A 56,558-nucleotide genomic window follows, 5' to 3' on the forward strand; every position below is an offset into this window, starting at 1 on the left:
TGCGAGAACGAGTGAAACGTTATATTCTTCCAGAAAAAAGAAAACGGCCCAAAAGTAGGACCGTTCGAATTTCAAAAACTCGGTACACCATTAAGTCAAAGCATGCTTAACTGAATGGTGTTAGCTTTATAGCGGCTTTTTTGATCCTAAAAATTAGTCAAAATCATAATTTATTGGCCAATTACACTCTATGCTGTTCAGCTTAAAGTCACTAAAATTTAGAGTGGTTTTTATTTAATATAATGATTTTAAATGCTTTATTCTTGTTTTTATGAACTTGGCACAACTCTTGGAATCTCCTTGTTGAAATTAATTAAAAATCAACAGGAGAATACCATGGGAATATTTAACCGCGTAAATGATGTAATTCAATCAAATATTGTCGCCATGCTTGATAAAGCAGAAGATCCAGAAAAGCTTTTAAACCTAATGCTTACCGAGATGCAAGATGCATTGAATGAGTCCCGTAGTACAGCAGCCGCTTTATTGTGTGAAGAGAAAGTAATTAATCGCCAAATTGATACTAAAAAAACAGAATTAGCAGCTTGGCAAATTAAAGCAGAACGTGCGGTTGAGAAGGGCAGTGATGACCTTGCTAAGTCTGCCTTACTTGAAAAGCAGCGCGTTAACGAAAGCATTGAAAATAAGCAAACTCAACTAGAAACACTGCAAGAGTCTATTGCAAAAATTAAGGTTGATTGTGAGCGTCTGCAGCAAAAAATGGCTATGGCTAAAACTAAGCAAGCTCAGTTAATGCAACGCCATAATGTTGCTATTGCTAGAGGGCGAATCAGTACGCAACTACAAAGCGATAAAGTAGCTCATGCGTTGTCTCGTTTTGAACAAATAGAGCAGCGTGTTGAAGGTATTGAAGCTCAAGTAGAGGCTTATGAGCTGACTGATACAGCAAGCTCTACCAGTGCCCAAATTGAGTCGTTAGTTAAAAATGAAAAAATTGATGCTGAACTGGCTCGCTTAAAAGCGAACTTAAATACTAATTTAAAACACACTGCTTAGGAGATTGCTATGAACAGCTTTAATCGTCAACAAGGTTGGTATAAAGATACTTTGAATAAAAAAATATCGGGTGTGTGTAGTGGTTTAGCCCATAGATTGGACTTTCCGGTTTGGGCAACCTGCCTAGTTACTATTTTATTATTTTTGAGTTTTCCGTTTGCAATTGCACTTGGTTATTTTATAGCGCATTGCTGCCTTGAAAATAAAGAGTATTAATAGCAACAGGCATAAATATTTGAACAATTTAACGAATTAAATCACCCTATAACGTTCTTAAAAATTTTAATTTAGAACAGCTAAGTATAAAAATTTTTGCCTAGTTATAGCGCAATTTTCTTATCGTTAAATAGCCCTCATATATAAGCCGGTTGGTATAAGGAGAATTACTATGAAAGCTTTGGCAGTATGTGTATTTATCTATTTATTACTGTTTACTGATTTAATAACGTTTGTGCAGATTGATTCTTGGCAGTTGCCGTTATGGATTGCTGATATTAGTTGGGCTGGGCTCGAGCTTGTAGGTGTTTTGGCCGCAATTATTGCTGTAGTTGCGGTAGTGGCTTTAATTACTATGGGATTAGTTGGTGCGGGTGTAGTGGCATTAGCAGGGACTGTTTTAGCGCTTTTATTCGGATCTATAATGATTGCATGGCCGTTACTATTTGTTGCAGTGTTGTGTTGGCTTGTTGCCGATAACAAAAAAGTAGCCTCTTAATCCTTAATTTGACTGACGATTATAGGTTAACTATGTTAAATTTAGCCTGTAATTTAAAGTTTTCATAAGGATAAGAATGATGACGAAACTATGTTTTTCGATGGCTTCTGCATTAATATTTAGTTTTTTTTCGTCATCGTTGGCGGCGCACTCAGGGCATGATCATGGTTCTGATGTGGCTGTGCTCGAAGTAACTAACGCGCAAGTAAGAGAGTTTTTACCTGGCAGTACTTCAACAGTAGGTTATTTAACCCTTATTAATCACAGTGGAGCCGCAGCAACTTTAACTAAGGCAACTATTGATGGCTTAGGGCGTGTTGAAATACACGAGCATTCACATGTAGACGGCATGATGAAAATGCAACAAGTTGAATCAGTTGAAATTAAAGCGCACGAAAGTGTCAGTTTTCAACCTGGCGGTTATCATTTAATGGTATTTGAACCACAAGAGCCATTAAAAGTAGGGCAAGAACGCAAACTCACGCTATATTTTAGTGACGGTAATCGCTTGTTCACTAATGCTCAAGTCGTGTCGCTTGAAGCGCAAGCTACGCAGTCAAAACCATCTACTCAACACGCTCATCACTAGGAGTACACATGTCGCAACACAAAGGAAAAATAGCAGGAATAGTTGTTTTACTGCTTATCATATTTTACGCAATTGCTGTTTATTGGAGCACTGAGCCTTCACGTTTTGATGTTGTTGCAAACGCCAAAGAGCAAGCGCAGCTTCGTAATGAAAAAATAGTTACGGGTTACGTAACTACTTCTACATTAATTACAGTAGCAAATACCTTACTAGATAAACCCGGTGGCTACTTATCAAATGATGTAATACCACCAAGTATTATTATGGATGATATGCCGGCGTGGGAATATGGCGCACTAGAAATGGTACGTGATTTATCGCTTTCTATGCGAAAAGATTTTAGCCGTTCGCAATCACAGTCTACGGAACATGAAGCACTTAAAAAGGCGCAGCCACAGTTTAATATAAGCTCTGAAGCATGGGCATGGCCAAGTGCTGAAGGTGAGTATCAAAAAGGTATTGACTACTTAATGGTATACCGTGGACAAATTGCTAACGAGCATGAGCGTGATAGTCAATTTTATGCACGAGCAGATAACTTACGTAGTTGGCTTAAAGAAGCTGAAAAACGTTTAGGTAGTTTAAGCCAGCGTTTAAGTGCCAGTGTAGGCCAAGAAAAAGTGAACACCGATTTAGCGGGTAATTCATCTAATAAACAAGCAACTCTTGCTCCACTGCAGCAGCAAGTAAGAACACCGTGGTTAGAAATTGACGATGTATTTTACGAGTCGCGCGGTGCTACTTGGGCGTTACTACATTTTTTACAAGCGATAGAGTATGACTTTAATGATGTACTTGAAAAGAAAAATGCACGTGTAAGCGTTCAACAAATCATACGTGAACTTGAGGCAACTCAAGAAACAGTATGGAGCCCACTTATTTTAAACGGGAATGGTTTTGGCTATGTTGCTAACCACTCTTTAGTTATGGCAAATTATATTTCTAGAGCCAATGCGGCTTTAATCGAACTTAGCGAACTACTAGCTCAAGGATAAAAAATGAAAAAGTATTGTTTAGCAGCAGCCCTTTCAATGGCATGTTTAGCACCGGCAGCGCAAGCTGACACTCTACTAGGTTTATACGTAGGTGTTGATGGATGGAAGTCAGATAGCGATGGCCAATTTTCTTATAAAGATAAATCATCTCAAGATTTTGATTTTGAAGATGAGACTTTTGTAAGTTACTACGCGGCGCTTGAGCACCCAGTGCCGTTAGTACCAAATATCAAATTAAAGTACACAGAGCTTGAGCTTAATGGTTCTGCGGTTATCGATGATACGTTTAGCTTTAATGGCAGTAATTTTGCTAAAGGTAGAGAAGTAAATACTCTTAGTGATTTATCGCACATTGATTATATTTTTTATTACGAAATATTTGATAACGATTTAATCTCAATTGACTTAGGTTTGAATGTTAAGCAGTTCGACGGTGAAATTACAGTAAGATATGATAGTGAAGAAGATCTTTCTCAAACTGAAACTGTAGACTTCTCTGGTTTTGTTCCTCTTGCATACGGCCGTGCCGAAGCTGGCTTACCATTTACTGGTTTAAGTGTATTTTTTGAAGGTAGCTTTTTGGCTATTGACGATAGCAAAGTACAAGATTACCAAGTAGGCGTAGCGTGGGAACTTATTGATAACCTAGCAGTAGATGTTGCTGTTAAAGCCGGTTACCGCTCTATGGTATTAGAACTTGATGATGTAGATGATATTACTACTGATATTGATGCATCTGGCCCATTTGCGGGTATTCAGGTTCATTTTTAATTAGTATTTTCTAATTAAACAAAGCGTGGCATATTATTTTATTGCGTGCCACGCTAAATCAAACTCTCCCTCTAGCGCATTATTAATCAACTGCTTATAGACCTTATTGACAGGGAAATTAATGAGTTTAGATAGCTCATCACCTGTTTGAGTAAATTTGTAATAGCTTAATACCAAATCACTACTCTTTGCTTTTAACGTTACTTTTTGCGATAAAAATGAAAGGGTAAGTTCTTGCCCTGCTTTAAGCACTGCAGATTCAATTTCTTTTCTATACAGTAAATTAAGATCCATGAGCGTTAAAATATCAGGAAAGCTAATACCCGTTTTTCCTAAATTTAAAGATACTTTATTGCCTTTTCGTAGCAAATCAAACAACGATGGTTTTTTGTAAAAGCCGAGTAATATAAAGTGGCTGTCGTCTTTTTCGTTATAGCCTGAGAGCGACACACATTTTTGCAAAGAGTCTGCTTCTCGCTGTGTCATATGTTTTAAGGTTTGTAGGCTTTTAATTGAAAACGTACCAGGGTTAAGTGTTTCTCCTGTTAAAATTTTTGCCCATAAAATTTGCATTGATTCATTAGAAGTATCTTCACACAGCGCTATAAAATGCTCTACCCAATCAACATCGGGCTGTTTACTACTTGCTACATCAGGGCAAAACCCCATAGCCATTGCTAAAATTGACTCTATATTTTGTTGTTGTTTAATAAGTAATAAATCTTGGCGTTTTTGAGCGCGAGCTAAAACAGAGTTTTCACTGTTAATATGATAAAGCGGCTTAATTTGGCCCTTAATATCGTAACTTTGCTCATTAGTAGGTAGCACACCATTATTACCTACTTTTGTTATAGGGTAACCAAGTAAGGATTCGATGATGTTGGCAAGATTAATTCTCGCCTGTGCTGTCTTGACTGTCATGGCTGTGCATTGTCCTTTGTGAATGACTAAGCTGAGCAACAGTTTTAAGGTTATTTAATCCCAGAGACACTGTATTGCGCAGCACATACTCGCTCAAAATTGCGGTGTAGCCAGATATTAAAGGAGTGGTTGTTTGCCCTTCAATGTTACATATTAAAGTAACAATACCGTTTTGCTCACTAAAATTAAATGTTCCTCTGATAATATGTTCAGTATTTAAAAGTATGTTAAAGCTGATCTTATTTTGGCTTACCGAAGTTATGATCATTTCACCATAACCCCATTTCCCTTTCCAAGACTGATGAGCCCCTAAGCCAGAACTGGGTTCGCCCAAAGAAAAGCGTATGCTGGAGTCTACTTTTTCCCACGGAGACCATTTTTGCCATTGACTAAAGTCGGTGACAAGCGGCTTTACTACTTCTATATTTGCATTGATTTCAATTGTTTTATTCACACTATAGCTTTGAGGGAGTATCAGCCCTGCCAGTACGAGTACTAATAGTAATAACAGTACGCCTTTAATTAATATTTTTAATAGCTTAATAAGCACACCTTTATTCGTTTTTTGAGCTGAAATACAACAACTTTTATTAATGGACTATAGTATGAATTAGATTATAAACCAAAAATAATTTATTAATTGTTACTTAGTTGCATGAATACTGTTAGAGCTATATTTTTAATGAAGCTATGAAATAAATACACTTGTTGAAAGTTTTGATTCTACATTTCTTGGTTTTGTAAAATGAACCAATAAGATGTGAAGCATAGAATCAGTAAAATTGCTTAAAGATTTGGGGAGTGTTTTATGTATGCATACTTATTTTAAAAATCGAACTTATAAATAAACGCTTAAGAAAGGCTATTTTTATTATTCAAGATAATGAACGATTTAGAATTTAAGGCGCGATATGCTTTGACTACTTTGTATATATAAACAATTTAGTAGGGTATAATTCGCGCCTTTTGTTATTCTACGGCCACAATTATGAGCACACTCAAAGCTAAGCGCGCCTTATTTTCATACCCTAAATACTGGGCTGAATGTTATGGCACCGCGCCATTTTTACCAACTACACGTGAAGAAATGGATGCACTTGGCTGGGATAGCTGCGACATAATAATAATTAGTGGCGACGCGTACGTCGATCATCCTAGTTTTGGTATGGCGGTAATTGGCCGTGTACTTGAAGCGCAAGGTTTTAGAGTAGGTATTATCGCCCAGCCAGCATGGGACTCTAAAGATGCATTTATGGAACTAGGCAGACCGAATTTATTTTTTGGTGTAACAGCTGGCAACATGGATTCGATGATTAACCGCTATACAGCTGAAAAGCGTATGCGCCACGATGATGCTTACACGCCAGATAACGTAGGTGGTAAACGTCCAGATCGCGCCGTAATGATTTACTCGCAAAAATGCCGTGAAGCATACAAAGGAATACCAATTGTTATTGGTGGTATTGAAGCGAGTCTTCGTCGTATAGCTCATTACGACTATTGGCAAGAAAAAGTACGTCGTAGTATTTTGTTTGATGCAAAAGCTGATATTTTAATTTACGGTAACGCAGAGCGTCCGTTAGTTGAAGTTGCACACCGTATTGCCGCAGGCGAAACAATGGATACTATTCAAGATATTCGCGGCACGGCTGTTATCAGAAAAGAACCTTTACCAGGTTGGCGTGGAAGTGACTCCACCGCTATAGATAAAATTGGTAAAATTGATCCAATTCCAAATCCATACGGCGCTGATGATGTTGGCTGTAGTAAATCTGAATTTAAACAAGCCGGTATAGATTTAAAAGCAGAAGCTGCAAAACCGATTATGGTTCAGCCTGCGCGACCTAAGCCATGGGAAAAAACTTACGTTAAGTTACCTGCTTATGAGCAAGTAAGTGTTAACAAACCTTTATACGCCCACGCTTCGCGTATTCTACATCAAGAAACAAATCCTGGTTGTGCAAGAGCACTGTTTCAGCGACACGGCGATCGTTCTATTTGGGTAAACCCGCCAGCATACCCATTAGAAACACATGAGATGGATGCTGTGTTTGGTTTACCGTATCAGCGTATTCCTCACCCAAGTTACGGCGACTCTAAAATTCCTGCTTACGACATGATAAAAACGTCAGTTAATATTATGCGCGGCTGTTTTGGAGGTTGTTCGTTTTGCTCAATTACGGAGCATGAAGGGCGTATTATTCAAAGTCGTTCGCAAGAATCAATTATTGAAGAAATTGAACAGATTAGAGATAAGGTACCCGGTTTTACTGGTGTTATCTCTGATTTAGGTGGCCCAACGGCAAATATGTATAAACTGCGTTGTACTAGCAAAAAGGCAGAAAGTACCTGTAGACGTTTATCATGTGTGTATCCTGAAATTTGTAAGCATATGGATACAGATCATACGCCAACAATAGACTTATACAAAAAAGCACGTGAAGTTAAGGGTATCAAAAAGGTATTGATTGCTTCTGGTGTTCGTTACGACTTAGCTGTACGCGACCCGCGTTACGTTAAAGAATTAGTAACGCATCATGTAGGTGGCTACTTAAAAATAGCGCCAGAGCATACAGAAGATGGTCCATTATCAAAAATGATGAAACCAGGTATGGGGGCGTACGATCAATTTAAAGAATTATTTGATAAGTACTCTAAAGAAGCCGGTAAAAAGCAGTATTTAATTCCTTACTTTATATCTGCTCACCCAGGGACAAAAGATGAAGACATGGTAAACATGGCTTTATGGCTTAAATCAAACGACTTTAAGCTTGATCAGGTACAAAATTTTTACCCATCACCGATGGCTAATGCGACGACTATTTACCACACAGAAATGAACTCTTTACGTAATATAAAAAACAATACAGAAGTTGTTCCAGTACCTAAAGGTGCTCGCCAACGTAGATTACATAAAGCTATTTTACGCTACCATGATACAGCAGGTTGGCCGATGATACGTGAAGCACTGCGTAAAATGGGTAAAGCTAATTTAATTGGTAAAGGGCCTAACTGTTTAGTGCCTGAAGAAGGGCGTGATGAAAAAGCAGGTAAAGGTGGCAGTAAAGGCGGACGTCCTGCACTAACGCGACATACCGGTTTTAGCCAATTTAAAAAGGCAAACACTAAACCAAAAGTAGGCGGTAATCGTCAAAGTACACGTTAGTGATTCAATCTATTAATAACTAGTAGATTAGTTTAATTACGCTAAGGGTTTTTAAACTCTTTTAATGCGTAAATTAAGTAAACCTTGCTCTTTATTGGCTATATTATTGTAGGTAATAAAGAGCGAGCTTTTAGAAACGCCCCTTAAGATAGCGCGTATTTAGAGCCTATATATTTCTAGTTAGTTTTTTAAAACGTTGATGCTAACCACAAACGTAATTTAAGTGACCATAACGGCTGAATACCTGTTAGCCCTTGCGTCATTTTATTATCTTTTAAAATTATATAGGAAGGCGTGACTTGCCCCTGCCAATCGGCAAATATCTCACCGTGTTGATCGTTGACAGTGGTAAAACTGTAGCCTTGCTCATTTAGATACTCATGTAGTTTTTGATCAGAACCTGATTTTATTGCGATGCTCACCACAGGGTAATTATTTTCGTTTGCGAGTTCGTTTATAGCAGGGGAGGTAATACTGCAAACAGGGCACCAAGTTCCCCAAAAATAGACAAGTGTTGGTTTATCTTGGCTCATTGCTGCTAGATCAATGTTTTGCTCTTGATAGCTGGTTAATTGCAATTGAGGGTTGGCTGGCATGACTGGTTGTCGCCACCAATTGGCTGCAGTATAAATGATGAAAAATATGAAACCATATATCAACACACTTTTTAATATTGATAAGCCTTTTTGTTTTGGCGTTTTTTTAGGTGTGTCTTTTTTATTTTTGGTATCCGTTGTCATAGTTGCAGCTTTACTCTAAGTGTTTTTTACTTTAGTTATTTGCAAAAGTTTCTAATTTAAACCAGCAACCAGGTAGCAGTACCTAAAAAGGCGAATATACCCACAATGTCTGTAATTGTAGTTAAAACTACACTACCTGCAAGAGCGGGATCTATATTCATCTTTTTAAGAATAATAGGGATACTCGCACCAGCAACACCTGCCACCACTAAGTTCATAAACATAGCGAAGGCGAGTACGCCACCAAGCATAAAGTCCCACTGCCATAGGGCAATAACACCTGCTATTAACAACGACCATAAAACGCCGTTTAACGCGCCAATAGCAAGCTCTTTCATCATTAAGAAACGTTGGTTAGTTTGATTAATATGACCTACCGCAATACCACGAATAACAAGCGTTAATGATTGGCTACCTGCAACACCACCCATAGAAGGGACAATGCCGTTAAGTACTGCCAAAATAGGGAGCACATCTAAAGTACCTTCAAAAAAGCTAGCTACAAAAGCAGCTGCAAGTGCAGTTAGTAAGTTGACACCTAACCAAACTGAGCGTTTTTTAGAGCTTTTTAGTACTGGCGCAAAGGTATCTTCTTCATCATCAAGACCGGCTAAGCCCAATAAACTATGCTCAGCATCTTCTCGGATTACGTCAACGATGTCATCGATCGTGACACGACCAAGGAGCTGATCGTTATCATCGACTACGGGGGCCGATATCCAATTATGACGTTCAAATAATTGCGCGACTTCACTTTCATCCATTGAGATTGGAATGGATTCACAATCTTCATCCATTAAATCGCGAACAATCTTTTCTGGCGGGTTAGTTAATAATGTACTCAGCGATAAAGCGCCTATAAAGCAGTTATGCTTATCAACAACGTACAAGTCATCGGTACCTTCTGGTAACTCGCCACGTAGCCTAATATACCTAAGTACAACATCAAGCGTAACATCAGGGCGAATGGTCACCGTATCGGTGTTCATTAGCGCGCCAGCAGAACGCTCTTGATATGACAGTGCTTGTGTTGCACGTTCACGGTCTTGAATGTCCATCGCGCTAACAACGTCTTTATAAACGGTGTCCGGCAGACTACGTAATACTTCACCTAAGTCATCGTGGCCCATATCCTCTGTTGCGGCTGCAATGTGCTTAGGTTCCATTTGGGCAATAATGCCTAAACGAACATCTTCTGAGAGTTCTTCAAGAACATCGCCTTGCACATCAGGATCAACCAACTGCCAAAGCAGTCGGCGAATTTTATGTGGTGATGATTCTAATAATAATGCGGTATCACAAGGAGCTGTTTTTGCGAGCATGCGCCTAACTTGAACAAATTGACCACTATTGAGTGACTTAGTCACCTGTTTTAGTTGCTGTAGTGGGTAATCTTGTTCAAAAGCTTCAGGCATTGGCGTCCTTTATAAATTTTTATATTACTTTATGGGGAGAGGTGAGTTAACTGGCGTCACTAACCGTATTTATTTTATATATCTGTTTTAGTTGGGGCATTAGTAATGCGAGCATTATTTTTATAACTGTTTATTCTTGTTCATTAAAACGTTGTGCTATTAATTCTCCAACAGCATGTAAAGCTTGCTCAGAATCGGGGCCTTTACATACAACTTTTACTTCTTTGCCTTGGCTACTTTCAAGTAACATTAATGCAAGTACGCTATCGCCTGCAGCTTCTTTGTCATCTTGAAATAATGTAATTGTCGCATCAAACTGCACTGCTAATTGGGCAAGCACGGTGGCTGCTCTGGCGTGCAATCCTAATTTGTTTTTTATTAAAAAAGTGTCTTCACAATGCATAACTTACTCTACCTAAGCTGAACAGGTGATTATTCAGCTATATTATTTTTCTTGTTCGCGATGGCGAATTTTAACATTGGGATGTGTCATTGCAAAACTTTCACCGATAGTTTGCGCTAAATATACAGAGCGATGTTGTCCGCCTGTACACCCAATAGCAATGGTTAAATAACTGCGGTTATTTCGCTCTAAGTGCGGTAACCATGTTTGTACAAATGTCTGAATTTGCCATGTGAATTTTTGCACTATGCTGTGATTGGCCAAATAATCTTTAACGGGTTGATCTAACCCATTTAAAGGTTTTAATTCAGGTTCCCAATGTGGATTTGGTAAAAAGCGTGCATCAAATACGTAATCTGCTTCTTTTGGTATACCGTATTTAAAACCAAACGATTCAAACGTGACAATTAGTTGCTTATCTTTTTTACCTAAAATCTTTTCACGAATAGATTCTGCAAGTTGGTGAACGCTTAAATCAGTTGTGTCTATCATAAAGTCGGCGCGGGTGATTAATACATCAAGTAATTCTTTTTCTTTTTTGATGGCTAAATCAAGAGGCAGCGAGTCAATTGATAGTGGGTGTAACCTGCGTGTTTCTGAAAAGCGTTTTATTAATGTTTGATCGTCGCTATCTAAATAAAATAACGTAGGATTTGCAAAGCCTGGTAAGTATTCAAAAATATCGTTAAATTCATCTTGCTCTTTAGGGATGTTGCGCACATCAATGCTAACAGCAATTTTATCGTAGCTATCAGACACACTGCGAACTAATGAAGGAAGCAAGTTAACTGGAATATTATCTACGCAATAATAACCTAAATCTTCTACAATGCGTAAAGCAACCGACTTTCCAGAACCAGAACGGCCGCTTATGATAATTAACTCCATTTAACACCCTTTATAAAACTATGATTGATCGACAATAACTTGGTAAAGCTCAGCATCTGATTTTGCACAGCGTAACTGTTTACAAAAATCTTTGTTGTTTAGTTTATCAGCAATGGTTGCGAGAGTCTTTAAGTGCTGTTGGTTATCGCCATCTGGTACGATGAGTGCGACAAAAATATCAACAGGACGATTATCTATTGCATCAAAATTTATTGGAGTTTCGCTAACGAGTACTAAAGCTAAAGGCTCTTCTGCACCGCTCATTCGACCATGAGGAATGGCAATGCCACGCCCAATACCTGTACTACCCAGTTTCTCTCTGCTCATTAAAGCAGTAAGGATATCCTGTTGCGGTAAATACGGAAGTTTGTCGTGAGCAAGTTCGCTAATGAACTCTAAAATTCTTTTTTTGCTATTAAAAAGGACCGCAGCTTTGCTGCAGTCCTGGCATATAAGTGAGCTTAATTTCATCATATTAGTGTCGAGCAAGCTTCTCTTTGTGTTTAATCACTTGTCGATCGAGCTTGTCGATCAACGAGTCAATGGCGGCATACATATCTTGATGTTCCGTAGAGGCAAATAGCTCAGCACCACTTACATGTATTGTGGCTTCTGCTTTTTGATTTAATTTTTCTACATCGAGAATGACATGAACATTATTAATATGATCAGAGTGTCTTTCTAGCTTCGCAAATTTGGTATTAATATAGTCTCTTAGTGAATCGGTTAATTCTACGTGACGACCAGTTAAGTTTAGTTGCATAAGCATTACCCTCTTTGTTTAGCGTCTTAAATCAAACTTTTACGTTGATTTGACGGTGGAATAGCCAGAGACTCGCGGTATTTTGCGATTGTACGTCTCGCTACTTTAATTCCTTGCTCAGCCAATATATCCGCTATTTTGCTATCACTCAATGGTTTTGCTGAGTTTTCTGCTGCGATTAATTTTCTGATGAGCGCACGTATTGCTGTAGATGAACATTCACCCCCATTTTCGGTGCTTACATGGCTTGAGAAAAAGTATTTAAGCTCAAATATGCCACGAGGTGTATGCATATATTTTTGAGTTGTTACGCGCGAAATTGTTGATTCGTGCATTTCGACCATTTCAGCAACATCATTTAAAACCATTGGTTTCATGGCCTCAGGGCCGTGTTCAAAAAAGCCTTGTTGCTGCTTAACAATACAATTAGTTACTTTTAATAGTGTGTCGTTTCTACTTTCTAAGCTTTTAATAAACCATTTAGCTTCTTGTAAATGTGAGCGAATAAACTGGCTGTCACCACTGGATTTTACAGTGCGAGACATTGCAGCGTATTGGCTATTAACACGAATTTTAGGCATGCTATCTGGATTTAACTCAACAACCCAGCGGCCTTTAATTTTTTTAACTGACACATCAGGAATAACATACTCAGATTCTTCTCTTACAATAGTATCTGCAGGCTTAGGGCTAAGAGTATGTATTAATGTCATTACTTCTTTAAGCTCTTCTTCTTTGAGTTTAGTCTTCTTCATTAATGTACGATAGTCACGAGCTGCTAATAAATCAATATGCTCGGTTAAAATCATTTTCGTTTCATTAATGTAAGGTGTTTCTTTATCAAACTGGTTAAGCTGAATACATAAACACTCTTGTAAACTACGTGCAGCAATACCGACAGGATCAAACAGTTGGATGCGCTTTAATACAGCTTCAATTTCATCAAGTTCAACTTCGTTATCTTCTTCGTTTTCTTGATTAAAGCTTTCTAAAATCTCTTCGCAGCTTAGTGTTAAAATACCTGAATCATCAACTGCTTCTACAATCGCAATAGCAATAGCTTCATCGGTAGGACTAAATGGCGTTAATTGTAACTGCCACATTAAGTACTCGTGGAGCGTCTCTGTTGAGGCGCCTTGGTAGATTGACTCGTCTTCAGGCATTGGACCTGATGATGCTGCAGGAGCAGCACTCATGTACTCATCCCAGCTAACATCCATAGCCATGTCGTCACTTAGCGTGTCTTTTGCAAGTGCTTCACCACTATCTTGTTCGTATTCGCTTGGAGCATCGTCGGCCGATGCGCTAACAGTTATGTCATCGGTATCTGCTTTTTGCTCGTTTTTACCAGCAGCGTCTTCGGAATAGTCTGGTTCTTCAACCTCTAATAGCGGGTTGCTGTCGAGAGCTTCTTGTATTTCTTGCTGGAGATCCAATGTACTGAGTTGCAACAAACGAATAGCTTGTTGCAGCTGTGGAGTCATTGTAAGTTGCTGGCCCATGCGCAGCTGTAGTGATTGCCTCATGTATCTCTAACAATCCTTTTATGTTGTTATAATTAATACTAGCAGATGCTTAAAGACATGGCGTAAATGTTACAGCCTAAATTGCTCGCCTAAGTAAACATCGCGTACTGTTTTATCATTTAATACGTGTTCTGGAGTACCTGATGCAATCAGCTCCCCATGAGAAACAATGTAGGCTTTTTCACAAACATCAAGGGTTTCTCTTACGTTATGATCGGTAATTAATACACCAATCCCACGATTTTTGAGATGTTCTATTATTTTCTTTATATCTAATACCGAAATCGGGTCAACACCTGCAAATGGTTCATCCAATAATATAAATTTAGGATCGGCTGCCAGCGCACGTGCTATTTCCACGCGGCGACGTTCGCCACCCGATAACGCCATACCTTGGCTATCACGAATGTGTTGTATGCTAAATTCATCTAATAATTTATCGAGAGTGTCTTCTCGGGCTTGTTTATTTAACTCTTTGCGTGTTTCTAAAATAGCCATTAAGTTTTGATAAACAGTCAGTTTTCTAAAAATTGAAGACTCTTGTGGTAAGTAGCCAATGCCTAATCTAGCACGACTATGCATAGGTAAAAGAGTAATATCGTTATCATCGATAGAAATTTTACCTTTGTCGCTAGGTACAAGTCCCACAATCATATAAAACGTGGTGGTTTTACCTGCGCCGTTAGGACCAAGTAAACCAACAATACTGCCAGCTTTTACTTCAAGGCCAACGTTTTTGACAACTTCACGACCTTTATAGCTCTTTGCTAATAGCTCTGCTTTTAATGTACTCATGGCTGACCTTTATCGTCTTTTTTACTTTTTTTAGTTTCGATTGGTACTAAAATTGTGTGAACGCGGTCAGTTGAGTTTTCATCTTTTTCGGCACTGATTAGCTGTTGTTCTATATCGTAGGTAATACTTTTGGCATTAATTTTTTGTCCTGCTTGCGATACTTGTGCATTACCAACGAGCGTTAAAAAACGTTTAGATACATCGTAACGAACTTCGTCTGCACTGGCGCTCATAGTTGTGCCATCTGATTGCTTCTCTTCAAAGCGAGCAGGGCTACCCGTGGCAATTAATAGTTGCTGGTTATCACCTAGTTCATCGCGCTTATGTACTTCGAGGCGGTCTGCTGTAATTCGGCGATTACCGTGAATAATCTCAACGTTTTTCTCAAAAATACCCACGTTAGTTTTTAATTGGCCTTCTTGCTTATCGGCGCTTATTGAAATTTGATTTGCAGCAGATAGCGAGTTTTGCTCTGCAGCACTACTATTAAACGCTATTATAAGTGTAGGAATAATAAGTGATTTTAATATTTTATTGGTCATAGTATATGGTTCGCGTATGGTTAATTAGTTTTATCACTTCGGTTTTTAAATCGGCTTCAAGGCCTTTGCCGGTGATTTTTAAATTGGGTCCAGTGATGATGACTGGTTGCTCCGAGCGCATTGTTAATAGCTTTATATCTACCTGAATATTATCAGCATTGATTTTGTCTATCATGGCGTTATCAGTTAAGTTTTTGGCAACCACGTTACCTTCTAAAATTAATTGTTTGTCTTCGTATAATGTTGCTTCGTCTGCATTTATTTGCCACGTTTGCTTTTCGTTATATAAAGTAAAAATGGGTTTTTCAAAAAACGTGAAACCTAATTGCTGATATAGTTCCATTTTAGCCGCAGTTACTTTGTGGCTGATTGTACCTTGTTCGTCATAGGCTGTTTGTTTGAGTTCAATGGCTATGTAATCAGGCTTGGCAATAACTTCAGGCTCAGTCTGAGGCAAAATATTTGGTTGTGTAAAATAAGGGTACCAAAGCCAAACCATACAGCTAATGAATAAAACGCTTAATATTATGCGCGCTGCATTCATGAACTAGTGCCTTGTGTAGTCAACGCTTTACCATTTTCAAGCATAAGTAAGTCGGTGAGCTCTCTTACTGCACCAAAGCCGCCAGGCATTTGCGTTACATAGTGTGATAAACGTTTAATAAGTGGATGGGCATCATTTACTGCAACAGCAAAGCCGACTAATTCCATAACGGGCATGTCAGGGCCATCATCACCGATATAAGCAATTTGTTCATCGCTAAGGTTGAGTTTGTCTTTTAATTGTTGATAGGCAATGAGCTTATTTTCTTGACCTTGATAAATATGCTGTACGGTTAAGCTGCTCATACGTTGTTGCACTATTTGTGAATGACGACCAGTAATTACAGCCACTTCAAAGCCACTGTTTATAAGCGCTTTAATGCCAAAACCATCTTTTGTATTAAATGCTTTTAGCTCTTCACCTTGATTACCAAGATAAATACGGCCATCAGAAAATACACCATCAATATCGCATATAAGTAGCTTTACTTTTTTAGCGCGTGCTTTTGCATCATCGCTCAGCGGTTGATAGAGTTCTTCAAATTGCATTTATAATACTCCTGCTTTTAATAGGTCTTGCATGTTTAATGCGCCAATAGGTTGGTTTTTCTCATTGACGACGATTAAGCCATTTATACGTTTGTGTTCCATAATATTAAGCGCTTCAGCGGCTAAAATATCTTGTGTAGCCGTAGTACATGACTTAGTCATAACAACATCTATTTGTGTTGTATGAATATCAATTCTTTGCTCTAAAATACGACGCAAATCGCCATCGGTAAATAATCCCACGAGCTGCTGATTTTCATCAACAATGGCTGTCATGCCTAAACCTTTGGCTGACATTTCAATGAGGGCATCTTTAACTGTTTGTGAAACGCTAATAATAGGTGTATTTGCGCCGCTGTGCATAACATCTTTTAAAGTAAGTAATAAGCGCTTGCCTAAGCTACCACCTGGGTGAGATAACGCGAAGTCATCAGCAGTAAAGCCGCGAGCTTCTAATAATGCAACTGCCATGGCATCGCCCATCGCAAGTGTTGCAGTGGTACTGGATGTAGGAGCTAGACCCAATGAACAGGCTTCTTTTTCTACTTTAATGCACACATGTACATTAGCAAGGGTTGCCATAGTTGATTGCGTATTACCAGTCATCGATATCATTTTGGCACCAAGTCGTTTTAAAACCGGAATGATATTTAAAACTTCGCTGGTCTCTCCTGAATTAGAAATAAGCATAACCACGTCATTTTTAGTGATCATACCTAAATCACCATGACTTGCTTCACCAGGGTGAACAAAAAATGCAGGGCTGCCAGTACTCGCAAGAGTGGCCGCGATTTTATTGCCAATATGACCTGATTTACCCATGCCAATGACAATAATACGGCCTTCGCAGTCGTACATTAATTGGCACGCGTTATTAAAATTCTCATCTACATATTGTGCAATATCACTAAGTGCTTGGCGCTCAACATCTAAAACGCGAAGACCTTGTTCAATAAAATTTAGCGTTGCCATCATTTACCCTACTTGACTAAAAATATACCCTTGGTAACCCAAAAACGCTATTAGCAATAAGCCGCCTTCTACTCTATTGATACGTTGGGTGCCTCTAAAGTTCAATGACATAATAATAAGAGCAAGTGTTGCACCAATCATAATTAATACGTCTCGACTTACTAATGATGGGTCAATGGCAGAAGGGTTAATGATACCTGCAAGTGGTAATACCGCTAGAATATTAAATATATTTGAGCCAACAATATTACCTAGTGCTAAATCATCTTCATTTTTAAGTACACCAGCTACCGAAGCTGCAAGCTCTGGCAAGCTAGTACCAATGGCAATAATTGTTAAGCCAATGACTAAGTCGCTTAAGCCGAAGTATTTTGCAATGTCTACAGCTGAACCTATTAAAAAATGAGAGCTAACAGGTAGGAGTATCATGCCTATAACTAACCAAAATATCGCTTTTTTTGTAGGTACATCGTTAGGTACGTCGTCGCAGGCTTCTGAGACAAATGGGTCATCTTGGTTTTTTGCACGCATAGACACAATAATTAACCCACCGATGAATACGATAAAGCCAACTAAAAGTGCAACACCTTCATTAAATGAAAAGTAGTTATCCGAAAAGACATACCAAGTAGCAAGAGATACTAGCATTACCAATGGCATTTCGCGTTTTAACGTACTAGATGAAACTGAAAGAGGGCGAAATAGAGCTGTAATACCTAACACAAGTAAAATGTTTGTAATGTTAGAGCCAACAGCATTACCGACGGCAGTGTCGGTTTTGTTAGCCAGAGCGGCAGAGGCTGAAACCATCATTTCAGGTGCTGATGAGCCCATAGCTACAACGGTCAAACCAACAATAAGTGTAGGTACACCAAAGTTTTTAGCAAGAGCCGCAGCGCCATAAACAAACCTGTCTGCACTCCAAACAAGAGCTGCAAAACCAAGAATTAAAATAACAAACGAGGTAACCATTGTGTTAAGCCAGTTATACAAAATACGGATGGCGCGAATAGTAACAAAAGCCAAGATGAAAGTATAAATAAAAGAGTAAGGTCAACTACGTAACAATGCTGCTTTTAAACAGCTAATTTAAAAATTTAAGCCGGGGTTAAGCTGTTTTGAGCGAGTCTTATAATCCTTTTTATGGGTGTATTACAAAATCTTACGAATTGTTTTTTCCATCTTTGACAAAAAAGCTTTAAAATAGGTGCACTAGTGAACATTTTTATGGAGAGCGACTTGTCGCAATCAATAGTAGAAGTCAAGGATGTTAGCTTTTCGAGAGGCAATAGAACTATATATAAAAATATGAGTTTTAGCGTTCCTAAAGGTAAAATTACTGCGATCATGGGGCCAAGCGGAATTGGCAAAACCACTATGTTGCGTTTAATTGGTGGTCAGCTTAAACCAGATTCAGGTGATATTTTATTTGAAGGTGGCAGCATTCCTAAAATGTCTCGTAAAGAGTTATACGAAGCACGTACTAAAATGAGCATGCTTTTTCAAAGTGGTGCGCTGTTTACTGATATGTCGGTATTTGACAATATTGCGTTTCCTATAAGAGAGCACACAAAGCTAAGTGAAGACCTTATCCGATTAGTTGTATTAATGAAATTGCAAGCGGTTGGGCTACGTGGCGCTAAAGATTTAATGCCCTCTGAGTTATCCGGCGGTATGGCAAGGCGTGCTGCGCTTGCACGCGCTATAGCACTTGATCCAGAGCTAATCATGTACGATGAACCATTTGCAGGGCAAGATCCTATTTCGATGGGCGTATTGGTTAAGCTAATTAAGTCGCTCAACGAAGTATTAGGTTTATCGTCTTTAATCGTGACGCACGATGTAACAGAGGTAATGAGTATTGCCGAACACGTTATAATTATCGCCGACCAAGGGGTAATTGGTTCTGGTACTCCAGATGAAATGCGTAATCATGAATCTCCTTTAGTTCAACAGTTTTTAAAAGGCTTGTCGGATGGTCCAGTACCATTTCATTTTCCGGCTCAGGCTTATGCAGACGAACTACTTGGAGAAAAAGCATAATGTTGGATTTATTTCAAAAGCTAGGGCATAAAACGCTAGGACGTTTTGCGGCCCTTGGTCGTTCTGCTTATATGCTGTTTAGTGCATTAGCGCATGTTCCTAATTTTAAAAAAGGCACACCTTTACTTGTTCGCCAGCTTTATATGGTTGGTTCGCAATCGTTACTCATTATTATGGTGTCAGGTTTGTTTATCGGCATGGTGTTGGCTCTACAAGGTTACACCGTATTGGTTGGTTATGGTGCTGAAGATAGTTTAGGGCCGTTAGTGGCACTGAGCTTATTGCGAGAACTAGGCCCGGTTGTTACTGCATTATTATTTGCAGGACGCGCAGGTAGCGCTTTGACAGCTGAAATTGGCTTAATGAAAGCAACAGAGCAACTTTCATCACTTGAGATGATGGCAATCGATCCGCTAAAACGTATTATTGCACCGCGCTTTTGGGCGGGTTTTATAAGCATGCCATTGCTTGCATTGATATTTTCAGCTGTAGCAATTATAGGCGCTCATTTAGTGGGGGTAGATTGGCTGGGGGTTGATACAGGTAGTTTTTGGTCAATCATGCAATCGCAAGTGTCGTTTCAGCAAGACATACTAAACGGTATTATTAAAAGCTTTGTATTTGCCATAGTGGTGACCTGGATTGCGCTTTATAAAGGATATGACTGTGTGCCGACCTCAGAAGGGATCAGCAAAGCAACCACCGAAACGGTTGTTCATTCGTCATTAGCAGTTTTAGGTTTTGACTTTATTTTGACAGCGGTAATGTTTACCAGCTAATAGGGTATAGATAATGAATTCACGGAAATTAGAAATTTTAGTTGGTTTTTTTGTAGCACTTGGCATTTTAGCTTTTGCGATGCTTGCACTTAAAGTTGCCAATTCAGGTATTAGTGGCTCTGGCGAAACATATACGCTTAATGCCAAGTTTGAAAACATCGGCTCGTTAAAAGCGCGTGCGCCGGTAAAAGTAGGTGGTGTTGTAATTGGTCGTGTTGAATCAATTTATGTTCACCCACAAGAATTTTTACCAGTCGTTAATATGACCATTGACGCACAGTACTTATGTCGTTTTTCAGACACAAGCTCAATCTCTATTTTAACGTCGGGTATTTTAGGTGAGCAGTACTTAGGTATTCACCCTGTAATTTCTCCAGATTCTGCTAAGCAACGTTGTTTAGGCGAAACAGTGACAGAAAACAAGCAAGATGAAGCAATTGACGATTTATTTGGTGTGGAAAGTAAAGCACTAGGTGATGGCGATTCAATCACTGATACTAAGTCTGCCATTGTACTTGAAGAATTAATCGGGCAGTTTTTATTCAACCAAGGTAGTGAGTAATTATTATGTTGAAAAAGTTTTTAGCTATTGTAGCAATTGGCACAATGACGCTAACTCAAAGCGTAAGTGCAGCAGATGTGAAATTAATCGATCCTAATAAAATGGTACGCCAAGTTGCCGATAATACATTTGCGCGCATTAAAAAAGATCAGCCATTAATTGTTAAAGATCAGGAATACCTTCGCGTAATAGTCGAAGAAGAATTAATGCCTTATATCGACTATAAATATGCAGCACTTCGTGTACTTGGCAGTGAAGTATCTAAAGTTCGTGCAATTACCGACGAAGCTGAAAAGGCCAAAGCAATTAAAGAAATTCAACGCTTTATTGGTGTATTTAGAGAGTACTTAGTTGCTACTTATGCAGGTGTATTTACTCAATACACAAACCAGAAAGTTGAGTTTGGTGCAGAGCAAGCGTTTAAAGGCAAAGACGTTGTTGTTATTAAGACTAAAATTATTGAAGACGGTAAACCTGATATCAGAATCGATTTTAAAGTACGCGAAGACCGTGACGGTGAATGGCGCGCGTACGATATGATTGCCGAAGGTATTAGTTTACTAGACGCAAAACAAAGTGAGCTGCAAGGTATTTTGCGCCAGCAAGGTATTGATAATGTAAGTAACCTTTTAGAGCAAAAGAGTCAGCTACCAGTTCAGTTTAGAGGCAGTAACTCGAATGACTAAATTGGCAATAAGCCAAGTTGATGGACAACATTTTGGAGTAAGCGGTGAGCTTACTCGAAATTCAATTGGCGATGAACAGCTTCTGAACAATAAGTTATTAACTAAGCATAAAATCATCTATTTCGACCTAAGTGGAGTATCAAGGGTTGACACAGCAGGCTTAGCTTGGTTAATTCACTCTTTTGCAGAATTAAAGCAGCAAGGCATTCGCCTTGAATTGCAAAACCTACCTGAGCAATTGCAAAATTTAATGCAATTGGGTCAGGTTACAACCCTATTTGAGTGAGAGTTATGGAAACTAGCCAAGTCGAAACATTATTACGCGAAGAACTTCAATTAGCTGAAGTACATGTAAAAGCCAATGGTAGTCATTATGAAGTTGTTGCGGTAGGCGAATGCTTTGACGGTTTAAGCCGAGTTAAAAAGCAGCAGCTAGTTTATGGTCCATTAATGAATACAATTTCAGATGGGACAATTCACGCAGTATCTATTCGTGCATTTACTGCTGTAGAGTGGAAGCGTGAACAAAAATTCATTTTACCGCAATAACTAGGGCCTCCTAATGGATCAATTTGTAATTCAAGGTGGCACTTCACTTGCTGGTGAAGTGACTATTTCGGGCGCTAAAAATGCCGCACTTCCTATTTTATTTGCTTCACTATTAGCTGATGGTAAAAGTATATTTACTAATGTACCGCGTCTTCGCGACATAGTGACCACTGAAGCTTTATTAAAAACTTTAGGTGCAGATGTTAATTGGCAGGGCGATACGCTAGTAATTGACGGTGCAACGGTTAATAAAACATTAGCGCCTTACGACTTAGTAAAGCAAATGCGCGCCTCTGTGCTTGCATTAGGCCCTCTAGTTGCACGTTTTGGTGAAGCTCAAGTCTCTTTACCTGGTGGGTGCGCTATTGGCGCTCGCCCAGTTGATATTCATATTCAAGGTTTGGAGCGCATGGGCGCACAAATAAACGTTGAAAATGGTTATATTAATGCCAAGGTAAATGGTCGCTTAAAAGGCGCTGAAATTTTTATGGAAATGGTAAGCGTAGGCGCTACCGAAAACCTATTAATGGCAGCGGCCCTCGCTGATGGTAAAACCATACTTGATAATGCGGCACGCGAGCCTGAAATAATTGATTTAGCTAACTGCCTAATTGCTATGGGCGCTAAAATCACAGGTGCAGGTACTAGCCGCATTGAAGTTGAGGGCGTTGAGCGTTTAGCTGGCTGTGAACACAGTATTTTACCTGACCGAATTGAAACTGGGACGTTTTTAGTCGCAGCAGCAATGGCTGGCGGTGAAGTACTTTGTAAAAATACAGACTTTCATTCTCTTGAGCCTGTGATTGAAAAGCTACGTGCTACGAATGCACACCTAGAAGTACATAACGATAGTATTTATCTTGATATGCGCGGCCGAGAACTTAAAGCCGTGAATATTAAAACAGCTCCACACCCAGGTTTTCCTACGGATATGCAAGCTCAGTTTACAGCATTAAATGTAGTAGCAAATGGTAGTGCAACGATCACAGAAACGATTTTTGAAAACCGTTTTATGCATGTACCAGAGTTGCAGCGTATGGGCGCTAATATTCGTTTAGAAGGGCATACCGCAATTTGTGGTGAGACTGAAAGCTTAACGGGCGCGCAAGTGATGGCAACCGATTTACGCGCTTCAGCTAGCTTAATCTTAACGGGTATAGTGGCACAGGGTGAAACGGTTGTTGACCGTATTTATCACGTTGATAGAGGTTATCAGCGCATTGAAGATAAACTAAGTGCGTTGGGTGCAAACATTAAACGTAGAAGTAGCTAAGTAGATAACTAGTTAAGCTATTTTAAAAAGGTCGGATACGCAAATTGCTATCCGACTTTTTTATTGAAGATTGGTATTACTATTTATTAAAGCTTTGTTTCAAGCTCAGCTACCACCACCATGATTTTTTCTATTTTCCCATCTCTGTATAGCTCAAATTCTATTTCTTTACCGGGCTCCGTATTACCTATTTTTTCAAGCACTTTTTGTGGGTTTGCTACCGAAAGCCCTGCAATTTTAATGACGATATCTTGCTCTTCAATACCCGCTTGCCATGCTGGCCCCAAAGGGTCTAAATTAGTAATGCGCATGCCGGTAACCGGCGTTAGGCTGTCGTTTACTTCTTTACCTGTACTATCTACTGCTGTGCCTTCAAAGCCTAAATAGCCGCGTACAACGCGACCGTGACGAATGAGTTTACCCATCACTTTTTTAGCAAGTGAGTAAGGAACCGCAAAAAATATTCCTTGAATATTCAAGTTCTCACGCGTTTTAAATTGTGCAGAAGTAATGCCGACTAAATCACCATTGGAGTTAACTAATGCGCCGCCGGAGTTGCCCACGTTAATAGCTGCATCCATTTGCAATAAGTTATTGTAAGGGCTATCTGTAATTTTTTGCTTACCCGTTGCACTAATAATGCCTTGAGTGATTGTTTGCCCTAAGTTAAGCGGGTTGCCTATAGCAAGTACAACATCGCCTACATTTGATACATAGCTATCGTTTACGGGAATCACCGGGAGGTGATCTGCATTGATTTTAAGTAAGGCTAAATCAGTAATGGTATCAAAACCAATTAGTTGCACATCAAAAAAACGTCGGCCATCGGTTAAGATAACCATAATTTGGTCTGCATTATTCACAACATGGTAGTTAGTAAGAATATAACCGTCTTGCGACATAATGACGCCAGAGCCTAGCTCTTGTACCGTGTTTTTTCTTTTATAACGAGGTTCTTTGGAAATGCTTTCTGAAAAAATAGTAACTACAGAAGGAGCTGCTCGTTTAACTGCATCAGAAAAACTCAGGTGACTCGCACTCATCGCGCTTGGAAGGGGAACATTAGGGAGTAAGGCGGCTCGCATATTAGGGCTGAAAAAAACCACTAAAAAAGCAATACTTAGACCTGCAAATAAAGGGGGGAGAATAAATTTTATTAATTTCAGCACAGTTTTCTTATTATGTAAGTGAGCAATCTCTTTATGATGACATAAAAAAAATAACAGCGGCAAGTGCCACTGTTATTTTTATTACATTAATAGTGCTATTTATTACTGAATTAAAATAAATATAGACTCACGACCACGTTGTACGCCAAGTACGATATTACCTTTAGTGTTTTCGATAATCTTATTCATATCACGAATAGTCTCTACTCGTTGGCGATTCACTTGCATAATAATATCACCTTCTTCAAGGCCAACACGGGCAGAAGGTGAGCGAGGGTCTACAGACGTAACCTCAACACCTTTATTACTATTTTTTTGCACGTTTTCAAGTGTCGCGCCTTGGAACGCAGGATGCAGCTCTTCGCCAGTCGCTGTAACACCTGATGCACCATCAAGAGTTACTTTTACCGTTTTAATTTTACCATCGCGGTAAATACCAAGTTTTATTTCGCGGCCTTCACCTAGCGTAGCAATTTTGCTGCGTAGTTCATGGAAACCACTAATATCACCGCCATTAATGCTAACAATTACGTCACCTGCTTTTATACCTGCTTTACTTGCGGCAGTGTCGTCCATTACTTGCATTACATAAGCACCTTGTTTAACGTCAAGTTGCTGCGCCTTAGCAAGGCCTGCATCAAGTGGGCGGCCAGAGATACCCAGCGACCCTCGGCGTACTTCACCGTGTTCAACAATTTGATCAACTAAGTTTTTCATCATGTTTGATGGAATGGCAAAACCAATACCCACGTTACCGCCAGAAGCACCTAAAATAGCAGTGTTAATACCAATCAATTCACCGTTTAAGTTAACTAGTGCACCACCAGAGTTGCCTTGGTTGATAGCAGCATCGGTTTGAATGAAATCTTCGTAGCCCTCAATATTTAAACCACTACGGCCAAGAGCGCTAACAATACCAGATGTAACTGTGTGGCTAAGTCCAAATGGGTTACCAATAGCGACGGCAAAGTCGCCCACTCGTAAACTATCTGAATTTGCGAGTTTTATTTCAGTTAAGTCATCAGCGTCTATTTGTAAAAGAGCGATGTCTGATTCTGTATCAGTACCAATTTTAGTTGCTTCAAATTCACGGCCATCTTCGAGGGTTACTACCATTTTTTCGGCATCTTGGATTACGTGATTATTAGTGACTACATAACCCTCATCAGCATCAATAATTACCCCAGAGCCTAACCCACTAAATTGACGCTTTTGACTGCGAGGCTGTTGCTGTCCAAAAAAGTATTCAAGCGGATCTGCACGGCGGCGTACTTCTTTTGAGCCTGAAACTTGGATACTTACAACACCTGGAGATATTTTCTCTAGCATGGGGGCAAGAGTTGGTAGTTGTTGACCATTTACTGCAATTGGCATTTTTGCATAAGATGCTACAGGGCTCATTAATAAGCTTGTAGATAGAATAGCTGCGCTGATAAGTGATAATTTCATTTTCATAGTCAGGGGTAACTCCACTTAAGATAAAGCAAAACAAAAAGGGCTACTTTACAGCAGCCCTTTTCGGTTTATTAAGATAAAACAACAAAGCTGTTATATCTAAAGACTATGGGGTCAAAAAAAAGTTCATCAAGATGCTTTAGAATGTTCTGAAACTTTATTTTGACCAGCAAATAAACCTGATTCACCTGATACATAATCAGCTGGTTGTGCTGCCGCTGTAGAACGATCGCATTGACGCTCTTTTAATGAAGCCTGCAGTTGTTCTGTAGTTTCTTTTGAAAAGAATGGTTCAGCTGGTGCTTTATTTCTATCTTCTAGAAGAAGCTGGTTTGTTTCTTCAACGTGACTAAGCAGTTGATCATAGTTTTCTTTCATTTTATTTACGAGCTTACCAGTATTCGCTAAATGATCAGCGACATCTTGGCGATACTGCTCAAGCGCACTTTGTGCTTGTTCCGCTTGCTCTTTTAGTTCATCTTGTTTGAACTGTTTTTTAGTTACAAATGCACCAATAAAAAATGCTACAACAGCAACAATAACAATCAAACCTACCCACATAACTGTGCCCATAAAAACTACCCCTTTGGGAAAATAACTAACGAATGCCGATTCAATTATAAATCATACTAAGTGTAATATACCCCGAGTTATGATGCGTGTTAATATGCTTTGCAAATTAAACTGTGTTTTAACTGTAAATAGATATGACTCCTTGGCAAACATACCAACAAGACTTAAAGCGAGATGACTTTGTACACGACGCAGCACAAGAAAATGCTGTGCGCCATTTACAACGTCTATACGATGACCTAACTCAGATAAAGCCAAAACAAAAAGGCTTTTTTGCTAAGCTATTTAGTAAAGAAGAACCTGCGCCTGTAAAAGGTTTGTACTTTTGGGGGGGAGTAGGGCGTGGTAAAACTTATTTAGTTGACACTTTTTACGAATCATTACCGGGCACACGTAAAATGCGTGTGCACTTTCATCGATTTATGCACCGAGTGCATAACGAGCTTAAAAAGCTAAATAATACGGCTAATCCATTAGAAAAAATTGCTGACACTTTTAAAGCAGAAACAGACATTATTTGCTTTGATGAGTTTTTTGTACAAGACATTACTGATGCCATGCTATTAGGTGGCTTAATGGAAGCGCTATTTGCACGGGGCATAGTACTTGTAGCAACCTCTAATATAGTGCCTGATGAACTTTACAGAAATGGCTTACAGCGAGCGCGTTTTATGCCAGCAATTGAGCTTGTTAAAAAAAATACCGAGATAGTTAATGTAGATTCAGGTATTGATTACCGATTACGTACTTTAGAGCAAGCTGAAATTTTTCATAGTCCGTTAGATGAAGATGCGGATAAGAACCTATTTGAGTACTTCGATAAGTTATCGCCAGAGCCAGGGCAATTAGATGAGCCGATAGAGATAGAAGGGCGAAAAATCAAAACGCGTAAAGTAGCTAAATGCGTTGTGATGTTTGAGTTTAGTGAATTGTGCGAAACAGCACGTAGCCAGGTCGATTACATGGAGATTAGCCGCTTATACAATACGGTGATTATTTCTAACGTAAAACAGCTAGGGCAAACTAATGATGATGCTGCTAGACGCTTTATTGCTTTAGTGGATGAATTTTATGAGCGCCATGTAACTTTAATTATATCGGCTGAAAAACCTATTACCGAACTTTATACCCAAGGTAATTTAAACTTTGAATTTAAGCGTTGTATTAGTCGTTTACAAGAAATGCAATCCTTAGAATATTTAGCTAGAGAGCATTTAGTTTAAATAAGTAAGTAAATGTGTAATAGGGCAACTATAAAAAAGAGGTACATATATAGTACTTCTTATTTCTGAAATTTCTTGTGGAAAAAACAACCGGCGAGTAGCAATGTGTTTTAAGTGCTGGTATACTCCCGCGTCTGCCACGTTGCGTTCTATGTCCTCATATAGTCTAGCCACTTGTGAGCGGCGCAAAAGTCTAAAACTCGAAGGGGTTATAGCAAACTTAGAGCAGTAGTTAATATTAACTACTTGTGGTTTTAATTGAAAAACATTGGATTTTTATAAATGAAAACGTTTGTTGCTAAACCAGAAACAGTAAAACGTGACTGGTACGTAGTTGACGCTGAAGGTAAAACTTTAGGTCGCATCGCTACTGAAATCGCTCACCGCCTACGCGGTAAGCATAAAGCTGAATACACTCCTCACGTAGATACTGGTGATTACATCATCGTTATCAACGCTGAAAAAGTTACTGTAACTGGTAACAAATTCAAAGATAAAGTGTACTACGCTCACTCTGGTTTTCCAGGTGGCCTTAAGTCTACTACTTTTGATAAACTTCAAGCTGCAAAGCCTGAAATGATCATCGAGAAAGCTGTAAAAGGCATGTTGCCACGTGGTCCTTTAGGCCGCGCTATGTACCGTAAACTTAAAGTTTACGCAGGTACTGAGCATAACCATGCTGCACAACAGCCTCAGGTTCTAGACATTTAAGGAGCACCATCATGGCAAATCAATACTACGGTACAGGTCGTCGTAAAAGTTCAAGTGCTCGCGTATTCTTACGCCCAGGCACTGGTAACATCGTAATCAACAAACGCTCTCTAGAAGAGTATTTTGGTCGCGAAACAGCACGCATGGTTGTTCATCAAGCTCTTGAGCTAGTTGATATGACTGAAAAATTTGACCTTTACATCACCGTTTCTGGTGGTGGTACAACTGGTCAAGCTGGTGCTATCCGTCACGGTATCACTCGTGCACTTATGGAGTTTGACGAGTCACTACGCCCACAACTTCGTAAAGCAGGTTTTGTTACACGTGATGCACGTAAAGTTGAACGTAAGAAAGTGGGTCTTAAGAAAGCGCGTAAGCGTCCACAGTTCTCAAAACGTTAATCTATACGTTATCAAGAATTCAAAAACCCAGCTTATGCTGGGTTTTTTGTTTTCAAATCAAAAAGTTTACATTTGCTACTTAATTTAAATTTGTTTATAGCGGTCGCCATACTTGGTATTGCTGTAATTAATGATGATCAAATTTATTAATAACTGCGTATTAATCGAACGAAAGTTAAAAAACACTCAGATAGCTGCAAAAAAGTTAAATAATTATCGTAATTAGTTTAAATCCATCAGTTAATTGGTGGAATTTTTTGCTACAATTGGCGTGGAAGTAAAATGAGTGAGTTTAACGACACTATGTACAGTTTTTACTGTTTCCTCTTAGTGGTGTTGATCTCGGTCAGTATATTGTTTTTACAGAAGCGTTATTATAGTCGTTCGGCTTTATTCTCGAGCTAGCTTAATCAAATTTTTGATCAAGTTAGGTTTATTCGAGCATGGGGCTTTGAATAACCTTGTTTTAATCAAGGGTTTTAATTATGATCGCTTCTATTTTAAAAATTTCGAATAATTAACCTGCTGTAACTGATGTTCTCAATATAGCAAGTGTTGAGAATCATAGTGGAGATAAGTGGATGAGCAATGCGCCTGTAGACAATGGCCGACGTCGCTTTTTAACCATAGCTACCTCTGTTGTAGGTGGTGTTGGTGCGGCTGGGGCTGCTGTTCCTTTTATTGCGTCTTGGAATCCAAGTGAGCGAGCTAAATCTGCGGGTGCGCCTGTAGAAGTAGATATCAGCAAACTTGAGCCTGGACAATTAATACGTGTCGAGTGGCGTGGTAAACCTGTATGGGTTGTATCACGTACCCCAAAAATGCTTGAGCAGATGAAAGAACATGAAGGTCAACTTCGTGATCCGCAATCGCAAGAGCCACAACAATTAGAATCATCAACAAATGATTACCGTTCATTACGTCCAGAAATATTTTTGGCTGTAGGTATTTGTACGCATTTAGGATGTTCACCAGGCTTTTTACAAGGTAATTTTGGTGAGAAAGTAGAAGGGACTGATGACGGTTTCTACTGCCCGTGCCACGGTTCTAAATTTGATATGGCTGGTCGAGTATTTCAATCGGTACCTGCACCATTAAACTTAGAAATACCACCTTATACTTTTCTAGATGACACCACTATTTTAGTGGGCGAAGAAAGAGGGGTAGCCTAATGTTTGGTAAGATTATTGGTTGGATAGACGACCGAATCCCAATGACACGTGTTTGGAACATGCACATTGCACAGTATCCAGCACCTAAAAACTTTAACTTCTGGTACTTTTTTGGCTCACTAGCCATGTTAGTACTAGTAAACCAAATCCTAACAGGTATTTGGTTGACGATGAACTTTGTTCCGTCTGCTGAAGGTGCTTTTGCCTCGGTAGAGTACATCATGCGTGATGTAGAATATGGCTGGTTACTACGTTACTTGCACTCAACAGGTGCATCAGCGTTTTTCATCGTTGTATATATGCATATGTTCCGTGGCATGATCTACGGTTCTTACCAAAAACCGCGTGAATTACTGTGGTTATTTGGTATGTTCATTTTCTTAGCGCTAATGGCTGAAGCATTCATGGGATACTTATTACCATGGGGCCAAATGTCGTTCTGGGGCGCACAAGTAATCATTTCATTATTCGGTGCTATTCCGGTTATTGGTGATGACTTAACACTTTGGATCCGTGGTGACTACGTAATATCAGGTGCAACGCTTAATCGCTTCTTTGCATTACATGTAATTGCACTACCACTGGTTATTGTAATCTTAGTTTTCTTACACATTGTTGCTCTACACGAAGTGGGTTCAAATAACCCTGAAGGTATTGAGATTAAACGTAAGAAAGGCTCAGTAGCTGAAGAAGATAAGCCTAAATTTAAATTCCATGAGTATTACACTAACAAAAAAGACATTGTTGATGCGATACCGTTCCACCCTTACTACACAGTTAAAGATATTGTGGGTGTGGTTGGTTTCTTAATACTGTTTTGTTGGGTTGTGTTCTTTATGCCGGCGATGAATGGCTTCTTTTTAGAAGGTCCAAACTTCGAGGCAGCTAACCCACTTAAGACACCTGAGCATATTTTCCCGGTTTGGTACTTTACGCCATTCTATGCAATCTTACGTGCAATCCCTGATAAGCTAATCGGTGTTGCGGCGATGGGTGCATCGATTGTAGTACTTGCATTACTACCTTGGATTGACCGTGGTAGAGTTAAATCGGTTCGTTACCGTTGTAGTTTCCATAAATGGAACATTGCAGGCTTTGTTGTAACTTTCGTTCTTCTTGGTTGGGTTGGTGCAACTCCACAAACTGATATGAAAACGATTATTTCTCAAATCTGTACTGTGACTTACTTTATGTTCTTCGTACTGTTGTTTGTATACAGTAAGAACGAAAAAACTAAGCCATTGCCAGAGAGGTTAACGAAATGATGAAGAAGCTTATTATTGGTTTATTTGCTTTATCAGTAAACTTGTTGCCTAACATGGTTATGGCAGCAGGTCCGTCGGTTCCTTTAATGGAAGCGAATAACGACCTTACTGATCAACCATCTTTACAACGCGGTGCAAAGTTGTTCATGAACTACTGTCTTGGTTGTCACCAAATGCAGTATCAACGTTATGAGCGTACTTTTCGTGATATCGGTATCCCAACAGAAGTTGGTTTAGAGCAGTTAATTTTTGACGGCTCTAAAGTCGGTAGCCATATCACAAACGCAATTACAAAAGATGATGCAGCAAAATGGTTTGGTGCGGCTCCGCCGGATTTAACTCTTATTGCACGTGTAAAATCACCAGATTATATTTACACGTACCTAAAATCGTTTTATAAAGATGAATCTCGCCCGTTTGGAGTTAACAATATTGTTTTTCCATCGGTAGGTATGCCTCATGTTCTTCAAGAACTACAAGGTTTACCAACGCCTATCACTAAAGAAGTAGAAGAACATGGCCACACTGTGACCAAAGTTATTGCTACTGAAACTGATGGTACGGGTGAATTAAGCGTAGATGAATACGACCAAGCGGCTCGTGATTTAACAAACTTCCTTGAGTACGTGGGTGAACCTTCACGTCTTGAATCGGAAGCGCTAGGTATTAAGGTAATAGGATTCTTAATAATTCTATTTATCTTGGCATTTATGCTTAAGAAAGAATACTGGAGAGATGTTCATTAAGTTGAACATTTTTAAAGGTAATTTTGCAATAGGGGCTTAAGCCCCTTTTGCTGTTTTAGTTATTTAATGGAGGTATAGGCATGGCCGTAGCTGCCAATAAGCGCCCTGTAATGACCCTTTTTTCTGGTGCTAACTGTATGTATAGCCACCAAGTACGTATTGTACTTGCGGAAAAAGGTGTAAGTGTAGATATTCATTTGGCTGAAAAAGATAACTTGCCAGAAGCACTTCACGAAATTAACCCTTACGGCACAGTGCCAACACTGATTGACCGTGAGCTTGGTTTATACCAGGCAAACATCATCATGGAATACCTTGATGAGCGTTTTCCTCATCCTCCACTAATGCCTGTTTACCCGGTAATGCGTGGTCGTAGCCGCTTAATGATGCATCGTATTGATACTGATTGGTACAGCCTAGCTGACAAAATCAGTAACAACACGTCAGATGCTGCTCAAGCTCGTAAAGAGCTAACAGAAGCATTACTTGCTGTAGCACCTATTTTTAGCGAAGCACCTTACTTTATGAGTGAAGAGTTTAGCTTAGTAGATTGTTATTTAGCTCCACTATTATGGCGTTTACCAGAGTTTGGTATTGAGCTGAATGGTGCAGGTTCTAAAGAGCTTAAAGAGTATATGATCCGTTTATTTGAACGTGAGTCATTCCAAGCCTCTTTAACTGAAGCTGAGCGTGAGATCCGTTTATAATGACGCCTAATCGTCCTTATTTATTACGTGCTTTTTTTGATTGGATAGTCGATAACGAGTGTACACCGCATTTAGTGGTAGACGCTGGGTTTGCAAATGTACAAGTGCCAACACAGTTTGTTCAAGACGGACAAATTGTTTTAAACATAAGTCCATCAGCGGTCACACAGTTTTCGTTAGACTTAACTCAACTTAGCTTCAATGCGCGCTTTGGTGGTCAGCCAATGCAAGTGTATGTGCCTCTAGGTGCTGTGCTTGCAATATACGCGCGTGAAAATGGCGAAGGAACAGTCTTTACTACAGATGAGTTTTTAGAGGACGAAGACGATTTTGTGCCTGAGCTTGAAAGTGTTGATTCATCAGCTGAATTTATTGATGAAACACCACCAGAAAAGCCACAGAAGAAAAAAGGCTCTCATTTACGCGTTATTAAATAATAAGTAAATGCAAAAAAAACCGCTTAATAAGCGGTTTTTTTATGTCTGTGTTTAACTTTACATATATTCAAACACTTTAATTACACGCTCTACGCCTGATACATTACGGGCTATATTTACCGCCTGGGTAGATTCAGAGTCAGACACTAAACCCATTAAAAATACTTCAGCGTTTTCTGTAACCACTTTAATATTATTACTGCTAATGTCTTTTGCGGTGAGTAGCTGGCCTTTTACTTTAGAAGTAAGCCAAGAGTCGTGAGTTTGTGTAGTAATGCCAATATTTGAACCAATACGAATTTGGTTATGTATCTTACGAATACCTGAAACGCCCTCAATGGTACGCTGTGCTTCGTTTCTCATTTCTTCATTAGATACTTGGCCTACAAGTAAAACAATACCGTTAACGCTTACAGCGCTTATATTGGCAAACTTTTCAAGGCGTTCTACTTCGCTAAGTGCAATACTCGCTTTTATTTCAATATTGTTATCGTCAATTTGAGAGCCAATGGTACGGCGATCGTTCGCTGCAGTTACTGCACTGGCTGTACCTGCAACAACAGCAGCTGCGCAGCCTTGTAGTAATACAACAGTACCTAAAACAATAAGAGAGCGTTTAAACATAATTTTCATCCTGAGGGAAAAGCGTTAAATCAACAAGTTCGCTTAAACAATGTAAGTTAACTAAATGGGATTCGATAATGCGGCTAGGGCGTTTAGATGGGGATCTAATTTCAACATCGTTAGGGCCAAGTAGGCCAACCAACTCGCCACCATCATCACCAACCATAACTATGACCTTCATATCTTTAGTTAGTGCAGCTTCAACGGCAGAAATAACATGTTTTTCGTTACCGTTAATAGCCAGTACAAGCAATAAATCACCTTGCTGGGCAAAAGCGCGGACTTGACGAGCAAATGTATCGTGATCGTCTACCTGAGTACTTTGTCCAAGGTTAACGTTTTCTTGCGATAGAGCAATTGCCGGCAAACAAGGACGCTCGGTTTCATAGTGATTAACCAATACACCCGCCATGTGCTGGGCGAGCATGTGGCAATTAGCAGTACCGCAGCAAATGAGTTTATTTCCGTTGATCAGACTTTGTGCAATAGTAAATGCAGCTGACTCAAGCGCACTAGGTAGCACTTCACCAGCAGCGATTTGAACTTGAATGCTTTCTGTAAAAATTTCTTTAATTGTGTCTTGCATAGCCTACCAATAATTTATCTTTGTATTTGCGTTTAAAATACATTTTTAAGCCAATTAATATTAGGAGATGCTTCTCCTGTAATGGCTACATAATCAATTCTTAGTGCTTGGTTAGTTAAATTTTTAGCTGCTAAGTAATGATAAATACTACGTTTTAATCGAGCTTGTTTTTGTGGGCTAAGTGCATAGTTGGCACCGCCACGGGCATTATTTTTGCGAAACTTGACCTCAATGAATACAAGGGTGTCGCCTTCTTTCATAATGACATCAAGCTCGCCAAAGGGGCAGTAATAATTACGTTCAATGGGTGTTAAGCCCTGAGTAACTAAGTATTTTTGCGCTTCAAGCTCATAATACTGGCCTTTTTCGCGACTATTGTGCCACAGCTCTTTAAACCACGACATGCCGCCCCCTTAACTTAATAAAGTTTAATTTATAGTTTGTATATCACCCGCTGATTGCATAAACAATGGTACCGGGCGTTGTGTTTCTAATTGCACAGGCTTAATGCGACGGTTTGTATATTGAGCCCAGTCGAGCATACGTTCTATATGGCCGCTGGTATTAACAGATAGCTTACCGCTTAAACCACTATATTGGTTGCCTGGCATTACGCTTAACTGTCTAATGTCATGTAATATTGATACTGCATCGTACGCCATTGCAAATAAGCGTTGGCTAATATCAATTTGCTCAGGCCATAGAGAGTTGTACTGCTGGCGTAAATTATGTTGTTTAATTTGTGAATCAAGCATCCACGGTAATTCAGTGAAGTATAGGCCGTCTAAGTCGCCTTTGTCTGTACTGTCAATTTGCTTACTATGACTTTTAGAGCTTGCATAAAGTGGGATACGATCAGCAAATGTACTGACGTTTACATCAAGGTAAGGTTTAATTAAGCGAGTTTCTATTGCATCACCCAAAATATAAATAACGTCTATATCACTGCGTGAACGCGTTTCGTTTTCTACTTCTTGCCTAAATAATGCTTTAACTGTTTGTATGCGATCTTTTGACTTATCAACTTCTAATAAGCTGGTAATTGTGTTCGGCATATCTTTTTTATCGTTATAAAAACCTATTTGTGGCTTGGTTTCGCTGTAGCGTTGCCACTGTAGGTTAAAATAATCAACTAAACGTTGGCCATTTGCATTATTTGGCGCAAGCAGCATAGGCTTTTGATAGCCCTTAGTTAAAAAGTGTTCCAGAGCTTGTTGTATTTCGTGCTCAGGGTTCAATGCAAAGTAATAATGCTGAAGCGAAATGCGCTCACCATCAAAGGTGTTTAAATGCAGTACCGGAGTATCAATAAGAGTTTGTGCATTGGCTAGTTTATCAATATTTGCTTTAAGTAGAGGACCAATTACAAAATCAGGCTTTATTTCTTCAAGTTGCGCTGCGATTTCCTCAGTGCTTAGGTTTTCATCAATAAAAATAGTGTCGTTGATAGTTCGCGTATCAAGTGCAGCTAACACACCGGCTTTAAGGGCATCACCTAAGCGTTCGTTAGGGCCTGATTGTGGAAACAACACAACTAAACGCTCTATATTGATAGGGGCGAGCTCAGTAAGCATTTCATCCTGTTCAGGTAATACAGAAAAAGCCGGATGCCCAATATAGCGTCTGCGCCAATTATTAATTGCTTGGTCTAGCTCCACGCCGCTACTTGCATATACTTGATAGTATAGACCAAGGTTTACCCAGCCTTGCTGGATAACCGAACCACGGTTAAAACGTTCAAGCGCATATGAAGAGAGCTGTTTTAAGTTATCCCACAAATTTTGATTGAGCTGAGGGATTTCTATATTGTTTTTTGTGGCTGTTTCAGAGGCTCTAAAGAAATAGGGGGCAGCTTTTTTTGGAAAATTTTGCGATGCATAAATACTGGCCGTTAAAAACTGATGCCATGCAAAATGCTCGGGTTGAGTAAGTTGTCCGTCTAGCGATTGCAAAATCACCAAAGCTTGATCATTCTTATTCTGTTGTTTTTGTGCAAATGCAATATAAAGACGGTTTTGGATTTGATCAACACTTGCGGTTAATTCAAGCTCATTACCGATTTTCTCTAACAAAGGCCAGTTTTGCTCACTAATTGCAGCATCGCGGGCGCTATACAATAACTGTATTTTATCGGCACCTTGGCGGTTTTGCGCCAATTGGTAGATAGATTGCGCACTGGTTGCCTGATTTTGCAGTGCATTAGTGCGGTTACTTACGTTATCGCTGTTTTTAGTTGGTTTTTCGGTTGTGCTACACGCCGATAACCCTGACAATATAATTAATAGACTAACTAGTTTAAGTCGCACAATGATTTCCCAATACGTTAACGCGATTTGCTTATATTACTGACTGACGCAGGAGACCTCAATGTTAAATGAGGAGAATTCACAGAAAATTGGCACTCTTTACATTGTTGCCACCCCAATTGGCAATTATGACGACTTAAGTCACCGTGCCATTGCGACATTATCGCAAGTTGACTTAATAGCTGCTGAAGACACTCGCCATACCGGCAAGCTACTTAGCCACTTTGGAATTAAGGCAAAAACGTTTGCATTACACGACCACAACGAAAAGCAAAAAGCACAGCAAATTATTGATCAACTTAATCAAGGTTTAAATATTGCTTTAGTATCTGACGCTGGTACACCGCTAATTAGTGATCCAGGCTACGCTGTGGTAAATCTATGTCGCGAACAAGGCGCTCATGTTACACCTGTTCCAGGTGCATGTGCTGCAATTACAGCCGTATGTTGTTCAGGCTTACCAACTGATCGCTTTCAGTTTATTGGTTTCACGCCAGCTAAAAGCAAAGCTCGCCAAGACTTTTTTACCGAAGCTGTTAACTCAGGCATTACCAGCATAATGTACGAAAGTACGCACCGTATTATGGCAAGCCTTGATGATTTAGCACTAGCCCTTGGAGATGAGCAGCAAGTCGTGTTTGCTAAAGAGCTAACCAAAACCTTTGAAACATTTTTTAATGGTAGTGTAAGTGAGCTTAAACAATTTTTAACTGATGATCCTACCAAGCAGCGCGGCGAAATAGTGCTTATGCTTGCGGGTAAACCAAAGCAAATAGACGATGTTCCGCCAGAAGCGCGCAAAATGCTGGCACTTCTTGAGAGTGAAATGCCAATGAAAAAAGCCTGTGGCGTTGTAGCCGAATACTTTGGTATGAAGAAAAACGCTTTATATAAAACAATTATTGAAGAAAAAGAGTAAATTTTACTGCGCTTAGTATTAGCCTCATGTATACTGCGCGCCGAGTCAGCCAAGATGATCGCTGCCTGTGACGAAAATGATCAGGGGGAGGAAAGTCCGGGCTCCATAGGGCAGAGTGCCAGCTAACGGCTGGGGGGCGTGAGCCCACGACAAGTGCAGCAGAGAGGAGACCGCCAATCTCGATTGGTAAGGGTGAAAGGGTGCGGTAAGAGCGCACCGGGCCGCTAGTAATAGTCGGTTGCAAGGTAAACTCCACTCGGAGCAAGACCAAATAGGGTTCTATCATTTTAAATAATGAACGCGTGGCCCACGTGAGAACCGGGTAGGTTGCTTGAGCCATAGAGCGATTTATGGCCTAGACGAATGATTATCACTTTCTTCGGAAAGGACAAAACCCGGCTTATAGGCTGACTCACTCATTCAATAAAAAGCCCGCAGTTAATACTGCGGGCTTTTTTGTGTCTAAATTTTAGTTAATACAACTTCAGCATCTTTAAATAATATTTTTACCTTGTTCTGGATCGCGAGATTGCTCTGCTTGTTCACGTATTTCGTCGGTATCACTGCTTACATCATCAAGTGTTTTAGTTTGATCAACTGTTTCATTCTTTTCGTTTTGTATTTGCGATGGTTGTTCTTCCCCGAAACTAGAAACATTTTCATTAGGGTCGGTGAGTATAATTCTCTCTCGTGCGTCATCAGGCATACTGATGCTTTGTTTTGTGAATTCATTGACTAATTCGCGCATAAGCTGGGAAGCTACTTTTAATGGACTGTGTTGCTCGCTATTAACCCAAAAATACAAAACGAAGTTAATAGTAGATGAGCCTAAGTTTTTTATTAAAACTTGCGCGGGTGGATCGCTAAGCACCGCATTTTGTTGATTGGCAATATCTAGGGCGAGGGTTTGTGTGCTGCGTATATCGTTATCATAGCCAATACCAATTTCTACTTTTCCGCGCATTTTTGGATTGGCAGTCAGGTTTTTAATAGTATTTTTATATACCGTCGCATTGGGTATTTGAATATGATTGCCATCGTAATCAACAAGTGTGGTTGCTCTTGCGGTTACTTTTTTAACAACACCTAAACGATTGTCTACTTCAATTACATCGTCGATTTTAAAAGGCCTTTGTATGCTCAGTAATAAACTAGCGATAAAGTTCTCAGCTATGTCTCTAAAGGCAAAACCTAATATAAGTCCTATTAGTCCCGTTCCACTCATAATGGCAACAGCAAACTCGGTAAGCCCTGCTAAGCGCAGGAATAAGTACACGCCAAATAAAATAATTAAAGTGCTTATACTGCGCCTAACAACTAGATGAACTAGTTTACTGTCAGTCATGTAGTCAATAGGCTTTATAAGCAATCGAGAAAGTGGCCCTGCAATTAAATAGCTTAATGCTAAAAGTATTATACCGAGTAATAGTGTGGGTAATATTTGCGCTGTTGCATGAAGTAATTGCACAGCTTGTTCATGAAAAAACTGCCACGTAAACACATCGCCTTGAAAACTTTGTGTGCTGGGAAGCGTATTGTTTAAAGCTATAATGTTTGATTGGCTACTAGGCATGGCTTATCGTCCGTGTTTGGTTTTTATAATCGTTAATATTAGGTAACAGCAAGTTTAGTACCAAATACTTTATTTAACTTGGCAAACATTTTGCTGTAGTAATGTAATACAAATATTGAGGTTTAGAATGAAAGAAGCTAAACGAGGACAGCAAGCTGAGCAGCCTGGTCATATCCCTTTTATAGGTTGGTGGGATATTGTTAAGCGCATTTTTAAGCAAATGAGTGAAGATAACTTATCTATAGTGGCAGCGGGTGTGGCATTTTATGCGTTACTTGCTATTTTTCCGGCCATTGCGGCGATGGTATCTGTGTATGCATACTTTTCATCCCCTGCAGATATTAGTGATCATTTAAGTAAAATAGTTACTTTGCTCCCACCAAGTACCAGTGAACTAATCTTATCTCAGGTTTCTAGCCTTGCAAAAACATCAAGTGCCAGCTTGAGCTTAAGTGCAATTGGTACGCTTATACTTACCATTTGGAGTAGTTCTAAGGGCAGCCAAGCACTTATTACTGCGTGTAATATTAGTTATCGTGAATATGATAAACGTTCATTTTTTAAAGCTCAATTAGTACGCTTTTTATTTTCGGTAGGGGCGATTGTTGTCGCAATTTTTGCGTTATTAATTATTGGTATTTTACCTATTGTGCTTAATTTAGTGGGGCTAAAAGAAAGTATAGATTTATTAATTAAACTCATCTCTTGGCCATTATTAGCTTTTACCTTTAATTTTGCATTGGTACTTTTATATCGTTATGCCCCACACCGTAAACCGGCCAAATGGCGTTGGATCACGATGGGTTCGTCTATTGCTACTGTACTTTGGATTTTGGCATCTATAGGTTTTTCTTTTTATGTGTCGCGTTTTTCTAGTTACAACGAAACTTACGGCTCACTAGGTGGTGTAGTGATCATGTTGATGTGGTTGTATATCAGCGCTTATATAATCACATTAGGTGCTGTTATTAATGCAGCTACTGAGCAGCAAACAGGTAAAGACAGTACTATAGGCCCAGCTAAAGAGCGTGGGCAGCGAGGCGCCTATGTGGCAGATCACCTCGATGTAAAAAACGAATAGCTATTAGCTAAAGTTAGTGAGAGCTATAAGCTGCTCTTTAAACTCTTGTGCTGCAGGACCAAGCCTGTCGTTGTCGTTGCACATTAAATATAAATTAAGGGTACGGGTTGTACCTTGGTCTAAATTAAGTGGGATGAGCGTTTTATCTTCAATTAAATGTGCTATTTGTGTTTTTGGCAGCCAAGCGTAACCCAAATTTTGATTAACCATATCAATAGAGTTGCGTAAATGGCTGACTGTCCAGCGCATATCAGCACCTAACCAGCCATCATTGTGACTGGTGTGGGTTGCTGAGTCGCGAACTACTATTTGCCGGTGTAGCTTTAAATCGCGAAAGTTGAGTTGTTCAGTTTGTTGGTGTAATACATGGTCTTTATGCGCAACGGCTATAAACTCTATATCGCATAACGTACTGCAACTAATTCCATAGATAGGAATTGATGAAATGGCTAAATCAACCACTGAGTTATGTAGTAATTCGTTTGCACCGGTTAGCACGCTTTCTACTAAATCAATCTTTAAAAGCGGGTAAAGTTCACTCGTTTTAGCAAGTGCCTGGTATAAAATGGTGTGTGGAAAAACTTCATCAACAGCTATTTTTAATGTGCTTTCTACGCCTTCGCTTAGTGTACTTGCTACCGATTCTATTTTAGTTGCTTCTTCAATTAAAAATTCAGCTCTGCGTAAAATTAGTTTACCGCTATCGGTTAAAAATGCTTTACGACCTTTTACTTCAAGCAACTTAATTTGCAAGGCGGCTTCAAGTTTTTGAACAGCATGGTGTACGGTTGACTGACTTTTATGTACAGCCGCACTTGCGCCTGCAAATCCGCCGTGATCCACAACCGCTTTAAACATTCGCCATTGCTCTAATGTTGCTTTTGCCATTTTTAAATCCTGTTACTACTTATATCTGATTGCTTAACTTGACCGCGCAGACGCATTATTTATTGCGTAACAGTAATTTTTTGTTTATTTATTTTAATAAAGCGACTTTTTTATCAGATAGAAGTGCCATAAAGCTGCTTTTATTTAAAGGTCTTGAAAATAAATAACCTTGTCCGTAATCACATCCGGCTTCAAGTAATAGCTGCATTTGTAATTTAGTTTCAATTCCTTCGGCGATTACTTTTAAGCCCAGTTGATGCGCCATAACAATTATTGCTTCACACAGTGCAAGTTCTTGACTGCCTACTTGGATATTATCAACAAAACGTTTATCTATTTTTAAATAATCGGTATCCATTTCTTGTAAGTAAGCGAGTGACGAATATCCTGTACCAAAATCATCAAGGGCAAGCTGCATACCTGATTTTACTATTTCTTTTAAGCGACGTTGCGTTAATGCTTCGGGGTTAATCATTAGGCCTTCAGTTATTTCCGCCACAATTGAGGATGCAGGTAATTTTGCAGCTTTTAGCATATCGTACCATTCATCTATACCACTCTCTGGCGTGGATAACTGCACTGGCGACACGTTTACACTTATTTGAAAAGTATCATCGGTTAGGGTTTTTATATCGTTAAGCGTTTGCAAGGTTTGAGCAAATACAAATTGGCCAATTGCATTTATTTGCCTGGTCTCTTCAGCAAGTGAAATAAATGCGACAGGGCTAATTAGGCCTTTTTCGGGATGTTGCCAACGAATAAGTGCTTCAGCTTTATGAATATGTAAATCATTCAAAGCAACAATGGGCTGATAAAACAATTCAAATTGTTCAAGTTCAATGGCACTTCGTAAGTCTTTTAATAGCACCATGCGCGCGTGTGCATATTCGCGCATGTCAGCAGAGAAAAACTCAAAACAGTTACGACCATTACTTTTTGCTTTATACATAGCCTGATCGGCTGCTTTTAAAAGCTGTTCAGTATTTTCACCATCATTAGGGGCGCATGCTATGCCCATGCTGGCGCTAATAAATAACTCTTCGTTTTCAAGATGCAAAGCCGACGATAGGTTAAGCAAAATATTACTGGCAATTTGATTAATATGACGCGTACTTTTTATACGATTAAACACAATAACAAACTCATCACCACCAATACGTGCCACAAACTCAGCATTTTTTGCCGACTGAACTATGCGTTGCGATACGAGTTTTAATAAGTTATCGCCATAGTGATGGCCTAATGTGTCATTAATATCTTTAAAGTGATCTATATCTAAAAGCATGACAACCAATTGATTGTCGGGAGTAACAATGCTTGAAAATCGTTGATTTAATCGCTCCTTTAACTCTAAACGATTTGGTAAGTCAGTTAGGTGATCATAGTGAGCTTGTCGCCAAATTGTTTCATCGGCTTGTTTTTTCTCAGTAAGGTCTGTAAATATCGCGATTCGACGAATAGGTGCGTTGTTTGTATCATAAACCGTATCGATTGTGAGCCACTCAGAGTAAAGCTGCCCGTTCTTTTTACGGTTAATAACCTCGCCTTGCCAGCGGCCTGTTTGCTGTAATTCAGACCACATTTTATTGTAAAAATTCTTATCATGTTTTCCTGATGAAAGAATTGAAGAGGAGCGCCCAATAACTTCTTCTTTACTATATAAAGTCGTTTTGCAAAACGCAGGGTTTACATCAAATATTATACCCGCTGGATCGGTGATTATCATGCCTTCACTACTGTTGTTATACACTAGCGAGGCAAGGTGGAGTGCTTCTTCATTTATTTTTCGTTGTGTTATATCTCTTAGCACAACAACGTATTCATTTTTACTTTGCATTGCACTAATACGCGCTTCAAAGCTGCGTTTAGGATCTGATTTTTCGAGTGTAAATTCTAAATTACTCGAAACATCAAGCTTAGATAACTGCGATAACAAAAGCTGCACATTGTTGTGAGAAAGTATTGATGATAAATGAGGTACTGCAGTGCTGTTTGGGTTTACTTGAGGCTTAAATTGCCCCGTTATGTTGAGAATATCGCCATGGATGTTAATTCTAACGTAACTGTCGGGTAGAGTATTAAGCAAGCTGGTAAGCTCATCGTGCTTGTTTTTTAAATTAGCCTCGGCGGTTAACCTAGTTTGCGCCATTGATTTAAAGCGCTGATAGAGAGTATTTAGCTCTGGATTATTTGGCTGTGTTTTTTGTGACGGCATTTCGCCCTTAGCCAACACGTTTGTTGCATTTGTTAGATTATTAATTGGGTCGATAATGCTGGTTTTAAGCAGCTTACGTGCAATTAAACATAGCACTAGCAGTGATAAAATAAATACACCAATCGCTATAAAAAAATTATTATTTATTTGCTTTAAAGCATGCGTAATAGGAAGTGCAATATGTATATTTAAGCTGTTATTACTCGGATCTTTATAAATAATAGAGTGATGAAGCATTCGATCTTCACCCTCAATAGATTTTATTTTTGTTGATGCCTCATTATCAATCGAAGAATCAGTTGCTAATAAAGTCTTTGCAATATTATCGCCAAGGGCTGCAGTTGTTGGTGGGTAACGCGCTAAAATTTTTCCATTAGAATCAGCGATTGCAGCAATAGAGCCAGGTGGCAGTTCAATATTATTAAAAGCATTGTTCCACCAGTCAAGCGCAACAACGATAACTACAACGCCCTGAATTACATTTTTTTTATTAATGATAGGTAACGCAAAGCTAAGGGTGTTTTTTTGCAAGTTTCTATCGTGCTGAAAATAACCTACTGACAATTGGTTACTTTTTAAGGCATTTTGAAAATACGCACGATCTGCAATACTTATTGTTTTGGTTAATCCGCTTGTTGTACACATAACAATGCCATTTGGATCTATAATCCCGATATTGGCAACATGGGCATAAATAGCTCTAAATTGATTAAAATAATTAGGGCATGACGTAGCTAGATCTTCTTTCTTACTTTCCTCTTTAGCCAAATAACGCGCTAAACGGTCAATATCATCGACTAAGTGCTTTTGCTGTAAAATTAATTGCTTAGCAATGTTTTCTACTTTTTTTTCACTTTGCTCAATAGAGTGGTGGCGTTCAAGCAGCAGAGTAAAAATAATTACAGCGGTGCCCGGAATACTTAGCAATATAAGCAAACGATAAAGCTGATGTTTGAGAGAATAAGTAAAAATAACCATTCCTTAGTTTCGTATTTTGCAATAACAATTGTAGCCAAATTCACTCCAAATAACCATAATAATTATAAGGTTGAAAATGTAACCAATGAATCAATGTCGTTCTATTTTATAGAACCTTAAGCTCGATTTAAAGACATAGTTATTTTGTTTAATGAATGATTTAATAGCCTCATAAACTTATTCTTTAGAGTGAATTAAAAAATGAAAATATCAAAAATACTTACAGCTTATGCAACTCAAGATGGCGATGGCGTGAGCATTAGCCGTATACCTGGGTTTGATGGTAAATATTTAGATCCGTTTTTGATGATTGATGAACTTAAGTCAGACGACAAAAAAGATTATATGGGAGGCTTTCCAGAGCATCCGCACCGAGGAATTGAAACGTTTACTTATATTCTAAAAGGTGGCTTTGAACATCGTGACCAAATGGGTAACAAAGAAGCAATTAAAGCAGGCGATGTGCAATGGATGAGCACAGGGCGCGGCGTCATGCACAGTGAAATGCCACTCGCTGATGCTATAGATGGTCTGCATGGCTTTCAAATTTGGATAAACATGCCAAGCGCAGAAAAAATGCGTGATTCACGTTATCAAGATACGACTAAAAACCCAGCTCCTAGTTTTACAAATACGCAAGGCGTGACGTTAAAAGCACTTGCGGGATCGTGGCAGTTCGAAAGTGAAACGCTTGCAAGCGAGCTGCAAAGTTTAGCTGCTAATGCGGCGCTCGCTGATATTACATTACCTGCTGGTAAAAGCACTTATTTAGAGCCTCTTAGCCAACAAAAAGTAATGCTTTATATTCATAGCGGCTCACTAATAATGAGCGACAATCAAGCAATACCAGCGGGTAAGTTACTTATTTTAGAACCAGGCAGTGATATTAATATTAGCTCTGAGCACGGCGCTGGTGTTTTGGTTTTAGCAGGCGATCCACTTAATCAACCTATTGCTCATATGGGGCCGTTTGTAATGACGACGCAAGCAGAAGTACAGCAAGCAGTGCGTGATTATCAAAACGGTGAGTTTGGCAAAATATAACGGTATTTTAGGAGAGTTTTATGGGATTATTAGTTAACGGCCAATGGCAAGATAAATGGTACGACACAGATTCAAGTAACGGTAAGTTTGAACGCGAAACGGCGCAGTTACGTCACTGGGTAACTGTTGATGGTAGCGCTGGAATAACGGGCGAGGCCGGATTTAAAGCACAAGCGAACAGGTATCATTTATATGTGTCACTTGCGTGTCCTTGGGCGCATCGAACGCTTATATTTAGAGCGTTAAAAGGGTTGCAAGATTTAATTACGGTGTCGGTTGTTAGCCCTGATATGCTTGATAGTGGTTGGGCTTTTGATACGCAAAACCACAGTACTGGTGATGCTTTATTTAATAGTAACTACTTACATCAAGTGTATATAAAAAATAATCCTAAGTATTCCGGGCGAGTTACCGTACCCGTATTGTGGGATAAAAAGCTAAATAAAATTGTCAGTAATGAGTCTGCCGATATTATACGTATGTTCAATAGTGCATTTAATGAATTAACAGGTAATAATGATGATTACTACCCAGAGGCACTACGACCAAAAATTGATGAATTAAATGCGTTGATTTATCCAAATATAAATAATGGTGTTTATCGTACGGGATTCGCAACAACTCAAGATGCATACGAAGAGGCGTTTAACGATTTATTCAAAGCACTCGATAAAGTAGAAGGGATACTGAGCAAGCAGCGTTATTTAACAGGTAATAGGCTCACCGAGGCAGATTGGCGACTATTCACTACACTCATTCGGTTTGATAGTGTGTACGTTGGCCATTTTAAATGTAATTTACGCACAATTGAAAGCTATCCTGCATTAAGTGGATACCTTAGGGAGCTATATCAAGTTAAAGGAGTGGCTGAAACAGTTGATTTTTATCATATTAAGCGTCATTACTATTTTAGTCACACAATGATCAACCCAACACAAGTTGTGCCAAGTGGTCCAAGTATTGATTACTTATCTGATCACGGTAGAAATGTTTAGCGCTTAAGCTATCAAGTTCACTAGCCAGCCGTATTTTCTTACGAAGCTGGTTTCGCTTTTACCCGCTTGTACTGCTGCACCTGCGATAAAGGCACTTGAAAGCCCAACTTTGGTTACGGCAAAACGCTTTAGTCTATATTGGAACGCTGCATGATGTTGGCGTTTCAATTCACTGCGCGTATCCATTTGCTTACTCAGAGCATCAACGTTTTCATTAGGTGCTTTAATTAAGTAGTTAACTAACATAGTAATTTCCTTATAAGTTAAACAGCTGTTTTAAGCTTTTAAGTGTTTTACTAAAGCCAATTTTATTGCTTAGGTAAACCGTATTTTTCCAAAGCCATGCTAAACAAGCAACTTGCAGCAAAGTAGCTGTTGCAATACTCAGCCATACTGACCCAAAAACATCGTATACACCGTATCCAACAGCACCTAGAAATCCTGCCCACAACAAAACCAAACCACTGGCAAAGCATCCTAAAAATATAGTGATCAATGCAAGCGATCTAAGCGATAACCGCCATTCAGCTTTAGCAAGCTGGTGGGTGATCTTTCCTTGAGTTTGGTAATCATCCTTGAGCTGCTTAGAATACTCTAAAAGCATTGCAACATGATCTTGCCAATCATCCTTTTGGCTATGTTGCTCAGTAGTTTGGTCTTGCGCATTACCATCCTTGGTTGCTGTTGTTTGTGGGTTATTCATCACTAATTACTTACGACGAAGTAGTGATGTGATTAGCATACCCGCAGCAAAAGCAATACCCGCAGTTGCTAATGGATTTTCAGAAGCAAAAGCACGAGTTTTTGCAGTACATTCGCTTAGTTTTTCACGTGCAATAAGTTGTTTTTCGTTCAATGCATCTGCTGAGCTAGAAGCTCCTTTACGCACACTGCTTTCAGCTGTTGCAGCTTTGCTAGAAAGTGCATCTACAGCATCGTGCGCCGCTGATGTTGCTTTCTCTGTAAGAGGTGATTCAGTATTTGTTAGTTTAACGTCAGGCTTAACATCTGAAGTTGTGTTTGGTTTCGTATTTGTTGCAGTAGCCATAATCAATCCTTAATAAGTTAAAAAATTTAAATAGTGATTTAGATAATGCAATGATTAAACCAAAACTGTTTTTTAGTTTTAATGTGTTGAATGTATTGGTTTTTGTTGTTTTTGTGTAGCTTTTTCACATTTGATAATTTAAAGCAAACAGTAACTATTACTACACGGTTAGGTAAATTTTACAAAGGGAGTAAAAATGCTTAAAAAGTTGTAAATATTCATTGGTTATTCAGTAAGCAAAGCGTGTAAACAGAAAGTTATAAAAAACAGAATAGATATTTTTTTCATCACAATCCCACTTTTTCCCACATAATTCAAACGCTTCGCTTGAGCCCTTATTTTTTCTAGCTTTGGGACTCACTAAAGCTGGTCAGCTTACTTGACAAAATGGCTTGTCAAGCCCTAAACTGGAGCACTGTGGTAAAAAGTGGTTTTTAGTGGATCTCATTGGATAAAATAAACAAAAAATTGAATAAAACAATTTCAAAGTAGGTTTTTTATGTTTCGTGGCGCGAGTTCACTGAGTTTGGATGATAAGGGGCGTTTTGCGGTACCGACAAAGTACCGAGAATCTCTGTTGTCTGAAGATCAGGGGACAGTTATTTGTACCGTCGCATTAAATGAACCGTGTTTATGGTTATATCCATTGGCTGAGTGGCTCGAAATAGAAAGCCGTTTAGCGAAAATATCTAATATGAATCCACGAGCTCGACGAATGCAACGTATGTTGCTAGGTAACGCTACAGAGTATCAACTTGATAAAAATGGTCGAATTTTGCTTGCGCCGTCATTACGTGCCCATGCATCTCTTGGCAAAAAAATCATGCTGGTTGGTTTGATGAATAAGTTTGAAATTTGGGACGAGGCGCGTTGGCACGAGCAAATGCAGCAAGATACTGAGCTTGAAAGGCTTGGTGATTTTGAACCTAACCAAGATTTAGATAATTTTACACTCTAACGGCACAAAAAAAGGCACACAATAGCTAATGACAGCGCAATTTGAACACGTATCCGTATTAATGGATGAGACCATCGATGCCCTTGCAATTAAGCCAGACGGTATATACATGGATGGTACATTTGGACGTGGTGGCCACTCTGGGCAAATTTTAGCACGCCTTGGTGATGAAGGTCGCCTGCAAGCAATTGACCAAGATCCACAAGCAATACAATCAGCTGAAAAATTTGCTGATGACCCACGTTTTGCAATTGCACATACTCGCTTTTCAAACTTATACGAAGTAGCACAGCAAAACGATCTAATTGGTAAAGTCGATGGCATTTTATTAGACATTGGTGTTTCGTCACCACAATTAGATGACGCTGAGCGTGGCTTTAGTTTTATGAAAGACGGCCCACTCGATATGCGTATGGACCCTACAACAGGTCGCAGTGCAGCACAGTGGTTAGCAGAGGCTGAGTTGGATGATATTACCCACGTAATTAAAAAATTGGGCGAAGAAAAGTTTGGTAAACGCATTGCACACAAAGTACTTGAAGTTCGTGAGCACACGCCAATCACAACTACCAAGCAGCTTGCTGACCTTGTTGATGAAGCTGTACCGGTAAAAGATAAGTTTAAACACCCAGCTACCCGTACTTTTCAGGCTATTCGTATTTACATTAATAGTGAGCTTGAAGAAATTCAAACTGCGCTTCAGTCTACAGTTAAAGTGCTAAAGCCAGGCGGACGTTTAGTGGTGATTTCGTTTCATTCTTTAGAAGACCGTATTGTAAAACAGTTTATTAGAAAACAGAGTAAGGGAGAAGCATTACCCAGAGGTCTGCCTTTAACTGATGCACAAATAAATAAAAATCTGACGTTAAAAGCAGTGGGTAAAGCTATTAAGCCAAGTGCTGCAGAAGTAGAGCGTAATCCACGTTCTCGTAGTTCTGTACTTAGGATTGCACAGAGGTTGGGATGAGTAAAAAAGCGAGCTATCGGCAACCTAATTTATTCTTTGAAATATTAAAAGGCCTAGGAGCTAATAAGCTAACCTCGGCCTTGTTGGTTGTGATATTCGCTTCTAGTTTAGCTGTTGTGCAAACAACCCACTTAGCTCGTGGCCAACTTATACAGCAAGATCAATTATTACAAGAACGCGATGAGCTCGATTTAGAGTGGCGCTACTTACTTGTTGAAGAAGAATTTTATTCGCAACATGCACGCATTGAAGAAGTAGCTACATCACAATTGAAAATGAAAAGACCTACGAGTCAAGATGAGCAGGTAATAATAGTACAATGAGAAATAGAGGCAAAAAACCAGTCACTAATTTAATCACATGGCGCTTTATGCTGGTGTGTGCAGTTGTGTTTATGGTGTTTGTAACACTCGTATCTCGCGCTGCTTATTTACAAGTGATAGAACCCGATAAAGCACGTTCAGAAAGTGATAAGCGCACGGTACGTGTTGAAAAACTGCATGTGCAACGTGGAATGATTTTTGACCGCAATGGTAAAGAATTAGCGGTAAGTGTGCCTGTGGTAAGTGTATATGCTGATCCTAAAGCATTACATAAATCGCTTGTTTCTAAAGTAATCAAACAAGCACGCAAAAGCGGCGAAGATCACTTATCTTTAACTGAAAACACTGCTGAGCTTGATAAGCGTACTGCACTTTATTATAAAAACGATTTACGCTGGCGTGAGCTTGCAGATGTGCTGCGGATTGATCCTAAAAAGATTAATTCTCGACTTTTAAACGATCCTTCGCGTCGCTTTGTGTATTTAAAGCGCCAAGTTACTCCTGCTGTAGCAAATTATATTGGTGATTTACGCCTCCCTGGTATCCATTTATTAGATGAATCTAAACGCTACTACCCTGCAGGTGAAGTTACCGCGCATGTTATTGGTTTTACCAATATCGATGGCAAAGGCATTGAAGGCATTGAAAAGCTCTACGAAAACGCTTTAACGGGCGAGGAAGGCCGCCGTACTATTCGTAAAGACGCACAAGGGCGTGAGGTAGAAGTACTTGACGAACGTGAACGTGTAGAGCCAGAAAGTATAGAACTAAGTATTGATCAACGAATTCAAGCTATTGCTTACAAGGCTGTTAAATCAGCTGTATTGACTTATAAAGCCACATCGGGCTCAGCTATGGTAGTTGATGTTAAAACCGGTGAAGTACTGGCAATGGTAAATAGCCCTTCATTTAATCCAAACAACTTAAGCGATGCTGCACCTCATAAGCGTCGTAACCGCGCAATTACAGATTTGTTTGAACCAGGCTCAACTGTTAAGCCTCTAGCCATCTTGGCTGGGCTAGACTACGGCGCCATTCAGGCAGATGACACGATTGATACCTACCCAGGTTGGATGCGTTTAGGTGGTAGTTTAGTTAGAGATACTCGTAATCACGGCGAACTAACACTGCGCGAAATATTAAAGTACTCCTCAAACATGGGAGTTGCGAAGGTTACTCAGTTAGTGCCTAAAGATTACCTTGTTGGCTTATACCAAAAAGTAGGCTTTGGCAGTGATACTGGTACTGGAATGGTAGGTGAAAGCAGTGGTTTGTTTTATCCAAATCGCCGTTGGTCTGACTTTGAAATTGCGACTTTATCGTTTGGTTATGCAATTTCGGTAAGTACAGCGCAAATGGCACGTTTTTATACCATGTTAGGTGCTGGCGGAGTTAACCGACCTCTGACTATTTTAAAGCAAGATAATATACCTGAAGGCGAACGTATTTTTAAACAAAAAGACGTAGAAGCCGTAGTGCACATGATGGAAAGTGTATTTGAAAAAGACGGTACTGCTCGCAACATAAAAGTTGATGGGTATCGTGCAGCTGGTAAAACAGGTACATCTAAAAAAGCCGTAGCAGGTGGCTATGGTGATGAATATGTAGGTTATTTTGCAGGTGTAGCGCCGGCAAGTAATCCTCGTTTAGCCGTGGTAGTTATGATTAATGAACCAGGTGGTGATGTGTACTATGGAGGTGCCACCGCAGGCCCTGCATTTGCAGAAATCATCTCTAACGCATTAAGAATATTAAACGTAGCGCCTGACAAGGAAGAGGTTGCATACGTACAAGGTAAAGATAACGATGCGTGAGTTAAAGGATATTTTAAAATACATCGAAATAGATGCGCCCTCGCAACTGGTAAAACATTTACGCCTAGATAGTCGTGAAGTAACGCCAGGTGATGTATTTGTTGCAATTAAAGGCCATGCACTTGATGGCGGACAATTTATTAGTAAAGCAATTGAAAATGGCGCAACAGCTATTATTGCTGACAGATTATGTGAATTTGAAACAAGTTTTGAGCCACTATATTTAGTCTCGGAGCTTGATAAAAAGCTTCCAGAATTAGCAAGTCGCTTTTATAACCAGCCAAGTCAGGCTCTTGATTTAATTGGTGTGACAGGTACAAATGGGAAATCGACGACCACAGCTATGATTGCCCACTTAGCACAATTTTGTAGTACTGAGTCGGCTATTATAGGCACTTTAGGTTATGGTCATCCTGATAACTTAATTCCACTGATTAATACCACACCTTCAACGGTTGATTTACAGCATATTTTGAGCGATTTAAATTCGCAGCATAAAAAGCTGGTAGCTATGGAAGTGTCATCTCATGGGTTAGTGCAGCAGCGCGTTGCTAAATGCGCGTTTAAAGCGGCTGTGTTTACTAATCTTTCGCGCGATCACTTAGATTACCATGGTGATATGGCAAGTTACGGTGATGCGAAACTAATGCTTTTCCGTGACTTTGAGCCAGAGGTTGTAGTGCTTAATCAAGATGATGCTCAAGCTGAGCAATGGTTTGAAAAGTATGACTTTAATAACCTAGTTTGTTATGGCCGCAAAAACTTAGCCCCTAAGAATGCTCAGTACGTTTATTTTTCTAATGTTGAATATTCAAGTGACGGTATTTCGGCGCAGTTATCGACTAGTTGGGGTGATATGTCGATTAAATCGCCTCTGTTTGGCGAATTCAACTTATATAACTTAACGGCCGCGATCGCTACATTACTAGGGCTTGGTTATCCGCTTGAGCAATTAGTTGCAGGTTGTGCGCAGTTACAGCCAGTAGCTGGTCGAATGCAAGCATTTAGTCAAGCTGGCATGCCAACGTGTGTTGTTGATTACGCACATACACCCGATGCACTTGCACTTGCATTACAAGCATTGCAGCTGCATGTGCCAGGTGGTGTAAGTTGTGTATTTGGTTGTGGTGGCGACAGAGATAAAGGAAAGCGTGCATTGATGGCGCAAGCTGCAGAGCAAAACGCTAATAAAGTTATTATTACCAGTGATAACCCTCGCTCAGAAAACCCTGATGACATTATTGCAGATGTAGCAGGCGGTTTAACCCATCCTCAAAATGCACATTTAGAGGCTGATAGAGCAACTGCAATTCGTTTTGCTATAGAAAACGCTACAGCTGATGACGTTATTTTGATTGCAGGTAAAGGCCACGAAGATTATCAAATTATAGGTGATACGCGAATCGACTTTTGCGATCGCCGGTATGTACAAGAACAACTAAAAAAAGCAGTAAGAGGGATAACACAATGATCCCAATGGATTTTGATTGGTTAGCTAATGTGCTAACAACCGATTATCAAGGTGATAATCAACACGTGCTTAATATAAATACTGATACTCGTACAGTGTGCGATGGCGAAGTGTTTTTAGCACTGAAAGGGCCAAATTTTGATGGTCATAAATTTATAACTGAGGCTAAACAAAAAGGCGCGATTGGCGTTGTTGTTCAGCACAAAGTTGATGTAGATATTCCACAATTTATAGTGAGCGATACTCGTATTGCACTTGGTGTAATTGGCACTGCTGTTATGGCGCAAGTGGCGCCTAAAACAATTGCAATTACAGGTAGTGTAGGCAAAACAACTGTAAAAGAAATGTGTGCGGCAATTTTGTCGGTTCACGGTGATGTATTAGCTACTAAAGGTAATTTTAATAACGATATTGGCGTCCCACTTACGTTATTGCGCTTAGAGCCTCAACATCGTTTTGCAGTAATTGAGCTAGGTGCAAATCACTTAGGTGAAATTGCTTACACCACTGCAATGACAAAACCAGATGTAGCCGTTGTATGCAATGTTGCAGCAGCTCACTTAGAAGGTTTTGGTAGTTTAATGGGGGTTGCAAAAGCTAAAGGTGAGATTTTTGACGGCCTAAAAGATGACGGCGTTGCTATTGTTAACTGCGATAGTGAATTTAGCCAGTATTGGTTAGATAAGCTTGAAGGACGTAATGTTAAACGTTTTTCTACAACCGAAAAGCTAGATATTTGGGCAGAGAACATCACGCTTGATGCCAATGCGCGTGCAAGCTTTACGCTTTGCACTAAAAACAAGCAAGTACCTGTTACTTTAGCGCTACCTGGTAAGCACAATATTAGTAATGCACTTATCGCTGCTGCACTGACTAGTGAATTTGATGTAACCCTTGAAGAAATAGCCAATGCACTTGCCACAATGGGTGATGTAAAAGGGCGCGTTAATTTAATTGAAGTGTCTGATTTACTCACCGTGGTTGATGATACCTATAATGCCAATGTTAAGTCGGTAAAGGCTGCGATTGACTTGTTAAGTGATATGCAAGGTCACCGCATTTTAGCACTCGGAGACATGGGTGAGCTAGGTGAAGATGCACGTAAGTACCATCAAGAAGTTGGCGAGTACGCACTTGAGCAAGGGATTGATGAGTTATTTACATTAGGTGTATTAAGTAAATACGCAAGTGATGTGTTTGAACTCCCTAATCGTCACTTTTCGAGTCGCGAACAGATGCAGCAAAAAATTCAAGAAAGTATTAATAAAGTGAATACTAAAACAACAATAGTAGTGAAAGGATCGCGCAGTTCTCGCATGGAATTATTAGTAACCGATTTAGTTAATGGCCAGCAACAAGCCATCAATGGAGTATCATAATGTTAGTTTGGCTGGCAGAGTATTTAACACAGTATTTTAGTGGTTTTCATGTTTTTTCGTATTTAACGCTACGTGCCATTTTAGGTATTTTAACTGCGCTAATTATGTCTCTTTATTTAGGGCCTAAGTTAATTCGTGGTTTGCAACGTATGCAAATAGGCCAAACAGTTCGAGACGATGGTCCGCAATCGCATTTGTCTAAGTCGGGTACACCGACTATGGGTGGCTTACTTATTTTAGCGGCTATTTTTACCAGCACGCTACTTTGGGCCGATTTATCAAATAAATACGTTTGGGCAACACTGTTTGTAATTGGTTCTTTAGGTATTGTTGGCTTTGTTGATGATTACCGTAAAGTTATTCGTAAAGATCCAAAAGGTTTAATTGCTAAGTGGAAGTACTTTTGGCAGTCGGTCATTGCATTAGTTGTTGCTACTGCTTTGTACTTTACCAGTGCACAAGCATCTGAAACATCACTTGTTGTTCCATTTTTTAAAGACGTATTACCGCAATTAGGTTTGTTTTATATCGTGCTTACGTATTTTGCTATAGTAGGTACATCAAACGCGGTAAACCTGACCGATGGCTTAGATGGCTTGGCGATTGTGCCAATTATTTTGGTGGCTGCGGCATTGGCAATTATTGCTTATTTAACAGGTAATATTAACTTTTCGGCTTACTTACATATTCCACATTTACCGCTAGCGAGTGAGCTTGTGGTTGTGTGTACTGCCATTGTGGGCGCAGGGCTTGGCTTTTTATGGTTTAACACTTACCCAGCACAAGTATTTATGGGCGATGTTGGCTCATTAGCACTTGGTGGCGCATTAGGTATTATTGCTGTTTTAGTACGCCAAGAGTTACTGCTTATTATTATGGGCGGTGTATTTGTAATGGAAGCGCTATCGGTAATATTACAAGTGGGGTCGTATAAATTACGGGGACAACGCATTTTTAGAATGGCGCCAATTCATCATCATTACGAATTAAAAGGTTGGCCAGAGCCTCGTGTTATTGTGCGCTTTTGGATTATTTCTGTTGTGCTAGTGCTTACTGGCTTAGCTACTTTAAAGATTCGATAAATGCAGTATTTAAACGAGATAAAAAACAAACAAATAACAGTGCTCGGACTCGGTGTAACCGGTCTGGGCATTGTGCGTTTTCTATTATCTCATGGCCTTGCCCCCAAGGTCGTTGATAGCCGAGCAACCCCGCCGGGGATTGATTGGTTAAAAGAGCACGCGCCAACTCTAGATACCCACTTTGGTAATTTGGATGACGCAGAGCTTTGTTCAAGCGATATGATTATTATAAGCCCTGGGCTTAGCTTAAAAATACCAGCTGTTGCAAATGCAATTAACGCAGGTGTTGAAGTGATTGGTGACGTTGAGTTATTTGCGCGCATTAATACAAAACCGGTTGTTGCTGTAACAGGCTCTAACGGCAAATCAACCGTGGTTACGCTTGCTTATGAAGTATTAAAAGAAGCCGGCTATAAAGTTGCTTTGGGTGGGAATATTGGCACCGCGGTGCTTGATTTGCTCAATGATGATTTTGATGTGTATGTACTTGAGTTATCTAGTTTTCAGCTAGACACCACAACGAGTTTAAAACCTGTGAGTGCAACGGTATTAAATGTGTCAGAAGATCATCTTGATCGATACGACAGTTACCAAGCTTATATAGACTCAAAGCTAAGTATTTATGACTGTGCAGAGCTGATAGTTGTCAATGCAGACGATATTCAAACTCATCCAGTTGAGCGCGGTACAACCCCCCTAATCAGCTTTGGTGCTCAACAAGGTGATTACCATTTAGCACAGCATAATGGCGAAACTCATTTTATGCTTAAAGGCGATGCATTTTTACCTGTTGATACCCTTGCGGTAGTGGGTAAGCACAATTATTTAAATACGCTTGCAGTAATGGCGCTTTTGAGTCCGTTTGAAGTAAGTAAAGCGCAATATAAGAACGCGTTAGGTCAATTTAATGGGTTGGCTCATCGCTGCCAATTTGTAGCTGAGCTTAACGGTGTAAAGTATTTTAACGATTCAAAGGCAACGAATGTTGGAGCGACCATTGCTGCAATAGATAGCTTGGCTTGTGATGGTGAAAACCTGATTGTTATTGCAGGTGGCGATGCTAAAGGCGCTGATTTAAACGCACTTAAACCCTACATAGAACAGCATGTAAAAGCATTAATTTGTTTTGGTAAAGATGCAAGTGACTTAGCTGCGATTACCAATAAGAGCTATTTAACTAACAACATGGAAGAAGCCGTTGCTTTGGCCAACGTACTTAGTAGTACAGGCAATATTGTTTTGTTAG

At 39.5% G+C, this 56,558-nt stretch carries 62 protein-coding genes and 1 other RNA gene (1 of these 63 running past the window's edge); 35 read left to right on the top strand and 28 right to left on the bottom strand.

Going from position 1 to position 56,558, the window contains the following annotated elements; all coding sequences use genetic code 11:
* Window positions 1-336: 336 nt before the first annotated feature.
* From H4J63_RS03705 to H4J63_RS03730, 6 genes are all read left to right on the top strand, one after another.
* The gene (locus H4J63_RS03705) at window positions 337-1,017 is read left to right on the top strand and encodes a PspA/IM30 family protein (RefSeq protein ID WP_182194617.1); all 681 of its coding nucleotides are present in this window, start codon (window positions 337-339) and stop codon (window positions 1,015-1,017) included.
* Between the two features lie 9 nt (window positions 1,018-1,026).
* Window positions 1,027-1,233, top strand: coding sequence for a PspC domain-containing protein (locus H4J63_RS03710; RefSeq protein ID WP_182194619.1), 207 nt, complete (start codon window positions 1,027-1,029; stop codon window positions 1,231-1,233).
* A gap of 172 nt (window positions 1,234-1,405) precedes the next feature.
* On the top strand, window positions 1,406-1,732 hold the full coding sequence (locus H4J63_RS03715) for a hypothetical protein (protein ID WP_182194622.1): 327 nt from the start codon (window positions 1,406-1,408) through the stop codon (window positions 1,730-1,732).
* A gap of 79 nt (window positions 1,733-1,811) precedes the next feature.
* Window positions 1,812-2,321, top strand: coding sequence for a copper chaperone PCu(A)C (locus tag H4J63_RS03720; protein ID WP_010554261.1), 510 nt, complete (start codon window positions 1,812-1,814; stop codon window positions 2,319-2,321).
* 8 nt (window positions 2,322-2,329) lie between these two features.
* On the top strand, window positions 2,330-3,316 hold the full coding sequence (locus H4J63_RS03725) for a DUF2333 family protein (protein WP_010554262.1): 987 nt from the start codon (window positions 2,330-2,332) through the stop codon (window positions 3,314-3,316).
* Window positions 3,317-3,319: 3 nt separating this feature from the next.
* The gene (locus H4J63_RS03730; protein WP_182194626.1) at window positions 3,320-4,087 is read left to right on the top strand and encodes a TIGR04219 family outer membrane beta-barrel protein; all 768 of its coding nucleotides are present in this window, start codon (window positions 3,320-3,322) and stop codon (window positions 4,085-4,087) included.
* A 33-nt stretch (window positions 4,088-4,120) separates the two neighbouring features.
* Here H4J63_RS03730 and H4J63_RS03735 read toward each other — a convergent pair whose 3' ends face one another.
* Window positions 4,121-5,008, bottom strand: coding sequence for a TIGR03899 family protein (locus tag H4J63_RS03735; RefSeq protein ID WP_182194629.1), 888 nt, complete (start codon window positions 5,006-5,008; stop codon window positions 4,121-4,123).
* A complete protein-coding gene (locus H4J63_RS03740) occupies window positions 4,977-5,558 on the bottom strand; it encodes an SRPBCC family protein (protein WP_182194632.1) in 582 nt (193 codons plus the stop codon). The genes H4J63_RS03735 and H4J63_RS03740 overlap by 32 nt, the downstream gene beginning before the upstream one ends.
* Before the next feature lie 438 nt (window positions 5,559-5,996).
* Between H4J63_RS03740 and H4J63_RS03745 the strand changes: the two genes are divergently transcribed.
* On the top strand, window positions 5,997-8,174 hold the full coding sequence (locus tag H4J63_RS03745) for a YgiQ family radical SAM protein (RefSeq protein ID WP_182194635.1): 2,178 nt from the start codon (window positions 5,997-5,999) through the stop codon (window positions 8,172-8,174).
* A gap of 188 nt (window positions 8,175-8,362) precedes the next feature.
* Here H4J63_RS03745 and H4J63_RS03750 read toward each other — a convergent pair whose 3' ends face one another.
* From H4J63_RS03750 to H4J63_RS03810, 13 genes are all read right to left on the bottom strand, one after another.
* On the bottom strand, window positions 8,363-8,914 hold the full coding sequence (locus tag H4J63_RS03750; RefSeq protein WP_182194638.1) for a protein disulfide oxidoreductase: 552 nt from the start codon (window positions 8,912-8,914) through the stop codon (window positions 8,363-8,365).
* A 56-nt stretch (window positions 8,915-8,970) separates the two neighbouring features.
* The gene (gene mgtE, locus H4J63_RS03755) at window positions 8,971-10,329 is read right to left on the bottom strand and encodes a magnesium transporter (protein ID WP_007580297.1); all 1,359 of its coding nucleotides are present in this window, start codon (window positions 10,327-10,329) and stop codon (window positions 8,971-8,973) included.
* Between the two features lie 130 nt (window positions 10,330-10,459).
* The gene (locus H4J63_RS03760; protein WP_002957937.1) at window positions 10,460-10,732 is read right to left on the bottom strand and encodes an HPr family phosphocarrier protein; all 273 of its coding nucleotides are present in this window, start codon (window positions 10,730-10,732) and stop codon (window positions 10,460-10,462) included.
* Window positions 10,733-10,774: 42 nt separating this feature from the next.
* Window positions 10,775-11,620, bottom strand: a complete 846-nt coding sequence (gene rapZ / locus H4J63_RS03765; protein ID WP_182194641.1) for an RNase adapter RapZ — start codon at window positions 11,618-11,620, stop codon at window positions 10,775-10,777.
* An 18-nt stretch (window positions 11,621-11,638) separates the two neighbouring features.
* Window positions 11,639-12,091: a PTS IIA-like nitrogen regulatory protein PtsN gene (gene ptsN / locus H4J63_RS03770; protein ID WP_024599254.1), complete on the bottom strand. Its 453-nt coding sequence runs from the start codon at window positions 12,089-12,091 to the stop codon at window positions 11,639-11,641.
* A gap of 4 nt (window positions 12,092-12,095) precedes the next feature.
* On the bottom strand, window positions 12,096-12,383 hold the full coding sequence (gene hpf / locus H4J63_RS03775) for a ribosome hibernation promoting factor (RefSeq protein ID WP_007580301.1): 288 nt from the start codon (window positions 12,381-12,383) through the stop codon (window positions 12,096-12,098).
* Window positions 12,384-12,409: 26 nt separating this feature from the next.
* On the bottom strand, window positions 12,410-13,909 hold the full coding sequence (locus H4J63_RS03780; RefSeq protein WP_165739998.1) for an RNA polymerase factor sigma-54: 1,500 nt from the start codon (window positions 13,907-13,909) through the stop codon (window positions 12,410-12,412).
* Between the two features lie 69 nt (window positions 13,910-13,978).
* Window positions 13,979-14,704 carry an LPS export ABC transporter ATP-binding protein gene (gene lptB / locus H4J63_RS03785; protein WP_007580304.1) on the bottom strand — a complete coding sequence of 242 codons (726 nt, stop codon included), beginning with the start codon at window positions 14,702-14,704 and terminating at the stop codon, window positions 13,979-13,981.
* Entirely contained in the window at window positions 14,701-15,246 is a 546-nt protein-coding gene (lptA, locus tag H4J63_RS03790) for a lipopolysaccharide transport periplasmic protein LptA (RefSeq protein WP_182194643.1), read from the bottom strand. Before lptA ends, lptB begins: the two co-directional genes overlap by 4 nt.
* Entirely contained in the window at window positions 15,236-15,790 is a 555-nt protein-coding gene (gene lptC / locus H4J63_RS03795; RefSeq protein ID WP_024599258.1) for an LPS export ABC transporter periplasmic protein LptC, read from the bottom strand. Before lptC ends, lptA begins: the two co-directional genes overlap by 11 nt.
* Window positions 15,787-16,338 (bottom strand): 3-deoxy-manno-octulosonate-8-phosphatase KdsC, encoded by a 552-nt coding sequence (gene kdsC, locus H4J63_RS03800; protein WP_182194646.1) that lies wholly within the window; start codon window positions 16,336-16,338, stop codon window positions 15,787-15,789. The genes lptC and kdsC overlap by 4 nt, the downstream gene beginning before the upstream one ends.
* Entirely contained in the window at window positions 16,339-17,310 is a 972-nt protein-coding gene (locus H4J63_RS03805) for a KpsF/GutQ family sugar-phosphate isomerase (RefSeq protein WP_182194648.1), read from the bottom strand. It abuts the gene before it with no gap.
* 3 nt (window positions 17,311-17,313) lie between these two features.
* Entirely contained in the window at window positions 17,314-18,282 is a 969-nt protein-coding gene (locus H4J63_RS03810) for a calcium/sodium antiporter (protein ID WP_024599260.1), read from the bottom strand.
* Window positions 18,283-18,537: 255 nt separating this feature from the next.
* Here H4J63_RS03810 and H4J63_RS03815 point away from each other — a divergent pair, with 255 nt between their 5' ends.
* The 7 genes from H4J63_RS03815 to murA are packed head-to-tail and all read left to right on the top strand — an operon-like array spanning window position 18,538 to window position 23,202.
* Window positions 18,538-19,353 carry an ATP-binding cassette domain-containing protein gene (locus H4J63_RS03815; RefSeq protein ID WP_080945050.1) on the top strand — a complete coding sequence of 272 codons (816 nt, stop codon included), beginning with the start codon at window positions 18,538-18,540 and terminating at the stop codon, window positions 19,351-19,353.
* Complete coding sequence (mlaE, locus tag H4J63_RS03820; RefSeq protein WP_002957949.1) at window positions 19,353-20,132, top strand: lipid asymmetry maintenance ABC transporter permease subunit MlaE; 780 nt, start codon at window positions 19,353-19,355, stop codon at window positions 20,130-20,132. The genes H4J63_RS03815 and mlaE overlap by 1 nt, the downstream gene beginning before the upstream one ends.
* 13 nt (window positions 20,133-20,145) lie before the next feature.
* Window positions 20,146-20,694 carry an outer membrane lipid asymmetry maintenance protein MlaD gene (gene mlaD, locus H4J63_RS03825; protein ID WP_002957950.1) on the top strand — a complete coding sequence of 183 codons (549 nt, stop codon included), beginning with the start codon at window positions 20,146-20,148 and terminating at the stop codon, window positions 20,692-20,694.
* Window positions 20,695-20,699: 5 nt separating this feature from the next.
* The gene (locus tag H4J63_RS03830; RefSeq protein ID WP_165743096.1) at window positions 20,700-21,380 is read left to right on the top strand and encodes a phospholipid-binding protein MlaC; all 681 of its coding nucleotides are present in this window, start codon (window positions 20,700-20,702) and stop codon (window positions 21,378-21,380) included.
* The gene (locus H4J63_RS03835) at window positions 21,373-21,666 is read left to right on the top strand and encodes a lipid asymmetry maintenance protein MlaB (protein WP_002957952.1); all 294 of its coding nucleotides are present in this window, start codon (window positions 21,373-21,375) and stop codon (window positions 21,664-21,666) included. Before H4J63_RS03830 ends, H4J63_RS03835 begins: the two co-directional genes overlap by 8 nt.
* 5 nt (window positions 21,667-21,671) lie before the next feature.
* Window positions 21,672-21,929, top strand: coding sequence for a BolA family protein (locus H4J63_RS03840; RefSeq protein WP_182194651.1), 258 nt, complete (start codon window positions 21,672-21,674; stop codon window positions 21,927-21,929).
* Between the two features lie 13 nt (window positions 21,930-21,942).
* The gene (gene murA / locus H4J63_RS03845) at window positions 21,943-23,202 is read left to right on the top strand and encodes a UDP-N-acetylglucosamine 1-carboxyvinyltransferase (RefSeq protein ID WP_002957954.1); all 1,260 of its coding nucleotides are present in this window, start codon (window positions 21,943-21,945) and stop codon (window positions 23,200-23,202) included.
* A gap of 86 nt (window positions 23,203-23,288) precedes the next feature.
* Here murA and H4J63_RS03850 read toward each other — a convergent pair whose 3' ends face one another.
* The 3 genes from H4J63_RS03850 to H4J63_RS03860 form a co-directional block, all read right to left on the bottom strand.
* Window positions 23,289-24,371: a trypsin-like peptidase domain-containing protein gene (locus H4J63_RS03850; protein WP_024595792.1), complete on the bottom strand. Its 1,083-nt coding sequence runs from the start codon at window positions 24,369-24,371 to the stop codon at window positions 23,289-23,291.
* A 102-nt stretch (window positions 24,372-24,473) separates the two neighbouring features.
* Entirely contained in the window at window positions 24,474-25,826 is a 1,353-nt protein-coding gene (locus tag H4J63_RS03855) for a Do family serine endopeptidase (protein ID WP_024606350.1), read from the bottom strand.
* Between the two features lie 129 nt (window positions 25,827-25,955).
* Window positions 25,956-26,399, bottom strand: coding sequence for a YhcB family protein (locus H4J63_RS03860; RefSeq protein ID WP_182194653.1), 444 nt, complete (start codon window positions 26,397-26,399; stop codon window positions 25,956-25,958).
* Window positions 26,400-26,533: 134 nt separating this feature from the next.
* On the opposite strand from H4J63_RS03860, the gene zapE reads away from it, so the two are divergent.
* From zapE to H4J63_RS03900, 8 genes are all read left to right on the top strand, one after another.
* Entirely contained in the window at window positions 26,534-27,622 is a 1,089-nt protein-coding gene (gene zapE / locus H4J63_RS03865; protein ID WP_182194656.1) for a cell division protein ZapE, read from the top strand.
* Window positions 27,623-27,904: 282 nt separating this feature from the next.
* Window positions 27,905-28,333 (top strand): 50S ribosomal protein L13, encoded by a 429-nt coding sequence (gene rplM / locus H4J63_RS03870; RefSeq protein WP_002957960.1) that lies wholly within the window; start codon window positions 27,905-27,907, stop codon window positions 28,331-28,333.
* An 8-nt stretch (window positions 28,334-28,341) separates the two neighbouring features.
* Complete coding sequence (gene rpsI, locus H4J63_RS03875) at window positions 28,342-28,734, top strand: 30S ribosomal protein S9 (protein ID WP_024595789.1); 393 nt, start codon at window positions 28,342-28,344, stop codon at window positions 28,732-28,734.
* Between the two features lie 581 nt (window positions 28,735-29,315).
* Window positions 29,316-29,906 (top strand): ubiquinol-cytochrome c reductase iron-sulfur subunit, encoded by a 591-nt coding sequence (gene petA, locus H4J63_RS03880; RefSeq protein WP_002957962.1) that lies wholly within the window; start codon window positions 29,316-29,318, stop codon window positions 29,904-29,906.
* Window positions 29,906-31,171, top strand: coding sequence for a cytochrome b N-terminal domain-containing protein (locus H4J63_RS03885; protein ID WP_182194659.1), 1,266 nt, complete (start codon window positions 29,906-29,908; stop codon window positions 31,169-31,171). The genes petA and H4J63_RS03885 overlap by 1 nt, the downstream gene beginning before the upstream one ends.
* Complete coding sequence (locus H4J63_RS03890) at window positions 31,168-31,917, top strand: cytochrome c1 (RefSeq protein WP_002957964.1); 750 nt, start codon at window positions 31,168-31,170, stop codon at window positions 31,915-31,917. Before H4J63_RS03885 ends, H4J63_RS03890 begins: the two co-directional genes overlap by 4 nt.
* Window positions 31,918-31,997: 80 nt before the next feature.
* Window positions 31,998-32,624: a stringent starvation protein SspA gene (gene sspA, locus H4J63_RS03895; protein WP_002957965.1), complete on the top strand. Its 627-nt coding sequence runs from the start codon at window positions 31,998-32,000 to the stop codon at window positions 32,622-32,624.
* On the top strand, window positions 32,624-33,061 hold the full coding sequence (locus H4J63_RS03900; protein ID WP_024606346.1) for a ClpXP protease specificity-enhancing factor: 438 nt from the start codon (window positions 32,624-32,626) through the stop codon (window positions 33,059-33,061). Before sspA ends, H4J63_RS03900 begins: the two co-directional genes overlap by 1 nt.
* A gap of 57 nt (window positions 33,062-33,118) precedes the next feature.
* Here H4J63_RS03900 and dolP read toward each other — a convergent pair whose 3' ends face one another.
* From dolP to H4J63_RS03920, 4 genes are read right to left on the bottom strand one after another with little or no spacing between them, the layout of a single operon-like run.
* Complete coding sequence (gene dolP, locus H4J63_RS03905) at window positions 33,119-33,685, bottom strand: division/outer membrane stress-associated lipid-binding lipoprotein (protein WP_024606345.1); 567 nt, start codon at window positions 33,683-33,685, stop codon at window positions 33,119-33,121.
* A complete protein-coding gene (locus tag H4J63_RS03910; protein WP_002957968.1) occupies window positions 33,678-34,271 on the bottom strand; it encodes an SIS domain-containing protein in 594 nt (197 codons plus the stop codon). Before H4J63_RS03910 ends, dolP begins: the two co-directional genes overlap by 8 nt.
* A gap of 32 nt (window positions 34,272-34,303) precedes the next feature.
* A complete protein-coding gene (locus tag H4J63_RS03915) occupies window positions 34,304-34,675 on the bottom strand; it encodes a YraN family protein (RefSeq protein WP_002957970.1) in 372 nt (123 codons plus the stop codon).
* A gap of 24 nt (window positions 34,676-34,699) precedes the next feature.
* Window positions 34,700-36,577, bottom strand: coding sequence for a penicillin-binding protein activator (locus tag H4J63_RS03920; RefSeq protein WP_182194662.1), 1,878 nt, complete (start codon window positions 36,575-36,577; stop codon window positions 34,700-34,702).
* 61 nt (window positions 36,578-36,638) lie between these two features.
* Between H4J63_RS03920 and rsmI the strand changes: the two genes are divergently transcribed.
* On the top strand, window positions 36,639-37,496 hold the full coding sequence (gene rsmI / locus H4J63_RS03925) for a 16S rRNA (cytidine(1402)-2'-O)-methyltransferase (protein ID WP_024595588.1): 858 nt from the start codon (window positions 36,639-36,641) through the stop codon (window positions 37,494-37,496).
* Window positions 37,497-37,537: 41 nt separating this feature from the next.
* An RNA gene (gene rnpB / locus H4J63_RS03930) (RNase P RNA component class A) lies at window positions 37,538-37,915 on the top strand.
* Between the two features lie 74 nt (window positions 37,916-37,989).
* Here rnpB and H4J63_RS03935 read toward each other — a convergent pair.
* Window positions 37,990-39,069: a mechanosensitive ion channel family protein gene (locus H4J63_RS03935; RefSeq protein ID WP_182194664.1), complete on the bottom strand. Its 1,080-nt coding sequence runs from the start codon at window positions 39,067-39,069 to the stop codon at window positions 37,990-37,992.
* 127 nt (window positions 39,070-39,196) lie between these two features.
* Here H4J63_RS03935 and H4J63_RS03940 point away from each other — a divergent pair, with 127 nt between their 5' ends.
* Window positions 39,197-40,150, top strand: a complete 954-nt coding sequence (locus tag H4J63_RS03940; RefSeq protein WP_024595416.1) for a YihY/virulence factor BrkB family protein — start codon at window positions 39,197-39,199, stop codon at window positions 40,148-40,150.
* Window positions 40,151-40,153: 3 nt separating this feature from the next.
* Here H4J63_RS03940 and H4J63_RS03945 read toward each other — a convergent pair whose 3' ends face one another.
* Both H4J63_RS03945 and H4J63_RS03950 read right to left on the bottom strand, forming a co-directional pair.
* Window positions 40,154-41,038 (bottom strand): LysR family transcriptional regulator, encoded by an 885-nt coding sequence (locus tag H4J63_RS03945; protein WP_024603535.1) that lies wholly within the window; start codon window positions 41,036-41,038, stop codon window positions 40,154-40,156.
* A gap of 88 nt (window positions 41,039-41,126) precedes the next feature.
* Window positions 41,127-44,231 carry an EAL domain-containing protein gene (locus H4J63_RS03950; RefSeq protein WP_182194667.1) on the bottom strand — a complete coding sequence of 1,035 codons (3,105 nt, stop codon included), beginning with the start codon at window positions 44,229-44,231 and terminating at the stop codon, window positions 41,127-41,129.
* Window positions 44,232-44,432: 201 nt separating this feature from the next.
* On the opposite strand from H4J63_RS03950, the gene H4J63_RS03955 reads away from it, so the two are divergent.
* Together H4J63_RS03955 and H4J63_RS03960 are read left to right on the top strand one after the other, a co-directional pair.
* Window positions 44,433-45,275, top strand: a complete 843-nt coding sequence (locus tag H4J63_RS03955) for a pirin family protein (protein ID WP_024606341.1) — start codon at window positions 44,433-44,435, stop codon at window positions 45,273-45,275.
* A 20-nt stretch (window positions 45,276-45,295) separates the two neighbouring features.
* Window positions 45,296-46,270, top strand: coding sequence for a glutathione S-transferase family protein (locus H4J63_RS03960; protein WP_024596384.1), 975 nt, complete (start codon window positions 45,296-45,298; stop codon window positions 46,268-46,270).
* Window positions 46,271-46,273: 3 nt separating this feature from the next.
* Here H4J63_RS03960 and H4J63_RS03965 read toward each other — a convergent pair whose 3' ends face one another.
* Genes H4J63_RS03965 through H4J63_RS03975 form a run of 3 tightly spaced genes read right to left on the bottom strand, consistent with a single transcriptional unit; the run spans window position 46,274 to window position 47,318 of the window.
* Window positions 46,274-46,516 (bottom strand): hypothetical protein, encoded by a 243-nt coding sequence (locus H4J63_RS03965; RefSeq protein ID WP_024596383.1) that lies wholly within the window; start codon window positions 46,514-46,516, stop codon window positions 46,274-46,276.
* A gap of 10 nt (window positions 46,517-46,526) precedes the next feature.
* Complete coding sequence (locus H4J63_RS03970; RefSeq protein ID WP_182194670.1) at window positions 46,527-46,973, bottom strand: hypothetical protein; 447 nt, start codon at window positions 46,971-46,973, stop codon at window positions 46,527-46,529.
* A gap of 6 nt (window positions 46,974-46,979) precedes the next feature.
* The gene (locus H4J63_RS03975) at window positions 46,980-47,318 is read right to left on the bottom strand and encodes a DUF883 domain-containing protein (RefSeq protein ID WP_182194673.1); all 339 of its coding nucleotides are present in this window, start codon (window positions 47,316-47,318) and stop codon (window positions 46,980-46,982) included.
* A gap of 499 nt (window positions 47,319-47,817) precedes the next feature.
* Between H4J63_RS03975 and mraZ the strand changes: the two genes are divergently transcribed.
* The 8 genes in view from mraZ to murD are tightly spaced (at most 28 nt apart) and all read left to right on the top strand, a layout consistent with a single transcriptional unit that may run on beyond the window.
* Window positions 47,818-48,276: a division/cell wall cluster transcriptional repressor MraZ gene (gene mraZ, locus H4J63_RS03980; RefSeq protein ID WP_007582904.1), complete on the top strand. Its 459-nt coding sequence runs from the start codon at window positions 47,818-47,820 to the stop codon at window positions 48,274-48,276.
* A 28-nt stretch (window positions 48,277-48,304) separates the two neighbouring features.
* Window positions 48,305-49,243, top strand: coding sequence for a 16S rRNA (cytosine(1402)-N(4))-methyltransferase RsmH (gene rsmH / locus H4J63_RS03985; RefSeq protein WP_182194676.1), 939 nt, complete (start codon window positions 48,305-48,307; stop codon window positions 49,241-49,243).
* Window positions 49,240-49,566: a cell division protein FtsL gene (gene ftsL, locus H4J63_RS03990; RefSeq protein ID WP_002957986.1), complete on the top strand. Its 327-nt coding sequence runs from the start codon at window positions 49,240-49,242 to the stop codon at window positions 49,564-49,566. The genes rsmH and ftsL overlap by 4 nt, the downstream gene beginning before the upstream one ends.
* The gene (locus tag H4J63_RS03995; RefSeq protein WP_182194678.1) at window positions 49,563-51,380 is read left to right on the top strand and encodes a penicillin-binding transpeptidase domain-containing protein; all 1,818 of its coding nucleotides are present in this window, start codon (window positions 49,563-49,565) and stop codon (window positions 51,378-51,380) included. Before ftsL ends, H4J63_RS03995 begins: the two co-directional genes overlap by 4 nt.
* Window positions 51,373-52,851 (top strand): UDP-N-acetylmuramoyl-L-alanyl-D-glutamate--2,6-diaminopimelate ligase, encoded by a 1,479-nt coding sequence (murE, locus tag H4J63_RS04000; RefSeq protein WP_182194680.1) that lies wholly within the window; start codon window positions 51,373-51,375, stop codon window positions 52,849-52,851. Before H4J63_RS03995 ends, murE begins: the two co-directional genes overlap by 8 nt.
* On the top strand, window positions 52,848-54,230 hold the full coding sequence (gene murF, locus H4J63_RS04005) for a UDP-N-acetylmuramoyl-tripeptide--D-alanyl-D-alanine ligase (protein WP_182194683.1): 1,383 nt from the start codon (window positions 52,848-52,850) through the stop codon (window positions 54,228-54,230). Before murE ends, murF begins: the two co-directional genes overlap by 4 nt.
* Entirely contained in the window at window positions 54,230-55,312 is a 1,083-nt protein-coding gene (mraY, locus tag H4J63_RS04010; RefSeq protein WP_024599287.1) for a phospho-N-acetylmuramoyl-pentapeptide-transferase, read from the top strand. The genes murF and mraY overlap by 1 nt, the downstream gene beginning before the upstream one ends.
* Window positions 55,313-56,558, top strand: the 5' portion of a protein-coding gene (gene murD / locus H4J63_RS04015) for a UDP-N-acetylmuramoyl-L-alanine--D-glutamate ligase (protein WP_182194686.1). Its footprint extends 89 nt past the window's final position; only the first 1,246 of its 1,335 coding nucleotides appear in the window; its start codon is at window positions 55,313-55,315; the stop codon falls past the right edge of the window. It abuts the gene before it with no gap.

This window comes from Pseudoalteromonas sp. 5Ae-yellow (genome assembly GCF_014077565.1).
Taxonomy (GTDB): domain Bacteria; phylum Pseudomonadota; class Gammaproteobacteria; order Enterobacterales; family Alteromonadaceae; genus Pseudoalteromonas.

Bases quoted from the DNA above. Each gene is read 5' to 3' on its own strand.
- H4J63_RS03720 (WP_010554261.1), top strand. From the start codon at position 1,812: ATGACGAAACTATGTTTTTCGATGGCTTCTGCATTAATATTTAGTTTT.
- H4J63_RS03760 (WP_002957937.1), bottom strand. From the start codon at position 10,732: ATGCATTGTGAAGACACTTTTTTAATAAAAAACAAATTAGGATTGCAC.
- H4J63_RS03890 (WP_002957964.1), top strand. From the start codon at position 31,168: ATGATGAAGAAGCTTATTATTGGTTTATTTGCTTTATCAGTAAACTTG.
- H4J63_RS03965 (WP_024596383.1), bottom strand. From the start codon at position 46,516: ATGTTAGTTAACTACTTAATTAAAGCACCTAATGAAAACGTTGATGCT.
- H4J63_RS03840 (WP_182194651.1), top strand. From the start codon at position 21,672: ATGGAAACTAGCCAAGTCGAAACATTATTACGCGAAGAACTTCAATTA.
- H4J63_RS03910 (WP_002957968.1), bottom strand. From the start codon at position 34,271: ATGCAAGACACAATTAAAGAAATTTTTACAGAAAGCATTCAAGTTCAA.
- hpf (WP_007580301.1), bottom strand. From the start codon at position 12,383: ATGCAACTAAACTTAACTGGTCGTCACGTAGAATTAACCGATTCACTA.
- rsmH (WP_182194676.1), top strand. From the start codon at position 48,305: ATGACAGCGCAATTTGAACACGTATCCGTATTAATGGATGAGACCATC.
- lptA (WP_182194643.1), bottom strand. From the start codon at position 15,246: ATGACCAATAAAATATTAAAATCACTTATTATTCCTACACTTATAATA.
- H4J63_RS03735 (WP_182194629.1), bottom strand. From the start codon at position 5,008: ATGACAGTCAAGACAGCACAGGCGAGAATTAATCTTGCCAACATCATC.
- H4J63_RS03915 (WP_002957970.1), bottom strand. From the start codon at position 34,675: ATGTCGTGGTTTAAAGAGCTGTGGCACAATAGTCGCGAAAAAGGCCAG.
- H4J63_RS03950 (WP_182194667.1), bottom strand. From the start codon at position 44,231: ATGGTTATTTTTACTTATTCTCTCAAACATCAGCTTTATCGTTTGCTT.
- H4J63_RS03730 (WP_182194626.1), top strand. From the start codon at position 3,320: ATGAAAAAGTATTGTTTAGCAGCAGCCCTTTCAATGGCATGTTTAGCA.
- H4J63_RS03995 (WP_182194678.1), top strand. From the start codon at position 49,563: ATGAGAAATAGAGGCAAAAAACCAGTCACTAATTTAATCACATGGCGC.
- H4J63_RS03750 (WP_182194638.1), bottom strand. From the start codon at position 8,914: ATGACAACGGATACCAAAAATAAAAAAGACACACCTAAAAAAACGCCA.
- H4J63_RS03955 (WP_024606341.1), top strand. From the start codon at position 44,433: ATGAAAATATCAAAAATACTTACAGCTTATGCAACTCAAGATGGCGAT.
- lptB (WP_007580304.1), bottom strand. From the start codon at position 14,704: ATGAGTACATTAAAAGCAGAGCTATTAGCAAAGAGCTATAAAGGTCGT.
- H4J63_RS03805 (WP_182194648.1), bottom strand. From the start codon at position 17,310: ATGGCAACGCTAAATTTTATTGAACAAGGTCTTCGCGTTTTAGATGTT.
- H4J63_RS03710 (WP_182194619.1), top strand. From the start codon at position 1,027: ATGAACAGCTTTAATCGTCAACAAGGTTGGTATAAAGATACTTTGAAT.
- H4J63_RS03860 (WP_182194653.1), bottom strand. From the start codon at position 26,399: ATGGGCACAGTTATGTGGGTAGGTTTGATTGTTATTGTTGCTGTTGTA.
- H4J63_RS03975 (WP_182194673.1), bottom strand. From the start codon at position 47,318: ATGGCTACTGCAACAAATACGAAACCAAACACAACTTCAGATGTTAAG.
- murF (WP_182194683.1), top strand. From the start codon at position 52,848: ATGATCCCAATGGATTTTGATTGGTTAGCTAATGTGCTAACAACCGAT.
- dolP (WP_024606345.1), bottom strand. From the start codon at position 33,685: ATGTTTAAACGCTCTCTTATTGTTTTAGGTACTGTTGTATTACTACAA.
- petA (WP_002957962.1), top strand. From the start codon at position 29,316: ATGAGCAATGCGCCTGTAGACAATGGCCGACGTCGCTTTTTAACCATA.
- H4J63_RS03835 (WP_002957952.1), top strand. From the start codon at position 21,373: ATGACTAAATTGGCAATAAGCCAAGTTGATGGACAACATTTTGGAGTA.
- lptC (WP_024599258.1), bottom strand. From the start codon at position 15,790: ATGAATGCAGCGCGCATAATATTAAGCGTTTTATTCATTAGCTGTATG.
- H4J63_RS03780 (WP_165739998.1), bottom strand. From the start codon at position 13,909: ATGAGGCAATCACTACAGCTGCGCATGGGCCAGCAACTTACAATGACT.
- murA (WP_002957954.1), top strand. From the start codon at position 21,943: ATGGATCAATTTGTAATTCAAGGTGGCACTTCACTTGCTGGTGAAGTG.
- H4J63_RS03960 (WP_024596384.1), top strand. From the start codon at position 45,296: ATGGGATTATTAGTTAACGGCCAATGGCAAGATAAATGGTACGACACA.
- mraZ (WP_007582904.1), top strand. From the start codon at position 47,818: ATGTTTCGTGGCGCGAGTTCACTGAGTTTGGATGATAAGGGGCGTTTT.
- H4J63_RS03970 (WP_182194670.1), bottom strand. From the start codon at position 46,973: ATGAATAACCCACAAACAACAGCAACCAAGGATGGTAATGCGCAAGAC.
- H4J63_RS03705 (WP_182194617.1), top strand. From the start codon at position 337: ATGGGAATATTTAACCGCGTAAATGATGTAATTCAATCAAATATTGTC.
- mgtE (WP_007580297.1), bottom strand. From the start codon at position 10,329: ATGCCTGAAGCTTTTGAACAAGATTACCCACTACAGCAACTAAAACAG.
- H4J63_RS03830 (WP_165743096.1), top strand. From the start codon at position 20,700: ATGTTGAAAAAGTTTTTAGCTATTGTAGCAATTGGCACAATGACGCTA.
- murE (WP_182194680.1), top strand. From the start codon at position 51,373: ATGCGTGAGTTAAAGGATATTTTAAAATACATCGAAATAGATGCGCCC.
- rsmI (WP_024595588.1), top strand. From the start codon at position 36,639: ATGTTAAATGAGGAGAATTCACAGAAAATTGGCACTCTTTACATTGTT.
- mlaD (WP_002957950.1), top strand. From the start codon at position 20,146: ATGAATTCACGGAAATTAGAAATTTTAGTTGGTTTTTTTGTAGCACTT.
- H4J63_RS03815 (WP_080945050.1), top strand. From the start codon at position 18,538: ATGGAGAGCGACTTGTCGCAATCAATAGTAGAAGTCAAGGATGTTAGC.
- sspA (WP_002957965.1), top strand. From the start codon at position 31,998: ATGGCCGTAGCTGCCAATAAGCGCCCTGTAATGACCCTTTTTTCTGGT.
- H4J63_RS03715 (WP_182194622.1), top strand. From the start codon at position 1,406: ATGAAAGCTTTGGCAGTATGTGTATTTATCTATTTATTACTGTTTACT.
- mraY (WP_024599287.1), top strand. From the start codon at position 54,230: ATGTTAGTTTGGCTGGCAGAGTATTTAACACAGTATTTTAGTGGTTTT.
- H4J63_RS03900 (WP_024606346.1), top strand. From the start codon at position 32,624: ATGACGCCTAATCGTCCTTATTTATTACGTGCTTTTTTTGATTGGATA.
- H4J63_RS03940 (WP_024595416.1), top strand. From the start codon at position 39,197: ATGAAAGAAGCTAAACGAGGACAGCAAGCTGAGCAGCCTGGTCATATC.
- H4J63_RS03945 (WP_024603535.1), bottom strand. From the start codon at position 41,038: ATGGCAAAAGCAACATTAGAGCAATGGCGAATGTTTAAAGCGGTTGTG.
- H4J63_RS03725 (WP_010554262.1), top strand. From the start codon at position 2,330: ATGTCGCAACACAAAGGAAAAATAGCAGGAATAGTTGTTTTACTGCTT.
- ptsN (WP_024599254.1), bottom strand. From the start codon at position 12,091: ATGAAATTAAGCTCACTTATATGCCAGGACTGCAGCAAAGCTGCGGTC.
- mlaE (WP_002957949.1), top strand. From the start codon at position 19,353: ATGTTGGATTTATTTCAAAAGCTAGGGCATAAAACGCTAGGACGTTTT.
- H4J63_RS03935 (WP_182194664.1), bottom strand. From the start codon at position 39,069: ATGCCTAGTAGCCAATCAAACATTATAGCTTTAAACAATACGCTTCCC.
- kdsC (WP_182194646.1), bottom strand. From the start codon at position 16,338: ATGCAATTTGAAGAACTCTATCAACCGCTGAGCGATGATGCAAAAGCA.
- H4J63_RS03855 (WP_024606350.1), bottom strand. From the start codon at position 25,826: ATGAAAATGAAATTATCACTTATCAGCGCAGCTATTCTATCTACAAGC.
- zapE (WP_182194656.1), top strand. From the start codon at position 26,534: ATGACTCCTTGGCAAACATACCAACAAGACTTAAAGCGAGATGACTTT.
- rplM (WP_002957960.1), top strand. From the start codon at position 27,905: ATGAAAACGTTTGTTGCTAAACCAGAAACAGTAAAACGTGACTGGTAC.
- H4J63_RS03885 (WP_182194659.1), top strand. From the start codon at position 29,906: ATGTTTGGTAAGATTATTGGTTGGATAGACGACCGAATCCCAATGACA.
- ftsL (WP_002957986.1), top strand. From the start codon at position 49,240: ATGAGTAAAAAAGCGAGCTATCGGCAACCTAATTTATTCTTTGAAATA.
- rapZ (WP_182194641.1), bottom strand. From the start codon at position 11,620: ATGGAGTTAATTATCATAAGCGGCCGTTCTGGTTCTGGAAAGTCGGTT.
- H4J63_RS03745 (WP_182194635.1), top strand. From the start codon at position 5,997: ATGAGCACACTCAAAGCTAAGCGCGCCTTATTTTCATACCCTAAATAC.
- H4J63_RS03810 (WP_024599260.1), bottom strand. From the start codon at position 18,282: ATGGTTACCTCGTTTGTTATTTTAATTCTTGGTTTTGCAGCTCTTGTT.